This is a genomic window from Sinorhizobium sp. Y406, assembly GCF_058732025.1.
In genome coordinates, this window is sequence record NZ_CM178974.1 from 395,027 (window position 1) to 451,866 (window position 56,840).

Consider the following 56,840-nt stretch of genomic DNA (forward strand, 5'->3'; position numbering starts at 1 on the left):
TCGGCACCTCCGGCGAGCCGACCATCGGCGGCGTCTTCGCGGCCAACGTCTCGGGCCCGCGCCGCTATGTCGCCGGTGCCGCGCGCGACAGCCTGCTCGGCGTTCGCTTCATCAACGGCCGCGGCGAGGCGATCAAGGCCGGCGGGCGGGTGATGAAGAATGTCACCGGGCTCGACCTCGCCAAGCTGCTTGCCGGCTCCCACGGCACCCTCGGAATCCTGACGGAGGTCACCTTCAAGGTCCTGCCGTCGCCGCCGGCGGCCGCGACGGTGGTTGTTTCCGGTCTCAACGACGCGGAGGCCGCAGCGGTGATGGCCGAGGCCATGGCCCAGCCGGCGGAGGTGTCGGGCGCTGCGCATCTGCCGGAGAGCGTCCGCGGGCGCTTCATCGACGGCGCGCTGCCCGAGGGGGCGGCCACGGTGCTGAGGCTCGAAGGGCTTGCGGACTCGGTTGCCCTGCGGGCGAAAAGGCTCTCAGAGGCGTTCGCTCGCTTCGGGCCGGTTTTACGATTGGATACCGTACAAACCAAGCTGCTTTGGGCGGATATCCGCGACGTGAAGCCCTATGCCGACGGCACGATGCGGCCGCTCTGGCGTGTCTCCGTCGCCCCCTCCGCGGGGCACCAGCTCGTTGCCGCGCTTCGGTTGCAGACCGGCGTGGACGCCTATTATGATTGGCAGGGCGGTCTCGTCTGGCTGCGCATGGAGGCCGATCCCGAGGCCGAGCTGCTACGTCGCTATCTCCGTGCGGTCGGCGGCGGCCACGCGACGCTTCTGCGCGCCGGTGAGGACGAACGCGCGCGCATACCGGCCTTTGAACCGCAGCCACCTGCTGTGGCACAATTGTCCGAACGCCTGCGTGCGTCGTTCGACCCATTGCGGATTTTCAATCCCGGGCGGCTGGCGACCATCGCTTGAGGCATCGCCGCGAAGACGCCCAACGGCCAAGGAGACCTCAATGACAGATCCTGGTTCCCGCACGCCGCTTTCCCGCGACACCGATCGCTGGCTGGAGCCTGGGAAGGTCAATATCCAGATCGTCTACGTCCTGTATCTGTTGGGCTTCGCCATCGGCATCACACCGCTGATCGGCCTCGTCATCGCCTATCTCAATCGTGACAAGGCGGAAATCTGGGCAAGGTCGCATTATGACTGGGCGATCCGAACCTTCTGGATCGCCTTGCTGTTCGTCCTGATCTCCGCGGTTCTGTCCGTCGTTCTGATCGGTGTGCTCGGTTTCGTGGCGACCGCGGTCTGGGTCGTGGTGCGCTGCGTCGTCGGGCTTCAGAAGGCCGCGCGCGAGGAGCCGATCACCAATCCGGAAAGCTGGTGGATCTAGGTTCAGGAGCGAATCCGCGTCCTAGCAGTATGGGAGTACTCGGTTGCAGACCAACTTTTCCCCCGAACAGCTTGCCGATCCGCAAGTCGCGGAATCCGAGCAGATCCTGCGCAAGTGCGTTCATTGCGGCTTCTGCACCGCCACCTGTCCCACCTATGTGCTCCTCGGCGACGAGCTCGATAGCCCCCGCGGGCGTATCTATCTCATCAAGGACATGCTTGAAAACGGGCGTGCCGCCGACACGGAAACCGTTACCCATATCGACCGCTGCCTCTCATGTCTCTCCTGTATGACGACCTGTCCTTCGGGCGTCGACTACATGCATCTCGTCGACCACGCTCGCATTCACATCGAGAACACCTATCGACGGCCCTTCAAAGACCGTGTCGCCCGTTCCGTGATCGCCGCAACGCTGCCCTATCCGCAGCGCTTCCGGGCGGCACTCCGGGCGGCACGTCTCGCGCGGCCGATGGCCGGGCTGCTGAAGCGCGTTCCCTGGCTCAAGACCTTCGGCGTCATGCTCGATCTTGCGCCGGCAGCGCTGCCGCCGACGGTAGCCAAGCCGAAAGTCCATTCGGCGAAAGGTGCTCGCCGCGGGCGCGTGGCGCTGCTTACCGGCTGCGCACAGCCGGTGCTGCGGCCGGAAATCAACGAGGCGACGATCCGGCTGCTGACGGGGCAGGGGATCGAGGTCGTCCTCGCGGAAGAGGAAGGCTGCTGCGGCGCCCTGGTCCATCATATGGGCCGCGAGGAACAAGCGCTGAAGGCCGCCCGCCGCAATGTCGACGCCTGGCTGAAGGCTGCTGATGAGGGTGGCCTCGACGCGGTCGTCATCACCGCCTCCGGCTGCGGCACGACGATCAAGGATTATGGCCACATGCTGCGACTTGATCCCGCCTATGCCGAGAAGGCGGCGAGGGTCTCTGCTCTGGCGAAAGACATAACCGAATATCTGGCGGATCTGGACCTGCCGGAACAGAAGGCGCGCGGCCTGACGGTCGCCTATCACTCCGCCTGTTCGATGCAGCATGGGCAGAAGATCACGACGATGCCGAAGCAGCTTCTGAAACGGGCGGGATTTTCCGTTCGCGACCCGGCCGAAGGCCACCTCTGTTGCGGCTCGGCCGGCACCTACAACATCCTTCAGCCGGAAATATCGGCGAAGCTCAAGGCCCGAAAGGTCGGGAATATCGAAGCGACGAAGCCGAATGTGATCGCGACCGGCAATATCGGTTGCATCACGCAGATCGCGACCGGAACCGCCATCCCCATCGTGCATACGGTCGAGCTTCTGGATTGGGCCTATGGCGGGCCGAAGCCGGCGGGGATTTGAGGCGAGAGGCGGCCTCCGTCCGGCCTGCCGGACCCATGTAGCGCGCCACACCACCTCGCTCTCCAGTGCGGTCGAACGGACGAACGCGGCGTTTTAGGACACGCCCCGCCCGCAAATCGGAACCATGTTCGGAAAGCTCGATGCGCAGATTAAGAGAGTTACAGCGCCGCGCGTCTGCCAAGACGCGGCGCTGTAGAGTGAGGGGAGTTTCGCTCGTCAGCCGCCGAAGATCTCGCGGAGAATGTCGACGCCGCGGTCGTCGAAGCTGATGTCGCCCTGCTTGTTGCCGGGGCCGATCACGATCACCTTGGTGCCGATCGGTGCCCGATCGTAGAGGTGCTCGACATCGTTGTTCATCATCCGGATGCAACCCGAGGACATGTTCTGGCCGATCGTCCAGGGCTGATTGGTGCCATGGATGCGGAAGATCGTGTCGCGACCGCCCTTGTAGAGATAGAGTGCGCGGGCGCCGAGCGGGTTGTCGATGCCGCCTTCCTGGGTGATCGGCAGGATCCGGCCCTTGGCCGCTTCGCGTGCGCGCATTTCCGCCGGCGGCGTCCAGCTCGGCCATTCGGCCTTCCGGCCCACTTTGACGATACCGGACCAGCCGAAGCCCTCGCGGCCGACGCCAATCCCGTAGCGGGTCGCGCGGTTCGGACCATCGATGTAATAGAGGAACTTGCTGTTGGTATCGATGATGATCGTGCCGGGCGCTTCTTCCGTGCGGAAACGAACCTTGGTGCGCCAATACTTTTTCGGCGGCTTCTTCTGCTGGGCGGTGAGGACGATGTCCGAGCGCTTGACGGCCCGACCGCCCGGCTCGGCAGACGTGAACGCCGAAGCGTTTACGGCAGCAAAAAGAGTGGTGGCCGCGACGCCGAGCGCGACCAGTTTACCGGCGTGACATTTCATCTGCGATTCCCTCTCAACCCCGAAATCCGAAAGCCATGCGATTTACTGGCAAGTCGCGGCCTGAAACAACCGATAGAAGCAGACTGCGTTGGGCAATCAGCGTCGTGGATAGTGTTTGTTGCCTTTAGATCACGGTTCGGCGGGAAAAGTGCGGTGCCTCGTCGGAAGCGGACCGCAGCTGCCGCTACAGAACGAGGACCTTGGTGCCGACATTCACCCGCTCGTAAAGGTCGACGACGTCCTCGTTGCGCATGCGGATGCAGCCGGAGGACACGGCGTAGCCGATCGTCCAAGGGGCATTGGTACCGTGGATCCGATAGAGCGTGGAGCCGAGATACATGGCGCGGGCACCCAGCGGGTTCTGCGGACCGCCGTCCATGCGCGCCGGCAGGTAGTGACCCTTGGCTGCTTCGCGCGCGATCATTTCCTGCGGCGGCGTCCAACTCGGCCACTCGGCCTTGCGGGTGATCTTGTGCTCGCCTGCCCACTCGAAGCCCGGCTTGCCGACGCCTACTCCGTACCGCCGGGCTTCGCCATTTCCGGTCACGAGATAGAGGAAGCGATTGTTGGTGTCGATCACGATCGTGCCGGGCTTTTCCCCCGTCTCATAGGCCACCATCTGTGGCAGGAACTGCGGGTCGAATTTGGTTTTCACCGGTTTCTGGGCGCGCGTGGCGGCCACGGGCTGAACGGCGGGGGCGTAGGGCGTGCGCCTGACCTGGCGCCGTTCGACGGTTTTTCGGGAGGCCGTGGGCGCCTCTGGGCGGTAAACGACAGGGCGCACGCGCCCGCCGGTCAGCTGCATCACCCACGGGGCCGTCAGGTCCGGGCTGACGATGACCGGCGGCCGGTTCTGATAACGATCCTGCGCCCCCGCGCCGACGGGGAAAATGCAGAGGCAGGAGGTGGCAAGCAAGAGGAACTTCTTCATCTTCATCGGGCGGACTCGCTACATGACGCCCATTACAAGGCGGCTATTGGAGCCGCGATGCTCGCACCCGCCCGCCACCGAAAGGTAAACGGCCCTTCACTAAAATGCCGCGACCGCAAGAAAGCTTTGGGTAGGGTTATTTGCGGCTTTATGAATCTGGTTTGCAAATGGTAAACAGAACAAAAAGGAAACGGATGCGAAGGAATGGACGATGACGGAAAAGGGTCTGATCACGGGCGAGGACGGGCTCAGCCGTTGTGCCTGGCACAGCAATCTCGAAGACTACCGTCGCTATCATGACGAGGAATGGGGGCGGCCGATGGCGGACGACCACCGGCTGTTCGAGAAGATCTGCCTGGAAGGCTTCCAGTCGGGGCTTTCCTGGCTGACGATCTTGAGAAAGCGAGAGGCGTTTCGCGGGGCCTTTGCAGGCTTCGATTTCGAGGTCGTCGCCGAATTCGGGGAGGCCGATGTCGAGCGCTGCCTAGCCGATCCGGGCATCGTGCGTCATCGCGGAAAGATCGTCTCCGCGGTCAACAATGCCCGGCGGGCGAGGGAGCTGCGCGATGAATTCGGGTCTCTCGCCGCCTATTTCTGGTCGCACGAGCCCAACGGAAGCGAACGTCCCCCTGTCATGGACTACGACACGCTGGTGGCCAATCCGACGACGCCGGCTTCGGTCAGGATTTCGAAGGATCTGAAGAAGCGCGGCTGGACCTTCGTTGGGCCGACGACCGTCTATGCCTTCATGCAGGCCATGGGCCTCGTCAACGACCACCTGGAAGGCTGCTTCTGCCGTGCCGGTGTCGAGGAGATGCGGCGGCAATTCGTGCGGCCTGCCGCAGGTCCGTCTCGATCGGCCTCGATCTAGCGCATCGGCCTGCCGGTTTTCGCGTGTCGTTGTTCTGAGAAAGGCAGCAGTGATCCGGACCCGCCTTGAGCGCCTTTGTCGCTGCCGCCGCCCTTGCCGCCCTTGATATGATCCGGTAGGGAAGGCTCCGACCAAGCTTTGAGTAGCCGGAATGCCTTCCATGAACCAGAAAACCAAGAAAACGCAGAAGCTCAAGGCGCGCCTGCCGCGCGGCTTCGTCGACCGGTCGGCCGCGGATATCCGCGCCGTCGACGAGATGATTGCGAAGATCCGTGAGGTCTATGAGCGCTACGGCTTCGATCCGGTGGAAACGCCGCTATTCGAATATACCGACGCGCTCGGCAAGTTTCTCCCCGACAGCGATCGCCCGAACGAAGGTGTGTTCTCGCTGACCGATGACGACGACCAGTGGATGAGCCTTCGCTACGACCTGACGGCGCCGCTTGCCCGTCACGTGGCGGAGAATTTCAACGAGATCCAGCTTCCCTACCGCACCTATCGCGCCGGCTACGTATTCCGCAACGAAAAGCCGGGGCCGGGCCGCTTCCGCCAATTCATGCAATTCGACGCCGATACGGTCGGCGCCGCCGGCGTCCAGGCCGATGCCGAGATGTGCATGATGATGGCCGACACGATGGAGGCGCTTGGCATCAAGCGCAACGACTACGTGATCCGGGTCAACAACCGGAAGGTCCTCGACGGCGTGCTGGAAGCAATCGGGATTGGCGGCGACGAGCAGGCGAATACCCGTCTGGCGGTCCTGCGCGCCATCGACAAGCTCGACAAGTTCGGACCGGACGGCGTGCGGCTCCTGCTCGCCGAGGGCCGTAAGGACGAGAGCGGCGATTTCACCAAGGGTGCCGGGCTTGACGAGCAGCAGATCCGCAAAATTCTGTTCTTCATCGGCATCACCGACTACGCCAAGAGTGCCGGCGAACTGGCCGAACTCGTTGCCGGCACCGCCAAAGGCGCGGAAGGCGTCGAGGAACTCAACACCATCCGCAGCCTCGTTCTCAGCGCCGGTTACGAGGCGGACCGCATCAAGATCGACCCGTCGGTGGTGCGCGGCCTCGAATATTATACCGGTCCCGTCTTCGAGGCCGAACTGCAATTCGCCGTCACCAATGAGAAGGGCGAGCGGGTCGTCTTCGGCTCGGTCGGCGGCGGCGGCCGCTATGATGGCCTCGTTTCGCGTTTCATGGGACAGCCAGTGCCGGCGACGGGCTTCTCGATCGGTGTCTCGCGCCTGATGACGGCGCTCAAGAATCTCGGCAAGCTCGGCGCCGAAGAGGTGATTGCGCCGGTCGTCGTCTGCGTCATGGACCGCGACCTCGATAGCATGGGCCGTTACCAGCGCTTCGTGCAGGAGTTGCGCCACGCCGGCATCCGCGCCGAGATGTATCAGGGAAACAAGAAGAATTTCGGCGACCAGCTCAAATATGCCGATCGCCGCGGCTCGCCGATCGCCATCATTCAGGGCGGCGACGAGCGCGCCTCCGGCATCGTCCAGATCAAGGACCTGATCGAGGGCAAGCGCCTCTCCGGCGAAATAGAGAACAACGTCGCCTGGCGCGAGGCTCGCGTCGCCCAGGTCTCCGTTCCGGAAAGCGAACTGATCGCCAAGGTTCGGGAAATTCTGGAAGGGCAGGCCGAGGATCGGAAAAGGTCAGGCTGATGCCGCTGATCGATCTCCCCGCCTTTGCCCCTGACCTTCTTGCCGATTTCGAACGGCTGAAGACGCTGCGTGTCGATACGCCGGTGATCCAGCCGGCCGAGCCTTTCCTCGACATGGCGGGAGAAGACCTGCGCCGCCGCATCTTCATGACCGCGAGCGAGACCGGCGAGAGCCTGTGCCTGCGCCCGGAATTCACCATCCCCGTCTGCCTCAGGCATATCGAGACGGCGACCGGCACGCCGCAGCGTTACGCCTATCTTGGCGAGGTCTTCCGCCAGCGCCGCGACGGCTCGAACGAGTTTTACCAGGCGGGCATAGAGGATCTCGGTGACCCGGACACGGCCGGCGCCGACGCGCGAGCAATCGGCGATGCGATGCTCGTTGCAGCCAACCGGCTACCTGGTCGGCGGCTCAAGGTGACGCTCGGCGATCAGTCCGTCTTCGAGGCGGTGATCGCCGCCTGCGGCTTGCCGGCCGGTTGGCAGAAGCGGCTCATCCATGCCTTCGGCGACCAGAAACAATTGCAGAGGCTTCTGGGGGAGCTTGCAGACCCAAAGTCCTCCGGCGTCTTCGGTCCTGAGGTCGAGCGACTTGCCGGGATGGGGATCCTTGATGACGACGACCGACTCGTGGCGGAGATCGCCGGTATCATGGAAGCGACCGGCTATTCTACCAATGCCAGCCGCTCGCCTGGCGACATTGCCCGCCGGCTCAAGGAAAAGATGGCGCTTGCGACGACGAAACTCGACCCGGCCGCGCTTGCGGTCATGCGCGAATTCCTGGCGCTCGATCTGCCGCTCGCCGATGCGCCAGAGGCTCTGCGGCAGTTCGCCACCGAGTCGGGACTGAAAATAGGCGATGCGCTTGCACTCTTCGACGCCCGCGTTGCGGCGCTTGCAAAGTCGGGCGCCGATGTCGATGTCATCAGGTATCGCGCCGCGTTCGGCCGCCCGCTCGATTACTACACCGGACTGGTCTTCGAGATCGAACTCGAGGGAACGCCGGCGGTTCTCGCAGGCGGCGGACGCTTCGACAGGCTGCTGACGCTGCTTGGCGCCCAGGAGCACATCCCGGCCGTCGGGTTCTCTCTCTGGCTTGACCGGATCGAACGGGCCATGGCGGCCGCAGGGGACGCGAAATGACCATTACCCTTGCGCTGCCCTCGAAGGGACGGATGAAGGACGACGCCTCGGCCATCTTCGAGCGGGCCGGCATGAAGATCGTCGCCGTCGGCAATGATCGCTCCTATCGCGGGCGCGTCGAGGGCTGGGACGACGTCGAGGTCGCCTTCCTTTCGGCCTCCGAAATCTCGCGCGAGGTCGGCAGCGGTGCCGTCGATTTCGGCGTCACCGGCGAAGACCTCGTGCGCGAAGGGCTGGCCGATGCCGATGGGCGGGTCGAATTCGTGGCCCGGCTCGGCTTCGGCCAAGCGGATGTCGTCGTCGCCGTGCCGGAGATCTGGTACGACGTTGATACCATGGCCGATCTCGGCGACGTCGCCGCCGATTTCCGCGCCCGCCATGGGCGGCGACTGGCGATCGCCACCAAGTATTGGAGGCTGACGCAGCAGTTCTTCTCCGGGAGCCACGGCATTCAGCTCTACCGCATCGTCGAAAGCCTCGGCGCCACCGAAGGCGCCCCGGCCTCCGGCTCGGCCGACATCATCGTCGATATCACGTCGACCGGCTCCACGCTCCGCGCGAACCATCTGAAGATTCTTTCGGACGGCGTGATCTTGCGTTCCGAGGCCTGCCTTGTCCGGGCCCGCAAGCCGGCTCACGCGGACGATCCCACGGTTGATCGCATCATCGCTGCCGTGCGAGGAGCGCTCTGAGCCGGTTGGCGCATCTCGTATTCGTCGGTCCCGGCCCTGACAAATGCAACCGGCGCTACCTATGTAGGGACCAGAGCTCCCAAGAACAAACTCGAGGCAACCTTATGGCTGATCTTTCCTCCTTCCCGATTACGCGCCGCTGGCCGGCGAAGAATCCTGACATTATCCAGCTCTACTCGCTGCCGACCCCGAATGGCGTGAAAATCTCGATCGCGTTCGAAGAACTGGGCCTGCCCTATGAGGCGCACCGTATCGCCTTCGACGCAAACGAGCAGAAGTCGCCCGAATTCGTCTCTCTCAACCCGAACGGCCGCATTCCTGCGATCATCGACCCCAACGGACCGGACGGCAAGCCGATCGGGCTCTTCGAATCCGGCGCGATCCTGGTTTATCTGGCGGAAAAGACCGGAAAGCTCATCCCTGCGGATGCGGCCGGCCGTTATGAGACGCTGTGCTGGGTGATGTTCCAGATGGGCGGCGTCGGGCCGATGCTGGGCCAGTTCGGTCATTTCTTCAAGTTCGCGGCGGACAAGGTCGCCAACAATCCCTATCCGGTCGAGCGTTATCGCGACGAGGCGAAGCGTCTTCTCGGCGTTCTCGATGCGCGTCTTGAGGGCCGGCAGTGGCTGATGGGCGACGAATACACGATCGCCGACATCGCCACCTATCCTTGGGTGGAAGGCGCGCGCAAGTTCTACGGTGGCGCCGAGGTGCTCGACTATGAGAGCTTTCCGAATGTCCTGGCCTGGGTGGAGCGCGGTCTCGCCCGCCCGGCCGCTCAGAGGGGCTTGGAAATTCCGAGAAAGGAATAGCCGCTGCACCTACCCGGCCGCAGTTGACGAGCCGGCGGCCGGGAGCGTACCGGTTAGGAAAGAGAATCGTGACAGGTGGATAAGGTGTCGGGAAGGCTTGTTGTCATCGGTGGCGGTCAGGCCGCCTTCGCCCTGGTTGCCAAGCTGCGCGCGCTTACCGACCAGCGTCCGATCACCGTCATTGCCGCGGAAGCGAGCCTGCCCTACCAGCGGCCGCCGCTCTCCAAGAAGTACCTGCTGCGGGAAATGAGCCTCGACCGGCTGCTTTACCGGCCGGAGGCCTGGTATGCGGACCATTCGGTCGACATCCGTCTGTCGACGAGCGTGACGCGCGTCGACCGCGCTGCAAAAGAGGTCACGCTGAGTGACGGATCAAAGCTCGACTATGAGACGCTGGCTTTCGCCACCGGGGCGACCCCGCGCCGCTTGCCGGTATCGATCGGTGGCGATCTCGCCGGCGTCCATGTCGTGCGCGATTACAAGGATGCCGACCGGCTTGCCGAGGAAATGCAGCCGGGGCGTCGGGCGCTTGTCGTCGGTGGCGGTTATATCGGCCTCGAGGCTGCGGCGGTCGCCCGCAGCCTCGGTCTCGAGGTGATCGTCCTCGAAATGGCCGACCGCATCCTCCAGCGTGTTGCCTCCGCAGCCACCTCGGCAATCGTGCGCGATATCCACCGCGCGCATGGGGTTGAAATTCGCGAAGGCATGGGGCTGCATCGTCTCATCGGTGAGAACGGCCGCGTCTCGGCCGCCGAGCTTTCCGACGGTTCCGTCGTCCCTGTGGACATGGTGATCGTCGGCATCGGCGTGACGGCCAACGACGCGCTCGCGCACGATGCCGGGCTTGAAACTGCGAATGGCATCCTGGTCGATAGCTACGGGCGGACGTCCGACCCGGCGATCTATGCCATGGGCGATTGCGCAGTCCTGCCCTGGCAGGACATGCGCATCCGCCTGGAGTCGGTCCAGAACGCCGTGGACCAGGCAGAGGCCGTGGCCGCCATCCTCGCCGGCGGTTCCGCGCCCTACGATCCGCATCCCTGGTTCTGGTCGGACCAGTACGACGTCAAGCTCCAGATCGCCGGCTTCGGCCTCGGGCACGACGAAACTTTGGTTCGCCCTGGCCAGCGCGAAGGCAGTGTTTCGGTCTGGTATTTCCGCGAAGGCAAGCTGATCGCCGTCGATGCGATCAACGACGCCAAGGCCTATGTCACCGGAAAGAAGCTGCTGGAAGCGGGGAAGACACCGGACCGCAAGATTTTGGCCGACCCGCGGAGCGATCTGAAATCGTTGATGTAACCGGCGGAATCGCCCCTCACCCTGGCCCTCTCCCCGCAGGCGGGGGAAGGTGGGCGGCAGGCCGGACGAGGGGCCTCCGCGACGATCGACTACCTCAACGAGACGATCATTTCTCGCTGAATAGCAAAAAGGGCGGCCCGAGAGCCGCCCTTCAGATCCGTATGGACCTGCTGTGCTAAGGCTGTCGCCTTATCACATCATGTCCATGCCGCCCGTTCAGCGCGCTTGACGCGCTGAACTGCTTTAAGTGCATGGGCGAAGCTTTATGGACCTGCTGTGCTAAGGCTGTCGCCTTATCACATCATGTCCATGCCGCCCATGCCGCCCATGCCGCCCGGCATTGCCGGAGCGTCCTTTTTCGGCAGTTCGGCGATCATGGCTTCGGTGGTGATGAGCAGCGAGGCAACCGAAGCTGCGTCCTGGAGCGCGGTGCGAACGACCTTGACCGGGTCGATGATGCCCATGGCGATCATGTCGCCATATTCGCCGGTCTGGGCGTTGTAGCCGAAGTCGTCCGTGTTCTTCTCGAGGATCTTTCCTACGACGATGGAAGCTTCGTCGCCAGCGTTTTCCACGATCTGGCGGGCCGGAGACTGCAGAGCGCGGCGAACAATGTTGACGCCGGCTTCCTGGTCGTCGTTTTCGCCCTTGGCGGTGATCTTGACGGAGGAGCGGAGCAGGGCAACGCCACCGCCCGGTACGATGCCTTCCTGAACGGCAGCGCGCGTCGCGTTGAGGGCGTCGTCGATGCGGTCCTTCTTTTCCTTCACTTCGACTTCCGTCGCACCGCCGACGCGGATGACCGCAACGCCGCCAGCGAGCTTGGCAAGGCGTTCCTGCAGCTTTTCACGGTCGTAGTCGGAGGTGGTTTCTTCGATCTGGGCCTTGATCTGGGCAACGCGGCCTTCGATGTCGGACTTCTGGCCGGCGCCGTCGACGATGGTCGTGTTTTCCTTGGAGATCGAGACCTTCTTCGCACGGCCGAGCATGTCGAGCGTAACGCTTTCGAGCTTGATGCCGAGGTCTTCGGAGATGACCGTACCGCCCGTCAAGATGGCGATGTCTTCGAGCATGGCCTTACGGCGATCACCGAAGCCCGGAGCCTTGACGGCGGCGATCTTCAGGCCGCCACGCAGCTTGTTGACGACGAGCGTGGCAAGGGCTTCGCCTTCGACGTCTTCAGCGATGATGAGGAGCGGCTTGCCCGTCTGGACAACGGCTTCGAGAACCGGGAGCATGGCCTGGAGGTTCGAAAGCTTCTTCTCGTGCAGGAGAATGAAGGCGTCTTCGAGGTCGGCGACCATCTTTTCCGGGTTGGTGACGAAGTAGGGCGACAGGTAGCCGCGGTCGAACTGCATGCCTTCGACGACTTCGAGTTCGGTCTCGGCGGTCTTGGCTTCTTCAACCGTGATGACGCCTTCGTTGCCGACCTTCTGCATCGCTTCGGCGATGTCGAGGCCGATCTGCTTTTCGCCGTTTGCGGAGATCGTGCCGACCTGGGCGACTTCATCCGAGGTGTTGATCTTCTTGGCCTTGGCGAGCAGGTCCTTGACCACTTCGGCGACGGCGAGGTCGATGCCGCGCTTCAGGTCCATCGGGTTCATGCCGGCAGCAACAGCCTTTGCGCCTTCGCGAACGATCGCCTGGGCGAGAACGGTTGCGGTCGTCGTGCCGTCACCGGCGATGTCGTTGGTCTTCGAAGCGACTTCGCGGACCATCTGGGCGCCCATGTTCTCGAACTTGTCTTCGAGTTCGATCTCCTTGGCGACCGAAACGCCGTCCTTGGTGATGCGCGGAGCGCCGAAGGACTTGTCGATGACGACGTTACGACCCTTCGGGCCGAGCGTCACCTTGACTGCATCGGCGAGGATGTCGACGCCGCGCAGCATCTTTTCGCGCGCAGAACGGCCGAACTTGACTTCTTTAGCTGCCATTTTTGAAAGCTCCTGGTTTCGAAATTCCGGAACAGGTCCGGTTTCAAATTACGGAAGGTTTTGGGAGGGTTGCCGGCCGATCAGCCGATGATGCCCATGATGTCGGCTTCCTTCATGATCAGAAGGTCTTCGCCGTTGATCTTGACTTCGGTGCCGGACCACTTGCCGAACAGCACGCGGTCACCAGCCTTGACGTCGAGTGCGACAACCTTGCCGCTTTCATCACGAGCGCCCGATCCGACAGCCACGATTTCGCCTTCTTGCGGCTTTTCCTTTGCGGTGTCCGGAATGATGATGCCGCCCTTGGTCTTCTCTTCAGACTCGACGCGGCGGACGACGACGCGGTCGTGCAGCGGACGGAAATTGGTGCTTGCCATTGTCTAATCCCTCGATCAAATGACATTGCGGATCGTTGGAGAGATCCGGTGGATGGTATTAGCACTCATGTCGAGCGAGTGCTAGCGTCGCCGAGATAAGACCGGCCAGCGGGCGAGTCAAGGATCGGCTGCGAGATTTTTCGGCCAGTCGGAAAGCGTTGACAGCTCTGCCGCTATTTTGTTTGATGACTATATGGGGTGAGCGAATACCCCACGAGGCGTCATGCCGGAATTCGCGTCCATCATAAGCAAGGACGTCGTATCATGGCCTCGTTCAATTCCATTTCATCCGAAAAACTTGCCCGGCTCGTCGGAACGCCCAACTGCCCCGTTCTCATCGATGTGCGCGATGACGACGATGTTGCGGCCGATCCCCATCTCGTGCCCGGTTCCTTCCACCGCACCCATGCCGACGTCCGGCAATGGGCGCAGCTCTACAAGGGGCATTGGGTCGTTGCGCTCTGTAAGCACGGCGGCAAGCTCAGCGAAGGAGTGGCCGCCTGGCTTCGCCATTCGGGCGCGACCGCCGAGATACTGGAGGGCGGGATCGAGGCCTGGCGGGAAGCAGGCCTGCCTCTCGTCCCCGTCGCGAGCCTTCCGAATGCCGATCCGTCCGGCGGTTCCGTGTGGGTGACGAGATCAAGGCCGAAAATCGACCGCATCGCCTGTCCCTGGCTGATCCGCCGCTTCGTCGACCGCCAAGCCAGCTTCCTGTTTGTCACGCCGGCCGAGGTCGAGATGGTTGGCGAACGCTTCGGCGCAACACCATTCGATATCGAAGGGGTCTTCTGGAGCCATCGCGACGAGGATTGCACCTTCGATACGATGGTCAAGGAGTTCGGTCTCTCCTTCCCCGCGCTCAAGCATGTCGCGCGTATCGTGCGCGGCGCCGACACCGACAGGCTCTCTCTCGCTCCCCAAGCGGCCGGCCTGCTCGCCATCTCGCTCGGTCTTTCCCGCATGTATGCCGACGACCTCGAACAGCTCGAGGCAGGGATGAGCGTCTACGACGCGCTCTACCGTTGGGCGCGCGATGCGACCCAGGAGAAGCATGATTGGGTATCCCACGGCGGCAAGGGGAAGCGGACGTGAACGAGCAAGCATCGGCGGGCCTCGCGCCCGCCCACCCGTCTTTTGCGGGGGCGACGAAGGTCTGGGCGAAGATCGGCCTGTTGAGTTTCGGCGGACCGGCCGGGCAGATCGCGCTCATGCATCGCGAACTGGTCGAGGAACGCCGCTGGCTCGGAAAGCCGCTTCCTGCATGCGCTCAACTACTGCATGCTGCTACCGGGCCCGGAGGCGCAGCAGCTCGCCACCTATATCGGCTGGCTGTTGCACGGAACGCGCGGCGGCGTGGTCGCGGGAACGCTCTTCGTCATCCCCGGATTTTTCATCATTCTCACCCTTTCCTCGCCCTATGCCCTGTTCCAGGAGACCGGCTGGCTCGCGAGCCTGTTCTTCGGTCTCAAGGCCGCGGTGCTGGCGATCGTGATCGACGCGCTGGTTCGGCTCTCGCGCAGGGCATTGAAAAGCGACTTCGATCGCCTTCTGGCGCTCTTCGCCTTTCTGGCGCTATTCGTCTTCGCACTGCCGTTCCCCTTGGTGGTGATTTCGGCTGGCGTGATCGGCTACGTCGCCGCCCGCCACGCGCCCACGCGGCGCCAGCGACGCTTGCAACCTGGGTGACCTTCGTTCCCTGCTTTCTCTGGATCTTCCTGGGAGCGCCCTATGTCGAGCGGCTGCGCGCGAATGTGGCGCTCTCGGGTGCGCTTTCGGCCATCTCGGCGGCGGTTGCCGGCGTCATCCTCAACATGGCAGTCTGGTTCGGCCTGCACGTCCTGTTCCGGCGGGTCGAGCGGCTGGAATACGGGCCGATTTCGCTTCCCCTGCCGGATCCCTCGACGTTGGATCCGGCCGCCCTGCTCCTGACGATCCTGGCGGCTGCATCGCTTTTGTGGTGGAAGCGCGGCGTCTTCTGGACTCTCGCGCTCTGCGCCGGAGCCGGGTGGCTCCTCATTCTTCTGTGATACCGCAGACGCTGCGCGGCCGCCGATTCCGTGGGAAGGGCGGTGATTTTCCATGCGCGAGGCTTGTATTCTTGCCCCTTCCTTGCGATGTCAGCCGGAAAGCCGAGTTTGCGGGAAGCCAGTATGGCCGTCAGGATCAACAGTTTTCGGGAAATCGCCAGCCGCTACGACGTGGTGCTTTGCGACGTCTGGGGCGTGCTTCACAATGGCGTCCAGGCCTTCGTATCCGCCGGCGAGGCGCTTGCCGAGGCGCGCGCGCAAGGGTTGACCGTCGTTCTCATCACCAATTCCCCGCGCCCCCACCCGGGCGTCAAGGTGCAGATCCGCGGCCTAGGCGTTCCCGACGAGGCCTATGACCGCATCGTCACCTCCGGCGACGTGACGCGAGCGCTGATTGCCGCCGCCGAGAAGCGGATCTTTTTCATCGGCGCCGATCGGGACCTGCCGCTGCTCGAAGGTCTCGGCACCGAGATCGTGTCGTCCGAAGAGGCGGAAACGATCGTCTGCGCCGGCTTCTACGACGACGAGACCGAGACCCCCGACACCTACCGGGCCACGCTGACCGGCCTCGCCAAACGGAAGGTGCCGTTCATCTGCGCCAATCCCGACCTGGTGGTGGAGCGCGGACACCGCCTGATCCCCTGTGCCGGTGCCATCGCCAAGCTGTATGAAGAACTGGGCGGCGAGGCGCGTATCGCCGGCAAGCCCTACAAGGCGATCTATCGGGCAGCTCTTTCGGAGGCACAGGCCGCCCGCGGTGCGTTCGATCTTGCGCGCGTCATTGCCATTGGCGACGGCATGCCGACGGACGTCAAGGGCGCTCAGGACACCGGCTTCGACCTGCTTTACATCAGTGCAGGCATCCACGCGCAGGAATACATGCATGAAAGCCGCACCGACGAGGCGAAGCTCGCCGCCTTCCTGAAGAGGGAAGGGGCGACGCCGAAGTGGTGGATGCCGCGGCTCGGCTGACGGGAAGCATGGAGATGACGGTTTTTCATCGCAACGAAACCCGCGACCCGCTCCCGGAGCGCCTTCATGGCGGCGTGGTTGCGATCGGCAATTTCGACGGCGTCCATCGCGGCCACCAGTCGGTGCTCAATCGTGCGCTGGACGAGGCAAGGGGCCGAGGCGTTCCCGCCCTGGTACTCACCTTCGAGCCGCATCCGCGCACGGTCTTCCGGCCCGACCAGCCAGTCTTCCGTCTGACTCCCGCGCCGCTCAAGGCGCGCATCCTCGAGGGCATGGGGTTCGGCGCGGTCATCGAATATCCCTTCGACCGGACCTTTTCGGAGCTTTCGGCCTTCGATTTCATTCACCGCATCCTGCGCGAATGGCTGCATGCCTCCCATGTGGTCACCGGGTTCGATTTCCATTTCGGGAAGGGGCGCGAAGGCGGCCCGGCCTTCTTGATGGCGGCGGGCGAGCGGGAAGGTTTCGGCGTAACCCTGGTCGATGCTTTCCGCGACGAGAATGCCGACGTCATCTCCTCGAGCGTCATCCGCTCCCTGCTCGCCGAGGGGGACGTTGCGCAGGCGGCGGGGCTCCTCGGCTACCGCTATATGGTCGAGGCGGAGGTGATCGGCGGCAAGAAGCTCGGGCGAGCGCTTGGCTATCCGACCGCGAATATGCGCCTGCCGCCGGAGGCGGAGCTCAAGAGCGGCATCTATGCGGTACGGTTCCGCCGGGCCGACGGCGTGCTTTACGACGGTGTCGCCAGCTTCGGCCGTCGGCCCACGGTTGACAGCGACGGCGAGGCGCTGCTCGAAACCTTCGTCTTCGATTTTGCCGGCGAACTCTACGGCGAGGTCTGCGCCGTCTCCTTCTTCGGCCGCCTTCGCGACGAGTTGAAATTCGATGGACTTGAACCCTTGATGGCGCAGATGAGAGAGGACGAGAGCGAGGCGCGAGCGCTTGTAGCCGGCGTCCAGCCCTTGAGCGAGATCGATCGAAGCCTGAACTTCGCATGACGTCGCCGAAAGAAATCGGCCGCCCGACAGCGGCGGACCTTTTCAAAAGGCCGAAAACGCCTTAAAGAACCGGCCACCATGACCCGGCACCGTCGATTGATTGTCGATCAGCGAATTATTGGCCCGGCTTTCCGCGCGCGCTAGGCGGCGCCGGAAGGTCCGGGATTTCGGCGTTTCGCGCCCCCACTGCATCTTCAAGAGACAGAATTCTTCCGCATGCGCGATGAATCCGCGCGGGAAAGACGAATGCAAAGACCATGACAGAAACCGCTGAAAAAATCGATTATTCCTCCACGCTTTATCTGCCGCAGACGGATTTTCCCATGCGTGCGGGCCTTCCGCAGAAGGAGCCGGAAATCGTCGCGCGGTGGCAGAAGATGGAGCTCTACAGAAAGCTTCGCGCCTCCGCCGCCGGCCGCGAGAAATTCGTGCTGCATGATGGCCCGCCCTACGCCAATGGCAACATCCATATCGGCCATGCGTTGAACAAGATTCTCAAGGACGTCATCAACCGCTCGTTCCAGATGCGCGGTTTCGATGCCAATTACGTGCCCGGCTGGGACTGCCACGGCCTTCCTATCGAATGGAAGATCGAGGAGAAATACCGCGAGAAGGGCCGGAACAAGGACGAGGTTCCGGTCAACGAATTCCGCAAGGAGTGCCGTGACTTCGCCAGCGGCTGGATCGGGGTTCAGGCGGACGAATTCAAGCGCCTCGGCATCGAGGGCGACTTCGAAAACCCTTACACGACGATGAACTTCCATGCGGAGGCCCGCATCGCCGGCGAATTGATGAAGATCGCCAAGGCCGGGCAGCTCTATCGCGGCTCCAAGCCGGTCATGTGGTCGGTCGTCGAGCGCACGGCGCTTGCCGAGGCCGAGGTCGAATATGCCGACGTCGAAAGCGACATGATCTGGGTGAAGTTCCCGATCACCGAGGGTCCGGATGCGCTCGCCGGCGCATTCGTCGTCATCTGGACGACGACGCCCTGGACGATCCCCGGCAACCGCGCCATCGCCTATTCGTCCCGTTACGCCTACGGCCTCTATGAGGTCGCGACCGCCGAGAACGACTATGGTCCGCAGCCGGGCGAAAGATTGGTCTTCGCCAAGCGTCTGGCGGAGGAGTCGGCCTCAAAGGCGAAGGTCACGTTTAGTTTCGTCCGCGACATCGAGGCGAGCGAACTGGCGGCTGTGGTCTGCGCCCATCCGCTGCACGGCCTCGGTGGCGGCTATGCCTTCAAGGTGCCGCTCCTCGACGGTGAGCACGTCACCGACGATGCCGGCACGGGCTTCGTGCACACGGCACCCGGCCACGGCCGCGAGGACTTCGAGGCCTGGATGGACAGCGCCCGGGCGCTTGAAGCGCGCGGAATTTCGTCGGCAATTCCCTTCACCGTCGACGACGCCGGCTATTTCACCGCCGACGCGCCTGGCTTTGGTCCGGATGCGGAAGGCGGCGCCGGACGCGTGATCGACGACAAGGGCAAGAAGGGCGATGCCAACGACCGCGTCATCAAGGCCCTGATCGCCCGCAACACACTCTTTGCCCGGGGACGGCTGAAGCATTCCTATCCCCATTCCTGGCGGTCGAAGAAGCCGGTCATCTTCCGCAACACGCCGCAGTGGTTCGTCTATATGGACAAGGACTTCGGCGACGGCACGACGCTGCGCTCGCGGGCGCTGAACGCGATCGACGCAACCCGCTTCGTGCCGGGCGCGGGCCAGAACCGCCTTCGCGCGATGATCGAACAGCGTCCGGACTGGGTGCTGTCGCGCCAGCGTGCCTGGGGCGTGCCGATCGCCATCTTCGCCGACGACGACGGCAAGATCCTTGCCGACGACGAGGTCAACGCCCGCATCCTCGAAGCCTTCGAGAAGGAGGGGGCGGATGCCTGGTTCGCGGAGGACGCCAAGGAACGCTTCCTCGGGAACGATCATGACCATGCCCGCTGGCACCAGGTCATGGACATTCTCGACGTTTGGTTCGATTCCGGCTCGACCCACACATTCACGCTCGAAGACCGACCAGACCTGAAATGGCCGGCCGACGTCTATCTGGAGGGTTCGGACCAGCATCGCGGCTGGTTCCATTCCTCGCTGCTCGAAAGCTGCGCGACGCACGGGCGCGCGCCTTACAAGGCCGTCATCACCCATGGCTTCACCATGGATGAAAAGGGCGAGAAGATGTCGAAGTCGAAGGGCAACACCGTCACGCCGCAAGAAGTGATGAAGGATGCCGGCGCCGATATCCTGCGCCTTTGGGTGATGACGACCGACTATTGGGAAGACCAGCGTCTCGGCAAGACCATCATCCAGACCAATATCGACGCGTACCGCAAGCTGCGCAACACGATCCGCTGGATGCTCGGTACGCTCGCGCATGACAAGGGCGAGGTGATCGCCCTTTCCGACATGCCGGAACTCGAGCAATTGATGCTGCATCGCCTTACCGAGCTCGACCGGCTTGTGCGCGAGGGCTACGACGCCTTCGACTTCAAACGGATCGCCCGGGCGCTCATCGATTTTTCGAATGTCGAGTTGTCAGCATTCTATTTCGATATCCGCAAGGACGCGCTCTATTGCGATGCGCCGTCGTCGCTGCGCCGGCGCGCCGCTTTGCAGGTTATCCGCACGCTCTTCGATTGCCTGGTGACCTGGCTTGCGCCGATGCTGCCCTTCACCATGGAAGAAGCCTGGCTGTCTCGCAATCCGAATGCGGTCTCGGTGCATCTCGAGCAGTTCCCCGCCGTGCCGGCGGAATGGCAAAACGCAGCACTCGCCGAGAAATGGCGGAAGATCCGCGAGGTGCGCAAGGTCGTGACCGGTGCCCTGGAGATCGAGCGCAAGGACAAGCGCATCGGTTCGTCACTCGAAGCGGCTCCGATCGTGCATGTCGCCGATCCGGATCTTCGCAAGGCGCTCGAGGGCCAGGATTTCGCCGAGATCTGCATCACCTCGGCGATCGAGGTCGATGGAGCCGAAGGGCCGGCGGGCGCCTTCACTCTGCCGGAGGTGGCCAGGGTCAGCGTCGTGCCGAAGCTCGCGGAAGGCCGCAAATGCGCCCGCTCCTGGCGCATTACCTCCGATGTGGGAACCGATCCGCTCTACCCGGACGTGTCCGCCCGCGATGCCGCCGCGCTGCGGGAACTCGGTTTCAAAGCGTAACCGATGTTTACCGGATGAATTGCGCTTGAGCCGTTCATCCGGTACAACCTGCCCGAAATTTGGCGGATTTTTCCGCCATGGGCGCTTGGATGACCGCGAGGGGCGCGGGTGGGGCTGGCTTGAAGGAATCTCAAATGACGCGAGAGTTGCGATTGTTCGTTGGCGTTGCCGCGGTCGTGGCGGGCAGCCTTGTTGTCTCGGGCTGCGTCGGCGGGCCGACCTACGGCACCGACAAGACGGCCGGCGAACATTTGCTCGACGATCTCGGCAGCGCCGTCAGCCTCGCTCCGCCGAAGCGGGACCCGGTCAAGTATCAGCCCCGCCCGGCACTGGTTCTGCCGCCGAAGGAGCAGGAGACTGCGCTGATCCAGCCGCAGCCGTCGCTTGCGAGCCGCGAGAACAATCCGGCATGGGTCGAGTCTCCCGAAGAGACGCGCGCACGTCTGCGGGAGGAGGCGGACGCCAACAAGAACAATCCCAATTACGTTTCGCCACTTGCGAAGGCGAGTTCCAATGGCCGCCGGCTCTCGTCAAAGGAACAGCAGCAGGCCTATCGCGAAGCGCGCAAGATCGAGCAGGGCGCCTATTCTGACAAGCGCCGCTTCCTGAGCGATCCGCCGCTCGAATATCGTCGCCTGCCTGAAGGGGCGGAGGTTGATTTGGGCGAGCCGGAGAAGGACAAGGAGCGTCGGCGCAAGAAGGAAGCGCAGATCGCCAACAGCGGCAGCAAATGGTACTGGCCGTTCTAAGCCATGATTAGCATCCGCGATGCCGTTGCTGAAGATGCAACGACGATTCTGCGTTTCATCACGGAGCTCGCCGTCTACGAAAAGGCGGAGCACGAGGTCGAGGCCACTGTGGAACTGCTTCAGGGGTCGCTTTTCGGACCGCGAGCGGCCGCCCGCGCCGCCATCTGCGAGATCGATGGCAAGCCTGCCGGCTTCGCCGTCTGGTTCTACAACTACTCCACCTGGCAGGCACGCAAGGGCCTCTATCTCGAGGACCTCTACGTCTCGCCCGAGCATCGCGGCTCCGGCGCGGGAAAGTTGCTCCTGAAGCATCTGGCGCGCGTCGCCCTTGCCGAGGGTTGCGGCCGCTTCGAATGGAGCGTCCTAGACTGGAACGAGCCCGCCATCCGCGTCTATGAGTCGATCGGCGCCGAGCCGCTGTCGGAGTGGACGCGTTATCGGCTCACGGGCAAGGAGCTCGAAGCTCTGGCGGCTGACTGAGAATCACCGCCGGGCAGCGAAGAAGTCGCGGAGAATTTCGGCGGCCTCCCGCTCGGCGAGACCGGAATAGACATCCGGAACGTGATGACAAGTGGGCGAGGCGTAGAAGCGAACTCCATTCTCGACCGCACCGCCTTTCGGGTCCTCGGCTCCATAATAGAGGCGGCGAATGCGGGCGAAGGAGATGGCGGCCGCGCACATGGTGCAGGGCTCCAGCGTGACATAGAGATCGGCGCCGGCAAGCCGCTCGTCGCCCACGGCGCTTGCCGCCTGCCGGATCGCCTCGACCTCGGCATGGGCAGTGACGTCGTGGAGTTCGCGGGTGCGATTTCCGGCGGCGGCGATCATTTCGCCATCGAGCACGACGACCGCACCGATCGGCACCTCGCCCCGTGCCGCCGCCTTGCGGGCCTCCGCGAGGGCCGCATCCATGAAGCGCGCTGTTTCCGCCATCACTTGCTCATAATTTCGCTTAACCGAAAGCCTTCGACCTGATAGGACAGCGGCAAAAGGCAGGCAATAGAAATGACATCCAAAGACACGCCCAAGGGGCCCGGCAAGGCCAAATCCCGGAACAGCAAATCCTCTTCCGGAGGCAGGAAGACTGGCGCAACGAAACCGGCCAGGAGCGGCACCGCCGCGGATTCCGTGGGTGCCGGCGAGCCGCAACGCATCTCGAAACTTCTCGCCCGTGCCGGGGTTGCCTCGCGCCGCGATGTCGAGCGGATGATCATGGAAGGGCGCGTGACCTTGAATGGCGTCCAGCTTGATACGCCGGTCGTCAACGCGACGCTCGCCGACAGGATTGAAGTCGACGGCCATCCGGTCCGCGGCATCGAGCGCACGCGGCTCTGGCTCTACCACAAGCCGGCGGGTCTGGTGACGACCAATGCCGATCCGGAGGGTCGCCCGACTGTCTTCGATGGGCTGCCCGAGGACTTGCCGCGCGTGTTGTCGGTGGGCCGCCTCGATATCAATACCGAGGGGCTGCTGCTGCTCACGAATGACGGCGGGCTCGCCCGCGTGCTCGAATTGCCCGCGACCGGCTGGCTGCGTCGCTATCGTGTTCGCGCCCATGGCGAGATCGACCAGGCCGCCCTCGACCGGCTGAAGGAAGGCATTGCCGTCGACGGCGTCCTTTACGGCGCCATCGATGCGACGCTTGATCGGGTGCAGGGATCGAATGTCTGGATCACCATGGGTCTGCGCGAGGGGAAAAATCGCGAGATCAAGAACGTGCTCGGCGCACTTGGCCTTGACGTGAACCGGCTGATCCGCATCTCCTACGGTCCGTTCCAACTCGGCGACCTGCCGGAGGGCGAGGTCCAGGAAATCCGCGGCAGAACGCTGAGGGAACAGCTTGGGCCCTGGCTCATTGAGGAAGCGAAGGCGAATTTCGACGCGCCGCTGTACAACGACCAGCCACCTGCCCGCGAAATGGAAGAGCGCGACGAGAAGGTTAAGGGGGATAAGCACGAACGCGGCACGTGGCAGAAGGAGGACAAGCGGGAACGCGCGCTTGCCCGGCTCGACACGCGCCGCGCCGATGGCCGTTCGCGCGAACGCGGCGAGCGTGGCGCTGGCAGAACCGAGGAGCGCCAGCCTCGCCCGACGCAGCGCCGCAGCCGCGCGTCGAATGTGTGGATGGCGCCCGGCGCCCGCCCCGTAGCCACCAAGAAATCGAAGGCGGCAGAGGATGATCCCGCGGCGAAGCCCGCGCGCGGCAAGAATGCGGAGGCGAAGCGTTCGGGCAAGCCGGATGCTCATGCGAAGGCGGCGGGCGCTCGCGACCCGGCCGCGAAAGGCCGCGCGGACAAACCAGCACGTCGAACGAGTGAGACGGCCGGCGGGTTCGAGCGGCGCCGCTCCACGGAGGGCGCCGCCGAGCGGAATTCGCGCGACCATGGTGATCGTCCGCCGCGCCGGGAGGTGGGCGAGCGCCAGCGCAGCGAACGCGCCGCGCGCCCGCAACGCCGCAGCGACGAGGATCGTGTCTCCGGCGATCGCTCGCGCACGAAGCCCGCCAATGCCAAACCGGCAGGCGGCAAGTCTGCGAGCACAAAGCCGGCCGGGGCGAAATCCTCCCCGCCGCGCTCTTCCGGACCGCGCGGCGGCAAGTCGGGCGGAGGCAAATTCGGGGGAAAACCCGGCGGCCGTACCGGTGGCGGCAAGCCCCGCGGCAAGGGGAAGTCGTAGGCCGTGCGCATCGTCGCTGGTGAGTTCCGGGGTCGCTCGCTTGCCACGCCGAAGTCAAACGATATCCGGCCGACAACGGACCGGGCGCGTGAAAGCCTGTTCAACATCCTCAGTCACAGCTATCCCGGGGCCCTCGACGATACGCGCGTGCTTGATCTTTTCGCGGGCACCGGCGCCCTCGGCCTGGAGGCGCTGTCGCGCGGCTGCCGCCAGGCGCTTTTCGTCGAACAGGGCGTGGAAGGCCGCGGGATTCTAAGGGTCAATATCGAAGCGCTCGGCCTGCAGGGGCGCGCAAAGATCTTCCGGCGCGACGCGACCGATCTCGGGCCCGTCGGAACGATGGAGCCGTTCCAGTTGGTTTTCGCGGACCCGCCCTATGGCAAGGGACTCGGTGAACGCGCGCTTGAGGCCGCTGCCGCCGGCGGATGGCTCGTGCCCGGGGCGCTCGCCGTGCTGGAGGAGCGGGCGGATGTTCGACCGCAGCTGTCGTTGGCCTTCGAACTGCGCGATACGCGCGCCTTCGCCGATACGCACATGCATTTTTTCCGCTATCGCGGTGCTGTAGCACTTTGAATTGCTGCATTCTTTGTTGCTCAATCGAGATCGACCAAGGACGTGCAGCAGCCTGCATTGCCGCGCCGCGCGTCGTTTCAGACATGCCAGGTCGCTGCAACTCTTTGAAACTGCGGTATCGAGCTTTTCGAAATCGAGTATGATTCTCGGATCGATGCGATAGAGCGCGGTGGATCGGGCGGGCTCGAGAGCAGACGGCCGCTGATGGAAGGGAGCTGTCGATGGAGCAGAACCTGTCGAGGCTGGACTCGGCAACGAAGAAAGCTGAGCCGACCGTGGCGCTCGCCCTTGGCGGCGGCGGCGCACGCGGCCTTGCCCATATTCATGTGATCGAGGCGCTCGACGAGATGGGCATCCGCCCCGTTGCAATCGCCGGATCCTCCATCGGCGCGCTCATGGGGGCCGCCATGGCAGCGGGCATGACCGGCAGGGAAATTCGCGAGCACGCGCTTTCGACGGTCGGCCATCGCGGCGAAGTGCTGAACAGGCTGTGGCAATTGAGGCCGAGCAGCCTCTCGGAGGCCATGGCGAACGGCTTCCGCTTTGGGCAGCTCAACATCGAGCGTGTGTTGAAGGCCTTTCTGCCTGAGGCGATTCCCGGCCGCTTTTCCGAGCTCGTAATTCCACTGAAAGTCCTGGTCACGGACTATTACGGCCAGACGGAGCGCGTCTGCGATGGCGGAGACCTGCGCAAGGCGCTTGCCGCTTCCTGTGCGCTGCCTGCGGTCTTCATGCCGGTGAAGATCGACGGCCGTGTGATGATCGACGGCGGCATCTATAACCCGATCCCCTTCGACCACTTGCGTCAGGCGGCCGACATTGTCGTCGCGGTCGACGTCGTCGGCGGCCCGGACGGCGACGGCAAGACAATCCCGAGTCGAATCGACAGCCTGTTCGGCGCAAGCCAACTGATGATGCAGTCGATCATTGCCATGAAGATGAAGGCCGGCGCGCCCGATCTCCTGCTGCGTCCCGATGTCGGCCGCTTCCGCGTCCTCGATTTCCTGCGTGCGCAAGAGGTGCTCGCCGCCACCATGCCGGCCAAGGACCAGATGAAACGCGCACTTTCCGACCGCATCGGCCATTGGCGGCCAGGCGACTGATGCGGGTTGCTAATCGGCGTTGGCCAGCGTGTCGTCGGGACGAGCCTTGGCGTCGGCGGCGAGCGCCGAGCGGACTCGCTCCTGCGTTTCGGCAGTGTGGCTGACGTCCCGTCGTGGTTTCACCAGCGGCTCCGGCCGCACCGGCTTTGAATGCAGCATGTGGCGGCCCGCGCTGATGCCTTCCGCCTCCTGCAGGACCAGCCGCGCCTCGTCGCGCCGGCGGATATCGTCCATGATGCCGATCGCTTCCTCGTCGGCGACTCCCAGCGCCTCGAGCGTCTTTCTGCCGAAGAGCAGGCCGGATTCGAAGGTCTCGCGCAGCTCGTAGTCGATGCCTTTGGAGCGCAGTTCCAGCGTATGCAGCCGATCATAGGAGCGGGCAAAGATGCGCGCCTTCGGAAATTCGGACTGCAAGAGACCGATGATCCTGTCCGTCGTTTCCTTCTTCTGGGTGCAGACCGCGACGATTTTTGCCTTCTCGATGCCGGCCGCGCGAAGTACATCGAGCCGCGTGCCATCGCCGAAATAGATGCGGAATCCGAACGTCGCGGCCTGGCGTACGCGCGCGGCGGAATGATCGATGATCGTCACGTCGCGTCCGCCGGCCAGGAGAATTTGCGCGGCGATCTGGGCGAAGCGCGAGAAACCGATCATCAACACATCGGCGCCTGCGCCTTCGAAATCCTCCTCCATCTCGTCCTCCATTTCGTCGCGCTCGCGCAACAGCCGCTTCGACAGGAGCGCGGCGACCGGCGTGAGCGCCATTGAGAGCGTGACGATGGCGACGAGCAGGGACGAAATCCCTTGCGAAAACACGCCGGCGGCGGCCGCTGCGGTGAAGAGCACGAAACCGAATTCGCCGCCCTGTGGCAGGAGCAGGGCAACGCGCACCGCGTCGTTGTGATGGGAACCGAGGGCGCGGCAGAGGCCGTAGAGGACAAGGCTCTTCGCCGCCATCAGCAGCGGCACTGCGATCAGGATCAGGAGAAGGTTGGCCGCGACGACGCCGAGTTGCAGCGACAGGCCGACAGCCATGAAGAACAGCGCTTGCAGGATGCCGCGGAACGGTTCGATATCGGCCTCGAGTTCGTGGCGATACGAGGATTCCGCCAGCAGCACGCCCGCGAGAAATGCACCCATGGCCATTGACAGGCCGGCAAGCTGCATCATCGTCGCTGCCCCGATGACGACGAGCAGCGCGGCGGCGATCATGACCTCACGGGCGCCGGTGCGGGCGATGACCTGAAAGAGAGGATTGAGCAGATAGCGGCCCGCTGCAAATAGAGCGGCAATCGCGGCGATCGCTATGGCGAAGTCCTGGAGCGGCGAAGTCGTGGCTTCCGGCGCCCGGGCAGCCAACAAAGGGATCAGGGCGAGGAGCGGAACGATGGCGATGTCCTGCAGCAACAGGATGGAAAAGGCGCGCTGACCGTATCGCGTGTTGGTGTCGTTGTTCTCGTCGAGGATCTGCATGGCGAATGCGGTCGAAGAGAGAGCCATGCCGAAGCCGGTAATGACGCTTCCGCGCCAGTCGAGCAGACCGAAGAACGCGATAAGACCGGAGAGAATGGCACCGGTAAGGACCACCTGCGCCGACCCGAGGCCGAATATGTCCCGGCGCATCTGCCAGAGCCGCGATGGCTTCAGCTCGAGCCCGATGATGAACAGCAGAAACACGACGCCGAGTTCCGCCACGTGCAGGATCTGCTCGCCCTCAGTGATGCGCTGGGCGATCGGACCGATGAGTACGCCGGCGGCGAGATAGCCGAGAATGGTGCCGAGACCGAGGCGCTTGAACAAGGGTGCCGCGACCACGGCACCGCCGAGCAGCATCAATGGCTCGGTGTAGATGAACGGTGTCGTTGCCATGCTCAATGTTTCCATGCTGGCGGCCTCTCCCGCCCTGGAAGGCCGGGCGATTGGCCGTACGTTCGTTTGCATGCGGGAAGGGGAATCGTGATGATGCCCTTGATGCATGCCTTACTGCACAATAAATGGGGCAGGAAGGAAAGGTCCAGCAATGTCCGAGACAATCGACTCCGCCATCCTTGAAACACGCGCCGCCGAACTCGTCGATCGGGCTCGCCAGGCCGGAGCCGATGCGGCGGACGCGGTGGTCGTACGCGGCCGTTCCCGCTCCGTGTCGGTGCGGCTGGGCAAGGTCGAGGCGACGGAATCCTCCGAAAGCGACGAGTTTTCGCTGCGGGTTTTCGTCGGACGGCGGGTCGCCAGCGTTTCCGCCAATCCCGGTTTCGACCTGAAGCTGCTTGCGGAACGAGCCGTGGCGATGGCAATGGCTTCACCCGAGGACCCATATGCGTCGCTGGCCGACCCTGATCGCCTGGCGAAGTCTTATCCGGATCTGGATCTGTTCGACGCCCGCGAGGTTTCGAGCGAGGCGTTGACGGAAGCGGCGCTCGCGGCCGAGGCGGCGGCGCTCTCGGTATCGGGTGTCACAAACTCGAGCGGCGCCGGTGCCAGCGCGGGCATGGGCGGGCTCGTGCTCGTCACCTCGCACGGATTTTCCGGCTCCTATATGGCGACGCGCTTCGGCCGTTCCGTCAGCGCGATCGCCGGCGAAGGCACGAAGATGGAGCGGGACTATGATTATGACAGCCGCCTCTATTTCAGCGAGTTGCGGAGCCCGGAGGACATCGGCCGTGTCGCTGGGGAAAGGGCCGTGGCCCGTCTTAACCCACGCCGAGTGGCAACTGCCAAGAACGTGCCCGTCGTTTTCGATCCACGTGTTGCGCGCGGCTTCGTGGGCCATCTTGCAGGCGCGATCAACGGCGCCTCGGTCGCGCGCAAGACCAGCTTCCTGCGCGACATGATGGACAAACGGATCTTGAAGTCCGGCATTACCGTCACGGACGACCCGCTGATCGTGCGCGGCGCCTCCTCGCGTCCTTTCGATGGGGAAGGGGTAACCGGTCAGAAAATGTCCATGGTCGAGGATGGAGTCCTCAAGCACTGGTTCCTGTCGACGTCGGCGGCTCGGGAACTCGGCCTTCAGACCAACGGGCGCGGCGTGCGCGGCGGTCCGACCGTCAACCCCGCCTCGACCAATCTTGCCCTCGAACCGGGTGCGATTTCGAGGGACGATCTGATCCGCAATGTTGGCACGGGTTTCTACGTGACGGAGTTGATCGGCCAGGGCGTCAACATGGTTACGGGCGAATACAGCCGCGGCGCCTCCGGCTTCTGGATCGAGAACGGCGAGATCAGCTTCCCCGTTTCCGAGGTGACGATCGCTTCCAATCTGAAGCAGATGTTCATGGCACTGACGCCCGCCGACGACATCGACAGGAATTTCGGCATCGCCTCGCCGACATTGGCCATCGAAGGCATGACCCTTGCCGGATCCTAGCGCATCAGACAGCGACCTTTGCGCGTCTGAAAAGGCGGGCGACGCTGTATGACCGACTGGACGGCCACGTTGAGCGCGCGGGTCCGATTCGCGCCTTTAGGGAGTTGAATGTCTGAAACGATCCCTTCGGCCACGCCCAACTGGGACGAGGACCTCGCACTGATCATTGCCGCCGCGGTCGCGGCCGGCGACACGGCACTCGGATATTTCCGCAGGGCGGTCGACGTTCGCTGGAAGAATGAAGGCCGTTCGCCCGTGAGCGAGGCCGACCTTGCCGCAAACGACATCCTCAGCACAAGGCTGCTCGGCGCCCGGCCCGGCTATGGCTGGCTTTCGGAGGAGACCGACGATGACGAGACGCGCCTCACGCGCGACACCGTCTTTGTGGTCGACCCGATCGATGGCACGCGCGCCTTCATCGGGGGCAAGGAGCTCTGGTGCGTCAGCGTTGCGGTCGTCCATCAGGGCCTGCCGGCGGCGGCCGTTCTTTACGCGCCGGCACTTGAAGAGCTGTTCCAGGCGACCCACGACGGCGAGGCTTGCAAGAACGGCGAGACGATCGCGGTTCGCGATCCCGGCGAGAGGCTGCATCTGGCGGTCGCCGAGGATCTCGTGAAAAAGCTTCACTCTCCCTATCGCGAACGGATCGAGCGCGTGCCGCATGTGCCGTCGCTCGCCTATCGGCTGGCGATGATCGCGGATGGCCGCATCGACGGCACCATCGTCAAGAAGAACGCCCACGACTGGGATTTGGCGGCCGCCGATCTCATTCTTGCGCGGGCGGGCGGCGCACTATGCGGTCTCGACGGTCTACCACTGTCCTACAATCGCCCGATTGTCAGCCATGGCTTTCTGGGCGCCGCATCCGGGCAGGCACTGCCGTCTTTGCTGGCCGCGACACGCGCGCTCGAGGACCATTGACCTTTGGGGGCGAATGCCGCAAATCAACGCCGACCGTTCAAAAGAAAATGGGAACATGATGGCTCACGACACCGACAAGAAACAACGCCTGCATCTCGTCTTCGGCGGCGAACTGACGACGCTTCAGGAGGTGCAATTCCGCGACCTGGAGCAACTTGATATCGTCGGGATCTATCCTGATTACGAGAGCGCCCTGGCCGCGTGGAGGGCCAAGGCGCAGATGACGGTCGACAACGCCCATATGCGTTACTTCATTGTGCACATGCATCGCCTGCTCGACCCGGAAAATGAATGACGCCGAGGATGTCGGCGCTGGAGAGGGCGCGCGTATATGAGTAGCCTTCGCGCGCGGCTTGCGCTTTCCGCCTATCGCTGGGTCGGTACCGCGATCTATCCCATGGTGGGTCCCTACCTGGCTCTGAGGGCGGCCAAAGGCAAGGAAGATCCCGCGCGGCGTCGCGAACGCTATGGGCACGCCAGTGCGCCGCGCCCCGATGGACCGCTCGTCTGGTTCCATGCGGCCAGTGTCGGCGAGACTGTCGCGGTAACCCCGCTGATCAGGGAGATCCGGCGCCGCGGCATTGCCGTGGTGCTGACCACCGGCACGACGACCTCGGCCCGGGTGGCGGCCGAGCGGCTGGGCGCGAGCGTCGTGCATCAATATGTGCCGCTCGATTTCAAGCCGGCGGTGAGCCGCTTCCTCGAATATTGGCAGCCGGATCTGGCGATCATTGCCGAATCAGAAATCTGGCCGATGACCATCGTCGAGCTCGGCCGCAGGCACATTCCGCAGGTCCTGGTCAACGCCCGCCTCTCCGACCGTACCTTCTCCCGCTGGAAGAAGCGCCCATCCCTGGCGGACGCCCTTTTCGAAAACCTTGCGCTCGTCATCGCCCAGTCGGATATCGATGCCGACCGGTTCCGCACGCTCGGCGCGCTGCCGGTCATGGTTTCCGGCAATCTCAAGGTCGATACCGATGCGCCGCCGCACGATCCGCAGGCGCTGCGCGAGTATCGGCAGCAGATAGGCAGCCGCAAAACCTGGGCGGCGATCTCCACCTTCGAGGGAGAGGAGAATGCGGCGGGGGTCGTCCATCGGGTATTGAAGGAGCGCAATGATCTGCTGACGATCGTCGTGCCGCGTCATCCGGAGCGATGCGACGCCGTCGAGGCGGCCCTGACGGCCAAAGGCCTCAAGGTCGCGCGCCGCACCCGGGGCGATCCGTTGACGTCCGACGTCGATATATTTCTCGGTGACACGATCGGCGAAATGGGTCTCTACCTCCGGCTGACGGAAGTAGCCTTTGTCGGCCGATCGCTTTTTGCCGAAGGCGGTCAGAACCCGCTCGAGCCGGCCATGCTCGGCTGCGCGGTGCTCTCCGGCGGCAATGTCCAGAATTTCCGCGAGACCTATCAGATGCTTGCCAAGAACGGCAGCGCCAAGATCGTGCGTGACGTCGAGATGCTGGCGAAGGGGGTGAATTATCTGCTCGCCAACGACGACATGCGCCGCTCCATGATCGACGCCGGCCTTGAATCCGTGCAACAAATGCGCGGCGCGCTGACGGCGAGCTTGAAGGGCCTGGAGCCCTATATCAACCCGCTGATCGTGAAGGCGCGGCTCACACCGCGCGCGGAAACCAGCGCATCGGCCTGAAAGTCGGAATCGATTTTCGGAAAGCTCGATGCACCGATTGAAAGAGCTACAGCGAACTTTGCGCGTCTAAAAGACGCGCGGCGCTGCAGAAACCCGTTGCGGATCAGGACCATGGCAACAGTCGCCATCGCCGGCATATTGTTTGACAAGGACGGCACGCTTCTCGACTACGTCAAGAGCTGGGTGCCGGTAAATTATGAGCTGGCGCGGATCGCGGCCAAAGGCGACGAGACGCTGGCGCGGGCGCTACTCGAGGCGGGCGGGATGGACCCGGACACCGGCCATGTCACGCCGGACAGCCTTCTGGCCGCTGGGAATACGGTGGAGATCGCGGCCGGGATGGTTGGTGCGGGCGCGCCTTTCACAGTCGAGGCGCTGACGACGCTGTTCGACGGGCTTTTCGCCCGGTCCGCTGATTATGCCGTGCCAGTCACCGACCTCGCCGCCTTCTTCGCCGGACTGCATGCCAGGGGATATCGCCTTGGCGTCGCCTCGAGCGACAATGAGTGCTCGATCCGGGAAACCGCCAGACGCTTCGGATTCGACCGTTTCCTGCACTACGTCGCCGGCTACGACAGCGGCTACGGCGTCAAGCCGGAGCCGGGAATGGTGCTCGGCTTCTGCGCGGCGACGGGGCTCACACCCGAACAGGTCGCTGTCGTCGGAGACAACAATCACGACATGCATATGGGCCGCAGCGCCGGCGTCGGGCTGACTATTGCCGTGCTCAGCGGCACGGGTTCACGCCAGTCGCTCGCCGCGGCGTCAGATCATTGCCTGACAGATATCACCGAGCTCGAAGCGGTGCTTTGAGGGTGCCCCGTCTGACCGGCTTGCCTTTTTTGCCGTTCTGACGTTTTTTGTGGCGGTCACGCCCATTTGCGGCGGCGATGGCGGGTGAATCGGAGATCGTCCGCGGTCAGAGAGCGACGGAGGCGGCACGTCAAAAATGGTTTCGGAAGCGCCACCCTTCTGGTGGACCAGGGCCGATTGGCGCGCCTATGCCCTTTGGCCCTTTTCCTGGCTCTACGGCCGCGTCGCCGGACTGCGCATGGACCGTGCGCGCCGCTCCATGCCGCCGGCGCCGCTCATCTGCGTCGGCAATTTCACCGTCGGTGGGGCCGGTAAGACGCCGACGGCGATCGCCCTTGCCCGGGCGGCCCGGGCACGCGGGCTCACGCCGGGTTTCCTGAGTCGCGGCTATGGCGGCTCGCTCGATGTCACGACGGTGGTAGACCCCGCCCATCATCGCGCCCGCGACGTTGGCGACGAGCCGCTACTGCTCGCGCGCGAGGCGCTGACGGTCATTTGCCGGCGTCGTGTCGAGGGTGCCCGCAGACTTGCCGCCGAAGGCGCCGACATCATCATCATGGATGATGGATTCCAGAGTGCGCGCCTGACCTTCGACTTCGCCCTGCTGGTCATCGATTCCGGCCGAGGCATCGGCAACGGACATCTCGTGCCTTCGGGTCCGGTGCGCGCGCCGATCGCCAATCAGCTCCGCCATGCCACGGCGCTTTTGAAGATCGGCCGGGGACCGGCCGCCGATCTCCTGATCCGCCGCGCCGCACGGGCGGGAAAGGCCGTCTATGTGGCCGACACGATGCGGCTCGACGACGGATCGCTTGCGGGCGTCAGGGTCCTGGCCTGGGCGGGCATCGCCGACCCGGAGAAGTTCTATCGCACGGTGCGGGAGACGGGTGCGATCATCGAAGAAACGCAGAGCTTCCCGGACCACCACCATTTCTCCGAAGATGAGATCGCCGACCTCATCGACCGGGCCGACAGCCGGGGCTGCACCTTGGTAACGACGGCCAAGGACATGGTGCGCCTGGAGCCGGGCCACGGCCGGGCGGCGGAACTGGCGGAGAAGAGCAGGGTCGTCGAAATCGAGGTGCATTTCGACGACCCGGAGGCCCCGCGCAAGATCATCGAGGCGACGCTCGATCACGCGCGGGCGCGCAAGCTGGGGATGACGAAAGAGCAGCGGCGCTGAGCAGCAGGCGCGGCGCTTCAGCGCCTCTGATCGGGTAGAGCTCCGGCGCGCCGCTCCGCCTCGAGCGAGGCTGCGGCATCCGCGTAAGGCTCCTGCCGGGCAACGCTCCAATAGCGCAACTCATCGACGGGTATTGGCTTGCCGGTCATGGCGCAGGTGACGTAGGAGCCCGCAAGGACGATCTGAAAGTCACCATCGAGGTAGCGAATCTTCGCCTCGCGGGAGGAATTTCCGTCGAAACGGTTCATCATTTGCGCCTCGTCACTACTACTGCATGTCTCCTTTAATCGACCTCGATTAAAGGACAAAGACATGCAGCAATTCAAAGTGCTACAGCGACCTTTGCGTGTTCAATAAGACGCGCGGCGCTGTAGTATCTTCCCGTCTATCCCGGCGTCTCGAAAAAGGCCAGCGGAATTCTGATATCCGCCACCGCCGCCAGCAATCCGGTCTCTCTCGTACGGATGTCAGCTCCTGCCGAAAAGCCGTTCGATATCGGCAAGCTTGAGCTCGATATAGGTCGGGCGGCCGTGATTGCACTGCCCGGAACCCGGAGTTGCCTCCATCTGGCGAAGCAGCGCGTTCATCTCCTCAGTGCGCAGGCGGCGGCCGGCGCGCACGGAGCCGTGGCAGGCCATTGTCGCAGCAAGATATTCGAGCCGGCCGGCGAGGCCGTTCGCCGTATCCCATTCCGCCAGTTCGTCGGCGAGCTGGCGGACCAGGCCGACGGCATCCATTTCGCCGAGCATCGCCGGGGTCTCGCGGACCGCGATCGCGCCGGGGCCGAAACGCTCGATCGCAAGCCCGAGCCGCAGGAACTCCTGCGCATGCGCCATGAGGCGATCGCAATCCTCCTCGGAGAGATCGACGATCTCGGGAATGAGCAGCGTTTGCGCCGGCACGGCCCGCGAACGCAGCGCCTCCCTCATCGTTTCGAAGACGAGGCGCTCGTGCGCCGCGTGCTGATCGACGATGACGAGACCATCCCCGGTTTGCGCGACGATATAGTTTTGATGGATCTGGGCACGGGCGGCACCGAGAGGAAAGGAGGGCTCGTGGCCGGTATTGGTGACGGGTGCCTCGACGGCCGCTTCGGCGCGTGCCGAAGGCTGCGCAAACTCCGAGAAGGCCGCCTGCGGCGGCTCCGCAAAGCCACGGACGGGTGCATCGAAATCCATGGGCCGGTAGGGTGAGGCGGCTGCATTCCAGGGCGCCTGTGGTCTTTGCTGCTCGGGCCGGTAAGCCTCGGGGCGGAAGGCCCGCATCAGACCGTGCGCCCCGGTGGTCGCCGCGCGGTCGCCCTCGCGTGCCAGGGCCTCGCGGATTGCTCCGATGATCAGTCCGCGGATCAGACCTGGATCGCGGAAGCGCACATCCGATTTCGCCGGATGTACATTGACGTCGACGAGGGCCGGATCGAGCGTGATCGACAGCACGGCGATCGGGTAGCGCCCCTGCGGAATGGTCTCGGCATAGGCCGCGCGGATCGCCGAAAGGATGAGCTTGTCCTGAACCGGCCGGCCGTTGACAAAGGCATATTGCTGCAGCGAGTTGCCGCGGTTGAAGGTCGGGACGCCGGCAAAGCCGGTCAGTCGCGCCTCTTCCCGCTCGGCATCGATCTCGATCGCGTTGTCACGGAACTCCTTGCCGAGCACCTGCGCCATCCGTGCGAGCCGGTCATCGCCCGTTGCCGGAAACTCGAGCGTCGAGCGGTCGGATCCGGAAAGCACGAAGCGTACTTTCGGAAAGGCGATCGCCATACGGCGCACGACTTCCGAGATCGCGGCGGCTTCGGCCTTTTCCGACTTCATGAATTTGAGCCGCGCCGGCGTCGCGAAAAAGAGATCGCGCACTTCGACGACGGTACCGCCATTGGCGGGCGAGGGGCGCACAGGTTCGGCCTTGCCGCCCGAGACGGTGATGGCCGCGCCTTCCCGTGCGCCGGCCGCGCGCGTCGTGATCGACAGCCGCGCCACCGACCCGATCGACGGCAAGGCCTCGCCGCGAAAGCCCAGCGTACGGATATCCATGAGGCTGTCGCTGATCTTCGAGGTGCAGTGCCGACGGACCGCCAATTCCAGATCGTCCGGCGCCATGCCGCAGCCGTTGTCGGTTATCCGCAGGAGCGTCTTTCCACCTCCCGCCGTGGCGATCTCGATCCTCGTCGCGCCCGCATCGAGGGCGTTTTCGATCAGCTCCTTGGCGGCGCTGGCAGGCCGCTCGATGACCTCACCGGCGGCGATCTGATTGATGAGTGTTTCGGAGAGTTGCTGAATGGCCATTGCCCATTTTCGCGGATTCGCCGGACAAGGGAAAGAGGGATCCCGGCTTTGCGCCGGCGGGGGGGAGAGAATGCCAGCTATCAGCGCTCCAGGGGAAAAACGCCCTATCGATTTAATCCCACCTTAACGTTCTGCTGCGATTTTCCACAACAGCCTGAATGATCACGGGTTTGTTCTTTGGAGGACCGCAGCGTTGCTGGACGCTGCTCGCACGGCCCGGAGAAATGCCGTTTTAAGGCCAGCCAGCATGTCCCAAAATGAAAACCGCCGCGACAGCGCCGTTTGCCGCAGAGACGCGCAACGGATGCCGTGACACTTTGGGTTTGCTGCACGGTTCCAAGCAGCGACCGAGATGAGGGCAGTGCAATGGACGATGTGGCGCCGGTCGGCGCGGACATCATGAGGATGGTGCTGGAGTCGGGCTGCGACGCGCTTGGCCTCGCTTTGCTCGTCTGCGGCAGGGACGACACGATTCTCTTTGCCAGCGCGGCAATGATGCAATTTTTCCCCGTACCTGCCCGCCTGCTGAGGCCGGGCACGCGGCTTCGCGATTTCCTGGGTGCAGTCTACGACACGGGGGCACGTCCTGGAACCTTGCCGGAGAACAGCCGGCGCCGCGCCAACCGGGAGGACTGGATCGCCGAACAGATGGCCCTCCACTGGCGCGAACGCTACGAAGGCGTCGAACGGGTCGGCCGCACGCGGTGGATCTGCCTGCGCACGCGCCGCCTCCCGAGCGGCATCGGCATTCTTTCGCTTACCGACATCACCGAGCAGAAGAAGCGCGAAGAGCAATTGCAGACGGACATTGAGCGCATCGAACTCACGGAAGAGATCCTCGACGCCCAGCCCAATCCGATCTGCGTCAAGGACCGCAATCTTCATTATATCGCGGTCAACAAGGCCTTCTGCAGTCTCTACGACCTGCCCCCGGAGGCGATACTCGGGCGTTCGGCCTGGGACCTCTTGGATGCGGATATCGCCGAGCGATTAGACCTGTCGGACCGGCAGGTGCTGGCAACCGGACGGCCGCATTCGGAGGCTGAGCACATGGTGCGCGCCGATGGTAGCGACCTTTGGGTGGTGACGCGCAAGTACCGCGTCGGCATGCCGGGCCGCCAATTCGTCGTGACCTGCATGACCGACGTTACCGACATCGCCGCCTGGTACTGTGGCGAGGGCGGTGGCAGCCCCTCCGGGCTGCAGATCCGCGACTACAGCATCTTCAGTCCCGGCCAGAACTTCTATGACCCGTTTCGGGCGCTGAATGTCCAGCAACTCGTCGAAACCGGATCGATGATCGAGACTTTGCCGGCGCGCGGCCTGCGCGTACTGCTGGCAACGTCCGACCGCGACCTGGAAGAGGGCATCGTCGCGCGCCTGCGCGGCTCGGGGCTCGATGCCTGCGCCGTTCGCAACCTCGAGGAGCTCGAATCCTTCGCGAGCACCGCCGAAAGCCGCGGCGTGAAGCTCGACGTCCTGTTGCTCGATCGCGCGCTCGCCCAAAGGGATGCGATCCCTGCCTGGTGGCGGGACTGCCCGCTCATCGAGGTGACAGGCAGTACCAATATCGCGGCGCTTCTTACCGAAATTTTTCGGGCTTGCGCCGAGCGCCGGCCGGGACGGTCCTTGTTTCCACAGGGGGATTTCGAGATCTCCTTCGAGGACGCAGCAGGCCCCGGTGCGATTGCGACCAGGTTGGACGTGCTGGTGGCCGAAGACAATCAGATCAATCAATTCGTCTTCGCGCAGATACTCGAGGGCCTTGGGATTTCCTATCGGATTGCCGCTGACGGCCGCGAGGCGGTGGAGCTTTGGCAAGAGCTCCGCCCTGTAATCGTCCTGATGGACGTTACCCTGCCCATTCTGAACGGTTTCGAGGCTGCCGCCGCTATTCGGGAAGCTGAAAAACGGACCGGATACCGCACGCCCATCGTGGCCGTGACGGTGCAGGCTCTCGACATCGATCTCGATCAATGCCAGGCCTCCGGCATGGACGGCCACATCATGAAGCCGATCAGCCCGGATATGATCGAGGCAGTCCTCAGGAAATACATGCCGGCCGGGACACTACGCGCCAATGGCTGACAGGGGATAGCCCTCAACAGATTTGACGGTGCCTCGCTATGGGATTGTTAACCCGAGATTGTCATTGTCCGCAGGTTGGTGCCGTAGATCGGCGTCGATTGGAGGGCAAACCCATCGGCCGCCCCCAACAACAGCGACCTTTGTGCGCATGGCGCCGCAGGTGAACGGGCGGGAAAGTGGCATGATGACCTCGGTCGAGCAGATTTTCTCCCGTGTGCCGGACATGTGCTCCGGCAGGAGGGGGCTGCGGGCTGATCTTTCCTGCGTCGGGCGTCGGCGGAGGCACGACTGCTGGAACCCGCCGCGATGACGCTCTTCGCGCTTGATCCGCTTGGTGGCAATGCGCCGACCGATCCGCTGACGGGCCTCGGCAACGCCCAACAATTGCAGCGGAGTGTGCTGGCACTTGCAGCCGAACGAGCCGCCGACCCGGCGCCATTCACCATCGGCCTCGCAAACCTCGATGGCTTCAAGCCCATCAACGACCTGTTCGGTCGGGAGGCCGGCGACCGGATACTCTGCCAGGTGGCGCATCGCTTGACGGCCTGCGTGCCGGAAGGCGCGGCGGTGATGCGGACCGCAAGCGATGAATTCGCTCTTGTTCTGCCGTTGGTCTTCGAACGAAACGGCGCCGAAAGGATCGGCCAGATGCTGAGAGAGGCGCTTTCGGCGCCTGTCGACCTCGGCGACCGCACGGTCCGGCTCTCGGCATCCTTCGGTTTCGCCGTCTTTCCTTTCGCGGGCGACACCTTCGAAAACCTGTTGAAGAGCGCAGATACGGCTCTTTACCGCTCGAAGCGGCGGGGCCGGGGGCAGATCACCGTCTATTCGCACGAGATCGCCCAGGAGATGAAGCGGGCGACCCAGCTTGAACAGGCGTTGCGCAATGCCATCATCGCGGATGAAATCGACGTGCATTTCCAGCCGATCGTCGATCTGTGCACTGACAGCGTCGTCGGATTCGAAGCGCTCGCCCGCTGGTGCGACGCGGATCTCGGCTATGTGTCTCCTGCGCTGTTCGTTCCGCTGGCCGAGGAGCGCGGCTTTATCGATCCGCTCTCGGAAATGCTGCTGCACAAGGCGGCTCAGGCAGCGCTTTGCTGGCCGAAAGAGCTGTTCCTTTCATTCAACCTGTCCTCTGCGCAACTGACCGATCCGACGACGAGCGGCAGACTGCTCGCGATCATCAACCAGGTCGGACTCGACCCGCGCCGGCTGGAACTCGAGATTACCGAGACCGCGGTCATGGCAGATGCCGATGTGGCGCAGAAGATCGTCACAGATTTGAGGGCGGCCGGGGTGCGCGTCTCGCTCGACGATTTCGGCACCGGGCAGTCGAGCCTCGGCCGCTTGCGGGATTTCTCCTTTGACAAGGTGAAGATCGATCGGGCCTTCGTTTCCCGCATTGCCGCAGACCGCGCGTCGGAGCATATCGTCAGGGCGATCGTCTCGATGTGCGAAGGGCTAGAACTCGAGGTCGTTGCCGAAGGCATCGAGGATTTCGCCGAGGCGGTCAAACTGAAAGCGCTCGGCTGCGGCATGGGGCAGGGCTATTTCTATGGCAAGCCAGCCGACGCGGTCGCAACCATGCGCTATCTCGCCGGCCGCCACCGCGCGAATGCGTTGCTCTAGGATACCCCAGCTAACCGGTGATTGGCGGCGGAACGGTAGCCCCCTCCTCACGGACAGGCCGCGCCGCCGTCTTGTCAGACGCGAAAAGCCGCTGTCGTCCTTTGATTTGCAGGTGATGCAAAAACGCGTGGACGAAGGAAGCGTGGGAAGTGCGCGTCAATCGCAAGTCAAGGGTCTTCTCGCCGAAGATGGAGCGCCGCCGAGACAGGCTGAAAAGGTGAGGGACTATTTGGCCCCACGCTGACAGCTGACACTACCTTCAGCTGCGGCTGCGCGCCGGCTGTCAGGCGAGAAAGCAGGGGCCGGGAGATGCGCCCCTGCCTTCTCAGCCCCGCTCAGCTTACTGCTGCGGAGCAGGTTCCGGTTCTACCGGGGTCGCCGGCGTCACGCCGGACGTTGTTGTCGTGTCGGTCTGCTGGGCATTACGCTCGGCCATCACCTGCGACCTGTTCTTGAACTCAGGTGCGGCCTTCAGAGAATCAGCCGTTTCGGTGGTCATCAGCTTGAGCGTCAGGCCGTCTTCCTGCATGTTCGCTTCGATGTTGGCGAACGGAACCGCGACATTCTTTTCACCAATGCCGAGGAATCCGCCGACGCCGATCACGGCCGCTTCTACGCCGCCGTCCTTTTCGATGATCAGGTCGTTGATCTGGCCGACATTTTCATCATTGGCGTTGTAGACCGTTTGCCCGATATAGCTGTTGGCTGAAATCTGATCTTCAGCCTGTTCGGTCAAGTAGCCCGCACCGGCATCCGCGGTGGCGGTCGTGGTGTCCGTCGCCGCAGCATCCGGGGTCTGCGCCTGCTGGCTCGCATCAGGCATCGCCGGAGCGTCCGGAGTCTGCGCCTGCTCACCAGCATCCGGCGTGACCGGGGCCGGTTCCATCGTCTGCGTCTCCGGCGTGGCCGGCGTTGTGGTGTCCTGTGCGAAACTCATCGGGGCAAGGGCAACGCCCACGACCAGCGCGCCAGCGGCAACGGAAGATTTAAGAATCTTGGTCATCTCACAGTGCCTTTCGTTGACGTTGTCGATTGAGGCGCAGTCCTCTCACTCCAAGCAATTGAACTGCGCCGATGACGTTCAGGCAACGCGCGAGAATGAAAACGGTTCCCGAGCGGGCGCTTCTTCAAAGCTGATGATTGTAGATATGAGGCTTGTCCAATCGGCGGTGGCGGGCGCCGGCGACCAACTAGCCGTGCACGTGGTTGCCATCTGTCGCGCTCATGACAGAAAAGACACGGAGGCGGCGCTCGCTTGTCAAGGACGAACCGGGGCGTGCTGCAGCCCGCCCCGGTTCGGTCTGTTACGTCGCAGGTTACCGTCCTTACGACAGGCTTCAATGGCTTTCGCGTTGCACATCGCTGCCGCTCATGCCGACGAGGAAATCGAGGTCGGCGCCCTTGTCGGCCTGCAGAACCGTGTCGTAGTAGAGCTTATAGTAGCCGCGCTGCCACTTTTGCTCCGGCGGTTGCCATGCGGCCATGCGGGCCGCGAATTCCTCTTCGCTCACCAGGAGGTTCAACTCGCCCTTCATCGCGTCGAGGCGAATGCGGTCGCCGGTTCTGACGATCGCGAGCGGGCCGCCGGCATTGGCTTCCGGGCTGACATGCAGGACCACGGTGCCGAAGGCGGTGCCGGACATGCGCGCGTCGGAAATGCGCACCATGTCGCGAACCCCTTTTTCAACGAGGCGACGCGGGATCGGCATGTTGCCGACTTCCGCCATGCCGGGATAGCCCTTGGGGCCGCAGCCCTTCAGCACCAGGATCGTATCCTCCGTCACCGGCAGGTCCGGGTCGTCGATCTTTGCCTTGAGCTCTTCGATCGTTTCGAAGACGAAGGCGGGGCCCTCATGGGAGAGCAGGTGCTCGCTTGCCGCCGAGGGCTTGATAACCGCCCCGTTGGGGGCGAGATTGCCTTTCAAGACACGGATACCGGCCGCAGCGCGAAGCGGATTGTCGAGCGGTCGGATGACGTCGTCGTTGTAGACCTCCGCGCCTTCCCAGTATTTGCTGATCGGCACACCGAACACCGTCGGCGCGTCGGCATGCATGAGGTGCTGGATTCGGTTCATCACCGCCGGCAGCCCGCCCGCATAGGCAAGGTCCTCGATCAGATACTTGCCCGACGGCATGCAGTTGACGATGCAGGGCACCTTACCGCCGACGCGATCGAAGTCGTCGAGACAGAGGTCGACCCCGGCGCGTCCGGCAATTGCCAGCAGATGCACGACGGCATTGGTCGAGCCGCCGACGGCGGCGTTGGCGACGATGCCGTTTTCGAAGTTTTTCGTCGTCAGGATCTTAGACAGCCTCAGATCCTCATGCACCATCTCGACGATCCGCTTGCCGGTCATGTGCGCAAGTGCCATGCGGCGGGCGTCGACCGCCGGCAGGGCCGCGTTGGTCGGCAGTGACAGGCCCATGGCTTCGACGATGGAGGCCATTGTCGTCGCGGTGCCCATCGTCATGCACACGCCTGGCGAACGTGACATGCCGCTTTCGGCCGCCATGAATTCCTGCATGCTCATTTCGCCGGCCCGCACGGCCTCGGAGAATTTCCAGACGTCGGTGCCCGAGCCGATGTCCTTGCCTTTCCATTTGCCGTTGAGCATCGGTCCAGAGGAAACGACGATCGTCGGCAGGTCGACGGACGCCGCCCCCATCAATTGCCCCGGCGTCGTCTTGTCGCAGCCGCCGAGCAGCACGACGCCGTCAATGCCATGGGCCCGGATCGCCTCTTCGACGTCCATCGCCAGAAGATTGCGGAAGAGCATCGCCGTCGGGCGCATCTGCGTCTCGCCGAGCGAGGAGACGGGAAACTCCACCGGGAAACCGCCGGCCTCCCAGACGCCGCGCTTCACACCCTCGGCGAGGACGCGCAGATGGCTGTTGCAGGGGGTAAGCTCGGACCAGGTGTTGCAGATGCCGATGATCGGCCGGCCGTCGAAGACATGGTCCGGAAAGCCCTGGTTCTTCATCCAGGACCGGTGAATGAAACCATCCTTGTGTGTGCCGCCGTACCAGTGGCGGCTTCTTAGTTCTTTCATCTTTTCGCTCATCCGAGCACTCCCTTTCCATGGCGATGAATCCCATGGATCAATTGTATGACTTTTTCTCGGCGCCGTGCCAGCTTTTGTTGACGCAAGCTGGTTCAGCAAAAGTGTCCCCACGAGGAACCTAAGCAGAGTATCTGCCTAGAGCAGGAAAGCCGGCTCAAAGCGGCCCCTGACCGCAATACCGAGCTCGAAGGTCTTGCCGGCATGGGGGTCGGCTGCTCGCGCGGCGTCGTCCATGTCCTGCCATGCAGAGGTTACGAGCAGCCGGTCGGCATTCGGGCCGATGAAGGCCGGGCAACTCGGCTGCCTCGTTGGAACGGCGTGGCATGCAACCTTCTGGCCGTCGGGCTTGTAGACCTCGACCGCGCCAGCACCCCAGCGAGCATTCCAGATCAGCCCATCGGCATCGCAGACCGCGCCGTCGACGCCGCCCGGGGCAGTGCTCTCGTCCGAGAGAAGAATGGGGTCGCCCGTCGGAAGCGCGGTCGCCGGATCGATGTCGACACGCATCAGATGGTTGACGTCCGTGTCCACGAAATAGGCGGTGGCGCCATCCGGTGAAAAGCAGATCGCGTTGGGGATCGTCACGTTGCTGAAGAGCTTCGTAGTGCGGTTGCCGGCGACGTGGTAGATTGCACCGGCATGCTTCTCGGCCTGCCGTCCCATGGTGCCGATCCAGAGCGCGCCGCAGGCGTGGACGCGGCCGTCATTCGATCGGTTGCCCGGCTTGTCCTCAAGTGTCGCGAACGGACTGAGCTGATAGCTCGCCGTGTCACGGATGAAGAGCCCCTGGTCCGATGCGATCAGTTGCCGGGCCGGATCGATGGTTGCGAGTACACTGCCGAGAAAGGGCAGGGGGTGGATCGTGTTCCGTCCGCTTGCAACATGGAGCTCGTGCAGTTCCTGGCCCTTGATGTTGAACCACCAGGCCGTGCCTGTGAGTGGATCGTAGGTCGGGCCCTCGCCAAGTTCGGACGCGAAGTCGCAGAGGATGCGGCCGGAAAAAGGAATGAGGTCGATCATCGCTCGCCCCCGTAGACTGCGTCGTAGGCTGCCAGCGTGGCGGCTGCGCGCTGCCTGACCTCCCCAGCGCTCATCCCCGGCTTGTAGAGGCTCGATCCGAGGCCGAAACTGCGGATGCCGACCTTCGCATATTCGGCGAAATTCGCTTCCGAAACGCCGCCGACGGCGGCGATCTCGATATCCTTCGGAAGCACGGCGCTGATCGCCTGTATGCCCGCCGGGCCGAGCACGCTGGCCGGAAAGAATTTCAGCCCGCTCGCGCCCGCACTTGCCGCTGCCAATGCTTCCGTCGGCGTGAAAACGCCGGGCATCGTCACCATGCCTTTGGCCGCAGCGAGACGAATGACCGCCGCCTCGACATTGGGGCTGACCATCAGCCGACCGCCGACGTCGAAAAGCTGTTCCACCTGCGCCGTCGTCAGCACGGTGCCCGCGCCAATCAGGCACCCGGCCGGCGCCATCTTCACCGCGGTTTCGATCGAGCGGAACGGGTCCGGCGAGTTGAGCGGGATTTCGATTGCGGTGAAACCCGTTTCGATGAGGGCACCGACCACGCTCTCCGTCTCCTCGGGCTTCAAACCACGCAGGATGGCGATCAGCGGATGTTTCATCGGGGGCAAGAGAATGCGTTCCATGTTCGTCTTTCCGTCAGAGTGGCCAGATCAACCGGGCGGCGGCCGAAAGCCCTCGCCGAACCGCGTCGTCGGCATCCACGTAGCGCGGCGCAAAGCCCAGGCTTTCCAGCGCCGAACGATAGAGTGCGCCGAGCCGGCCCGAAGCCACGAGGCAGATGCCCTCCACGGAACCGGCGGTCGTAATCGCTCCGGCAATCTCGAGGCCGATCAGCATGCCCGACAGTCGCGCCCTGGCGTCGGCGGCGCTCAGGCTGTTGAGCAACTGGCCCGCCCGGACGGAAAAGAGCAGGTTCGTGGCCAATTCCGGCTTCTCCCGCGCCTGCGCCACCGCATCGGCAAAGGCCGGACTGTCGGCGGCGACGGCATCGGGTTCCCCCATGGCATGGCTCAGGATCGTGTGATGCGAGATGACGTCGAACAACTCGCCGGTCATGAAGGTGGAGAAGCCCTCGACCGTTTCACCGGAGAGCCGGACCCATTTGCTGTGGGTGCCGGGCATACAGACGAGATGGCGGCCGCCGCCGAGACCGTCCGCTGCGCCGAGGAGTTGCGTTTCCTCACCGCGCATGACATCGGGCTGCCGCTTGTCACGCTGGGCGAGGCCCGGAAGAATGCGTATGTCGCGATCGACGTTCGGGACGGCGATCGCCTGGCCGGGGATTGCCGCAAGCCTTGCCGGCGTTTCAAGATAGCCGGCTTCCTTCCAGCCCTGGCGGGCGCCAGCCATGCCGCAGATGACGATCGGCAGATGGGTGGGCGCCTCGACGGCGGCAAGGTGCGCATCGAGAATAGCATGGAAACCGGCTTTCGCCGCGGTCGTCATGCCTTCGCCGCTTCGGCGCTCGGCAAGCACGCTGCCATCCTCGCCGATGATCCAGAGCCGGAAACTCGACGTTCCCCAATCCGCCGCGGCGTAATAGCCTCGCCTCGTCAAAGCACGCCTCCATCGATAATCATGGTCTGCGCCGTCATCGCCGCCGAGCAGTCGGACGCCAGGAAGAGGCAGGGCCCGACCAGGTCCTCGGCGGTCAACATGCGCTTCAGGCATTGCCGCCCCTGCATCCGTGCGATCGACTCGTCATCGAGCCATAGCCGTTTTTGCCGTTCCGTGACGATCATGCCGGGCAGAACGGCATTGACGCGGATCTTGTCCGGGCCGAGCCTTCCCGCGAGCGACTTCGTGAGTCCGACAATTCCGGCCTTCGCCGTGGCATAGGCCGGAATTTCAGGCATGTTCAGCATGAATGCGATCGACGAGAAGTTGATGATCGATCCGCCGCCCGCCTGTCGCATATGGGGGGCCACAGCCTGGCTTACGAAGAAGAGATGGCTGAGGTTGACGGACAGGCTTTCGTTCCAGCTTTCCTCGGTGACGTCTTCGAGGGCCTGGCGGTCGTCGCGCGCGGCGTTGTTGACGAGCACACTGATCGGGCCGAGGGCTGCGACGGCGGCGGCCACTGCCCTTTTGACCGCCTCGATGTGGCGCAGGTCTGCGGCGATATATTCCGGCCGGGTCCCCGTTTCGGGGGTAAGCTTGTCGCAAAGCGCACGGCTCTGTTCTTCGGCTATATCGATGAATGCCACGCGCGCGCCTTGGCGCAGGAAGCCTTTCACGAGCGCGGCGCCGATGCCGGACCCGCCACCGGTGACCAGCACGCCGCGATCGCGCAGGTCGGGAAACTGGCCGCTCGGCAAGCTCATGGGGCAGGGTCTCCTGGTAGCGGGTTGGTAACTGTTCCACTATATGGAACAGCATTTTATTTTCTGGAATTATCGCGCCACTGGCTTTAACCTGTCAAGGTGACGCGATGGCGGAAAGCGAGTGGAATGGACCGGAGCAAACTGGACAATCCGGAAAAGCAGGGTGCCGGGACTGGTACGCTCGGGAAGGCCTTGGCTGTGCTCGAGGCCGTAGCGATGGCCGATCGACCGCAACGCTTCACCGACGTCCTTCAATTGGTGGGCCAACCGCGCGGGACTTTGCACCGGCTGCTCGGCCACTTGGTCGATGAGGGACTGCTGGTGCAGCGGCAAGATCTGTCCTACGAGCCCGGGCTTCGCCTGCTGAAGCTTGCCTATCGTTCCTGGTCCGGCAGTCGCTTCCGCGACATCGCGGAACCCTATCTCCTGCGCCTGCACGACCTGACCGGCGAGACGGTTCATCTCGGCGTGCTCCAGGAAACGGAGATCATCTATGTCGACAAGGTCGAAAGCCGCCAGACAGTGCGCATGAGTTCCCAGATCGGCAAAGCCTCGCCGGCCTATTGTACCGGCGTCGGCAAGGCGGCACTTTCCTCGCTCCCTCCAGACGAACTCAGGCGAATAGCCGCGCGGATGGAGTTCCGCCCGTTCACCGCACGCACCCATCGTTCGGCCGCTGCCTTGCTTGCCGAAATCGAGGAAATTCGCCGCGACGGCCATGCCTTCGACCGAGAGGAGCACGAGGGGGAAATCTGCTGCGTGGCCGCGCCGATCGCCGTTCCGGAGCACGATCTGGTTGCTGGTGTTTCGGTGACGGGTCCTTCCTATCGCGTCAGCATGGCACAGTTGGCAATCTGGGCGAAGGATGTGCGCAAGGCTGCGGCACAAATCGAAGAGGAGGTCAGGATTCGGCTCGGCCCTGGCCGCGGCGAGCGCTGAGCAGATTTCGCAGAAACGCACATGGTCTTCAGGTCGGGCCCTGCGACCCGCAATTTGCAAGGACCCAGCGTATCCCACGAAGGTCTGGCTGGCAATTGCTTTACGGTAAATTAGAAGTTTCAACTGGACGAGACGGCAGGAGACCGTTAGCTTCCGGTCAGTCCGTTTCTACGGGGGGTTGCACCGTCGTGTGGGCGCCGTTTGCGGACCGCAGGTCCTGGTGCCTTTTATGACGACCTGTTTCCTCGAGATCGGTTTCGATGGATGAAGCCGGCAGTTTCGACAGAAGGTCATGATGGCGAAGACATTCAGCAGTCCCTACGGGGTGCAGGTGCGGGAGGAGAGCGGAAGATGATTGATTTCAACGCTGATATTTCCTCACTGATGCTCCCGAATGGGCGTTCCGTGGTCGGATCGCTCGACAGCGAAGATGAAGTCAAGCGCGTTCTCGGCCTGATATCTGATGCCTATGGTTTCCGAGGCTTCACGGTGTTGGGCATTCCGGAACGGGGATGCCGCAGCCTTGCCGCGCAGGCACAGCTGACGACGTGGCCGTCGGAATTCTTCCGACGCTATGACGACGCTCGCCTGATGGACGGCAGCCCCGTCGTCCAGAAGCTGCGGCGCAGCACGATTCCCTTCACTTACGATGCGCATGAGCTGGCGCGCAGGCGGCTGGACGGCAAGGGCGATGCCGCTGTCAGCGTCTTCGAAGAAGCCAACATACCGCGCGGCGTCTACCTGCCCGTCCATGATGCCGCCGGGCATCGTGGCGCGATCGCCTTTGGCGGCGAGAGGCCCGTCGTTTCCAATGACGAGCTGCAGGCACTCAATCTCTGGGCCGGATTTCTATATTGCAGGTGGACCGAGGTCAGAAGCCGCGACAGGCGAGGGTCGGGCAGCCTCTCCCGGCGCGAGATCGAATGCCTGCGCTGGGCCGCTGCCGGCAAGACGACGGTCGAGATGGCCCGGATCATGGCGCTGTCCGAATATACGGTAAACCACTACCTGAACCGTGCGACCCGAAAATTGGACTCGGTCAATCGCGTCCAGACGGTCGCCAAAGCAATGCGCGCCGGCCTGATCAACTAGGGTCACTATCTGTTGGATTTTCGGGACTCGCCACGCGAGTGGAAAAAGAGACAGGTCCTGGGCTTGGCCCAGCGGCCGTCTCGGTGCGCCCCCTGAAAAAAGTGGGGATGTTTTGGCCGCAATCGCGAAATACACAGCCTTTTGCCAGGGAACGGCGATGATTGTAGATCTGCAGTTGGCATTGGCCGCGGGCTCGGGCTATTTGATAATTGATGATTGTCATGGAACGCGCGAATGCAAGACACAATGACGACCGGGATGCGTGACATCGATCTGCCCCGGGGCGGCGATTTCGCGCCCGAAATCGCAAGGCTTGAGACCCAGTTTGACATCATCCGCTATATGCGGCGGATCACGCAGATCTTCGGTTTCAAGACATTCCTCATTTGCTCGATTCCCGCCATCGACATGGAGCGGCTGTCCGCTGCCATGGTGATCTCCAATATGCCGGCCGAGTTGCTCAACAAATATGACAGCCTCTCGATGCTGCGCTTCAGCACGGGCGTGCGACGTTTGCGGGAGACGACGACGCCATTCGAGGTCACGCTGGAGGAGTGGGAGCGGGAGAGCGGCAAGCCGGATTCGGCCGCAGATTACATTGCCATGCTACGCGAGAATGGCATCTATCAGGCCAATTATTTTCCCGTGCACGATGCCGAGGGCGGTCGCGGCGCGGTTATCTTCATGGGGCCGGACCTGGATCTGCCGATGACGGCGACGATGGAACTGCAGATGATCGCAATCCACGTCTATAATCGTCTGGCCGAAATCGGCTCCGTTTGGAAGAGCGCCAACACGGCACTTTCCGAGCGGGAAATCCAGTGCCTGAGCTGGACGGCGGCCGGCAAGACGAGTGCGGAGATCGCCGGGATACTCGGCCTTTCGGAGCACACGGTCAATCACTACCTCAATCACGTTACCAAGAAGCTCGACGCCGTTAACCGCACGCAGGCGGTCGTTAAGGCGATGAAGAAGGGCTACATCAGCTGACGCGGGTTTCCGACGCAGCCTCCCCGGGGACGCCGCACGCAACGGCTCTGGTGTGAACGCTGCTCAATTGCGCGAAAGTTGTGCCTAAACGGTGCGCATGCCTGGAATTTAAGCGCAGAGCCTTCCATTTTCTTGCGGCGAATCTGTGTTAACGCTTTGAAATGATTACGTCTCTTGTGTCCAGATAAAACTGGCACGCATCCTGCATTCTCATTGTCGTGTCCAGAGGGGACCATAATAAGACAGCGCCCAGGAAGGTTGCGAAGACGGGGCCGCCGCTGATCGCCTGTGATTCCGGATGTACGGACGCAAGGCGCTCGACTGGCGGCCCCATTTTGTTGCCTCTCGCGATTGGCGAAGCGCCTCGCCTCGACTATCTGTTGCATGGTCCTTAAATCGACTTCGATTTGGGGATAAATTGTGCAGGAGTTCAAAGCGTTACAGCGGCCTTTGCGCCCGTCGGGCGCCGCGCTGTTCGCCAGGAAGAGACGAGAGGGCGACATGCCGGACGTAACCAGGGAAATGATTCTTGAAAAGCTGCGGAGCGTTCGCGGTCCCGACATGGAGGGCAACATCGTCGACCTCGGCCTTGTCTCCGATGTCTTCATCTCGAACGGCAAGGCTTATTTCTCTATCACCGTGCCGGCAGAGCGGGCAAAGGAACTCGAACCTATGCGCGTCGCCGCCGAACGGGTGGTGCGCGAAATCCCGGGCGTGAAGGCCGCAATGGTCGCGCTGACTGCCGATCGCAAGGCGGCCCCGAAGGCTGCACCCGTCGAGCGGCCACGACCGGCGGCCCCGTCCGGACAGCCGCATGGTCATCGGCCAGCGAGCGGAACGCCGGCGAAGCCGGGAATTCCCGGCGTCGGCGCTATCATTGCCGTTGCATCGGGCAAGGGCGGTGTCGGCAAGTCGACGACCTCGGTGAACCTCGCCTTGGCGCTCAAGGCGAATGGCCTCGAGGTCGGCCTGCTCGATGCCGATATCTACGGCCCGTCGATGCCGCGCCTCTTGAAGATTTCCGGGCGGCCGCAGCAGATTGAGGGCCGGCTCATCCGGCCGATGGAAAACTACGGGCTCAAGGTGATGTCGATGGGCTTCCTCGTCGATGAGGAGGTCGCGATGATCTGGCGCGGGCCGATGATCCAGTCCGCGCTCTTGCAGATGTTGCGGGAAGTCGCCTGGGGCGAACTCGACGTGCTCGTCGTCGACATGCCGCCCGGCACCGGCGACGCGCAACTGACCATGGCGCAGCAAGTGCCGCTTGCCGGAGCCGTCATCGTCTCGACCCCCCAGGACCTTGCGCTCGTTGATGCCCGCAAGGGACTGGCCATGTTCCGCAAGGTCGAGGTTCCGGTGCTCGGCATCGTCGAGAATATGAGCTATTTCATCGCTCCCGACACCGGCAAACGTTACGATATTTTCGGCCATGGCGGTGCACGCAAGGAAGCCGAACGCATCGGCGTGCCTTTTCTAGGGGAGGTTCCCCTGACCATGGGCATCCGCGAAACCTCCGATGCCGGAACGCCGCTGGTGGCGTCCGAGCCGGACGGCGAGGTCGCCCGCATCTACCGCGACATTGCTGCAAAGACCTGGGAGCAGGTATCATTGGCGCGGCAGGACCAGAGCCGCGCCATGCCGAACATAGTTTTTGAATAGGGAGCCTTGGCGCGCGGCGCCGCTCAACGCCTTGATTTAGAAAAACTTTTACGGTTGCAGAACGGCCCGGTCGTCCGTCTCTCGCGATGGGGGAGTACTGCGGCGCAGCAAATCATCGTTGATTTTGCGCTGGTATTGCGTCATATGCCTTGCCGCTGCCCGCGAGGGCAGTTGGTACGGCACCGGTCGCTGGAGACATTCTTTGCGGCATTCCGCCGAGCGCCGCGGCGGCGGTTTTTACGGGTGCATCGGCGTTGTGAAGGTCGTGGTGGCTGATCGGCCCGATCCCATTTGGTTGGTCTGGTCGGCCGCATCGAAGAGGCGGCTCTATGCTCACAGGATATTGCGCCTGCGGAAAGGCCGTCGCGCTCGCGACGGTGGAACCGCCGGGATCACTACGCAAACGCAAGACACGTCGAACCGCGTGGTCGCTTCCTGCAATGTTTCCCTGTTCTATCGGTGGAAAGGCTGGCTCTACTGCATGTCTCCTTGAATCGACCTCGATTCAAGGACGAAGACATGCAGCAATTCAAAGCGCTACAGCGTCCTTTGCGCGTCTGATAGACGCGCGGCGCTGTAGGAGCCCGTTCATCGCCCATGTCTGAATTGTCCGCGCCTTCCGTGTCCAGATCCGAAAATATGCGCCGACTGCTCGCGCTCGCACTCGGATCCATCGGCGTCGTCTATGGCGACATCGGCACGAGCCCGCTTTACGCCTTTCGCGAGGCGCTGCGTCCCGTCGCGCATGATGGTGTCACCGGTGTGGAGATCATCGGCCTCATCTCCTTGATGATCTGGTCGTTGACCATCATCGTGACGATCAAATATGTGCTCTTCCTGCTCAGGGCGGACAATGACGGAGAGGGCGGGACGCTCTCGCTGCTGGCATTGCTCATGAAGACCGCGACCGGCCACAGGGCGGCCCTCTTCTTCATGGGGATCGCGGGCGCGGCACTTTTCATCGGTGACGCAATGATCACGCCGGCGCTTTCGGTTCTCTCCGCCGTCGAAGGTCTGAAGCTCGTGACGCCGGCGCTAACCGAATACGTGCTGCCGATTGCGGTCGTGATCCTGGTGGTCCTGTTCGCCGTGCAATCGCATGGGACCGGAGCGGTCTCGAGTTTCTTTGGGCCGATCACGCTCGTCTGGTTCGTGGTCATGGGCGCGATCGGCCTTGTGCACATCGCCGACGATCTTTCGATTTTCGCCGCCTTTAATCCGCTTTACGCGGCTACCTTCATGATCAATGAAGGATTTGTCGGCATTGTCGTGCTGGGGGCCGTCTTCCTGACGGTGACGGGCGCAGAGGCGCTTTACGCCGATCTTGGCCATTTCGGCCGCCGGCCGATCCAGTGGGCCTGGTTTAGTGTCGTCTTTCCCGCACTCACCTTGAATTATCTCGGGCAGGGCGCCTTTATCCTCCATTACCCCCAGGCAATGTCCGACCCGTTCTTCCTGATGTTTCCGAAATGGGCGCTGCTTCCCGTCGTCATCCTCGCGACCGCGGCAACCATCATCGCCAGCCAGGCGGTGATCACCGGAGCCTTTTCGCTGGCACGCCAGGCCATCCATCTCGGCTTCCTGCCCCGCATGGCGATCTTCCACACGTCAGAGACCCACACGGGGCAGATCTACCTGCCCAGTGTCAATTCGCTCTTGATGTTCGGCGTCCTGGCGTTGGTCTTCCTCTTCGGCTCGTCCGAGGCACTCGCCACCGCCTATGGAATATCCGTGACCGGCGCCATGGTCGTGACGTCGTTCCTGGCCTTCGAGTTCCTGCGTGTCCGTTGGAATTGGTCTGCCTTGGCGGCGGCGACTGCCCTGTTGCCGCTCTTTGCGCTGGAGTTCACCTTCCTCGGCGCCAATCTGCTCAAGATTGGCGACGGCGGTTATGTGCCGATCATGATCGCTGCGACGTTCATCGTGATCATGTGGACCTGGAAACGCGGCACCGAGATCCTGCACGCCAAGACGCGCCATATCGAGGTCCCCTTGGCCACCTTCATCAAATCGCTCGAGCGCAAGAGTGAACACGCGCCGGTCTCCGTACCGGGCACAGCAATCTTCCTGACGAGCGATCCGGGCTCCACGCCCGCGGCGCTTTTGCACAACTTGAAGCACAATCATGTGCTGCATCAGCAGAACTTCATATTGACCGTGCGCACGGCCAACACACCAAGAGTACCCAAGGAGGAACGCGTCAACGTTCGGCAATTGTCGGAGCGCTTTACTCTGCTCGAGATGAAGTTCGGCTTCATGGAGACTCAGAACGTCTCGCAGGCGCTGGGCCTCTTCCGCAAGTCTGGCATCAAGTTCGACATCATGTCCACGTCCTTCTACCTCGGCCGCCGCAAGCTCGTGCCGGACGCTGAATCCGGGATGCCGTATTGGCAGGACCGGCTGTTCATTGCCCTCGCCAATGCGGCCATCGATCCCTCGGACTATTTCCGCCTGCCGACGAACCGCGTCGTCGAACTCGGTTCGCAAGTGATCATTTGATCGCTCTTGCCGAAGCGAGTGTCCCATCCGGACCGACTGCATTAACCAAACATCAAGGTTAATGCTTCAACTTCAAGGCTCGAAGGAAGCGGTCCCGGCCAGCCGTCCGATCGCTTCGAAACTTTAGCGTCCCCGCGTGGAATCGTGCCGTCGGCCTCCGGCCGGCTTGCGAGAACGCGCGCCCGAGTGAGAGTTGCGTGGAGCCGTACGGTGCGTGAGAGTCGACAGTCGAGCCGCAAGTTTCGCATGTCCTTCCCGGCCTGGCGCGCCCCGGCTATCTTCGGGCTTGCGATTTTCCTCTGCTTTCCCTCGGCCGCTGCCTATTCGGATCTCGCCACTTTCCTGGCCGGTATCAATCGCGGCGGCGAGCGCTGGCGCATGTACATGACGCGGTCGCCAGCGGGCTCGGTGCACCAGGCCGAGATGATATTCTCCGATCCGGTCACGACCGGCGCTCTCGACGGAGGTGCGGGCATCACGCTGGCCGATGGCAGCCGCGTGGCACTGACGGCGGAATCAAAGCGGCAGGAAGGAACGCCCGATGAGGATCGCGTCACCCGGAAGTTGAAGAAGGGCCGCGTCGTTGCCGTCAGCCCCGTGACGCCGCCGAAGGACTTCAGCGCCGGATCGATCCTTCAGCGCACAAGCTCGCTGGTCGAGCCCCAATTCGACGGTGCGGAGAGAATGGTCTTCGCTAAGCCGAAGATCAAGGGCAAGGAGATCGAGATTGCCACGGCCTTCTACCGGAAGATGCCGCCGAAGCCCGATCCGGGCGTTTCGCCGATGCTCGCCAAGCTGGTGACGAACGACAAGGCCGATATTCTCGCCACCGCTTACGTCCGGACCGACCCGGACTATGCACGCGAATCGCCCTTCGATTCGATTCTGAGCGACGACGCACACGGCGGGCGCTTCATCCCGGACATAGCCCCGGATGATCATGCCTGGGCAGCGACGGCCCTGCCGCCGACCGTCTTCAGCAAGGACGAACAGACCTGCCTGGCAGAAGCCATTTATTTCGAGGCCCGCAGCGAGCCGCTGAAGGGGCAAGCGGCGGTCGGCCAGGTGATCCTCAACCGCGTCCGCAACCCCACCTATCCGAAGAGCATCTGCGGTGTGGTCTACCAGAACAAGAACTGGCGCAACCGTTGCCAGTTTTCCTTCGCCTGCGACATGATCCGAGATCTGATCTATTCGCGCTCTCACTGGAAGGCAGCCAGGGAAGTGGCCATGGCCGTGACCGCGGGCAAGATCTGGTTGCCGGAAGTCGGCTCCGCAACGCACTACCATGCCACCTATGTGAACCCCGCCTGGGCCAAGACGATGAAGCGCGTCGGCCGCATCGGTCTGCACATCTTCTACCGGACCTATGGCGGCGGCTGGAGCTGATTGATTCGCGAGATCGCGGACGCCAGCCTGCTGGCCGTCTCCAGAGATCGGGGCTCAAGGACAAAGGCTCGCAGCGATTCAAAGTGTGAGGGTGACCTGTCGCGTCCGTCAGGACGCGCGGCGCTCGGTGCTCCGTTGCGACCAAGACCCCCGAACGGCGACAATTCCCAGCGCCGCTTTGCCGCAGGCATTCCAAAATACAGCTAACTAATTGAAAAGCCTAGAAAATATTGTCCACCCTCAATACTCTTCCATGCCTTGACTATGCGGAAGCCTAAAACTATGTTGCGCGCGACTTCAAAAGGGGCCGAACGTGGCATGGTTGCCGGCCGTTTGTATGACCGTGATCGCGTTTAGACCGCGTGAGGCTGCAAGGGGAGCCACGTGACGGAGAAGCCGGAAGAGAGTTTGGAGGCGCGGCTGAAGCGTCTTGGCGAGGACCTCGCGTCCAGGCGGACGGATCCCTCGGACAAGGCGGAGATGCGCAGCGCGGAAAGCCGCAAGGGCTATGCCGAGGCGATGAAGCTTTCGAGCGAATTCATCGCCGGCATCGTTGTCGGGGCGTTTCTGGGCTATCTTCTGGACCATTTTGCGGGTACAGGGCCGTGGGGCATGATCGTCCTCCTGCTGCTCGGGTTCTGTGCTGGCATATTGAACGTGCTGCGCTCTGCCGGTCTGGTGGCTAAGCCCGACCAGCATGGGCCTGGGAATGAAAAAAAGGACGGGGACGGCGCCTGAGGCGCCGTCTGGAAGAGCACGGTTTCCGCTTGCGGGCGGGCAGAACGAAAGAGAAGCGCGGTGTCAAACGATCCGACCCACCAGTTCCTGGTCAACAAGATTGTCCCGATCGAGATTGGCGGAATTGACTTTTCCTTCACCAATGCATCGTTGTTCATGGTTGCGACCGTCGGCGCTGCTGCGGGCTTTCTCTACCTCACCACCTCGCAGCGCGGCCTGATTCCGACGCGCATGCAGTCGGTATCGGAGATGTCCTACGAGTTCATCGCGTCGATGCTTCGCGAGGGTGCCGGCAGTCACGGGATGAAATTCTTCCCGATGGTCTTCTCGCTGTTCATGTTCGTCCTGACGGCGAACCTGCTCGGAATGTTTCCCTATTTCTTCACCGTCACCAGCCAGATCATCGTTACCTTCGCTCTTGCCATGTTTGTTGTCGGCACGGTGATCGTCTACGGCTTCTACAGGCACGGTCTGGGTTTTCTGCAACTTTTCGTGCCGCACGGTGTGCCGGGCGCTCTTCTGCCGCTGGTGGTCTCGATCGAAGTCATATCGTTCCTCTCCCGTCCCATCAGCCTATCGGTCCGTCTCTTCGCCAACATGCTGGCCGGCCACATCACGTTGAAGGTCTTCGCAGGCTTCGTCGCCTCGCTCAGCGCTCTCGGTGCGCTCGGCATCGGTGGCGCGATCCTGCCGCTCCTCATGACCGTAGCTCTCACCGGTCTTGAATTCCTGGTTGCCTTCCTTCAGGCCTATGTCTTTGCGGTGCTGACTTGCATGTACCTCAACGACGCTGTCCATCCCGGAAGCCACTAAGGAATAACAGTCGCTGGCTTCCGGGCGGGCAACGGCCGGAAGCGCAAATCCAAAGCCGCAACATCATTTCGAAGGAGTTCAATCATGGAAGCGGAAGCAGCAAAGTTCATCGGCGCAGGTCTTGCATGCCTTGGTATGGCCGGTACGGCTCTCGGTCTTGGCAACATCTTCGGCAGCTATCTGTCCGGCGCTCTGCGCAATCCGTCGGCTGCTGACGGCCAGTTCGGTCGCCTCGTATTCGGCTTCGCCGTTACGGAAGCTCTGGGCATCTTCTCGCTGCTCGTAGCTCTTCTCCTCCTCTTCGCCGTCTAATTCCGGCTAGAGCTTTGGCCGCGGTCCTAGGGCCGCGGCTGCGCATATCTAGAAGTGCACCTGGAGGTGAGCATGTTTGTGACAGCGGCCTATGCCCAGTCAACCACCACCGAAGGCGCCGAAGCGCACGATGCCGCTGCTGCCGGTGAGGTGCACACCGAAACGGGTGTGGCCCACGAAGGCGAGCATGGCTCCGGCGTGTTCCCGCCTTTCGATTCGAGCCATTTCGCATCGCAGCTGCTTTGGCTTGCGATCACGTTCGGACTTTTCTATCTCCTCATGTCGAAGGTCATCATTCCCCGCATTGGTGGAATTCTCGAGACGCGGCATGACCGGATTGCGCAGGATCTCGACGAGGCGTCCCGCCTGAAAGGCGAAGCCGATGCCGCCATTGCGGCATATGAGCAGGAATTGTCCGACGCGAGGGCCAAGGGCCATTCGATTGCAGATACCGCCCGCGAAGCGGC

The 56,840-nt window shown here is 63.3% G+C and carries 50 protein-coding genes and 1 pseudogene (2 of these 51 running past the window's edge); 37 read left to right on the forward strand and 14 right to left on the reverse strand.

Translation table 11 applies throughout. The features are described 5' to 3' along the window. The 3 genes in view from glcE to glcF are tightly spaced (at most 43 nt apart) and all read left to right on the forward strand, a layout consistent with a single transcriptional unit that may run on beyond the window. Positions 1-917: the 3' portion of a glycolate oxidase subunit GlcE gene (gene glcE, locus AC4P1R_RS01890; protein WP_069460298.1), read on the forward strand. Its footprint begins 295 nt before the window's first position; only the last 917 of its 1,212 coding nucleotides appear in the window; its start codon lies beyond the left edge, outside the window; the stop codon is at positions 915-917. A 40-nt stretch (positions 918-957) separates the two neighbouring features. After that, complete coding sequence (locus tag AC4P1R_RS01895; protein WP_069460299.1) at positions 958-1,338, forward strand: DUF4870 family protein; 381 nt, start codon at positions 958-960, stop codon at positions 1,336-1,338. Positions 1,339-1,381: 43 nt separating this feature from the next. Continuing rightward, positions 1,382-2,671, forward strand: a complete 1,290-nt coding sequence (gene glcF / locus AC4P1R_RS01900) for a glycolate oxidase subunit GlcF (RefSeq protein WP_492177361.1) — start codon at positions 1,382-1,384, stop codon at positions 2,669-2,671. Positions 2,672-2,887: 216 nt separating this feature from the next. On the opposite strand, the gene AC4P1R_RS01905 is transcribed toward glcF, so the two are convergent. Together AC4P1R_RS01905 and AC4P1R_RS01910 are read right to left on the reverse strand one after the other, a co-directional pair. Continuing rightward, complete coding sequence (locus tag AC4P1R_RS01905; RefSeq protein WP_492177362.1) at positions 2,888-3,583, reverse strand: L,D-transpeptidase; 696 nt, start codon at positions 3,581-3,583, stop codon at positions 2,888-2,890. Positions 3,584-3,767: 184 nt separating this feature from the next. Further along, entirely contained in the window at positions 3,768-4,514 is a 747-nt protein-coding gene (locus tag AC4P1R_RS01910) for a L,D-transpeptidase (protein WP_492177770.1), read from the reverse strand. Positions 4,515-4,725: 211 nt separating this feature from the next. On the opposite strand from AC4P1R_RS01910, the gene AC4P1R_RS01915 reads away from it, so the two are divergent. The 6 genes from AC4P1R_RS01915 (at position 4,726) to AC4P1R_RS01940 (ending at position 11,005) form a co-directional block, all read left to right on the forward strand. After that, complete coding sequence (locus tag AC4P1R_RS01915; RefSeq protein WP_069460302.1) at positions 4,726-5,385, forward strand: DNA-3-methyladenine glycosylase I; 660 nt, start codon at positions 4,726-4,728, stop codon at positions 5,383-5,385. A gap of 160 nt (positions 5,386-5,545) precedes the next feature. Further along, a complete protein-coding gene (hisS, locus tag AC4P1R_RS01920) occupies positions 5,546-7,060 on the forward strand; it encodes a histidine--tRNA ligase (RefSeq protein ID WP_492177363.1) in 1,515 nt (504 codons plus the stop codon). After that, on the forward strand, positions 7,060-8,202 hold the full coding sequence (locus AC4P1R_RS01925) for an ATP phosphoribosyltransferase regulatory subunit (RefSeq protein ID WP_492177364.1): 1,143 nt from the start codon (positions 7,060-7,062) through the stop codon (positions 8,200-8,202). Before hisS ends, AC4P1R_RS01925 begins: the two co-directional genes overlap by 1 nt. Continuing rightward, complete coding sequence (gene hisG, locus AC4P1R_RS01930; protein ID WP_069460305.1) at positions 8,199-8,894, forward strand: ATP phosphoribosyltransferase; 696 nt, start codon at positions 8,199-8,201, stop codon at positions 8,892-8,894. Before AC4P1R_RS01925 ends, hisG begins: the two co-directional genes overlap by 4 nt. A gap of 104 nt (positions 8,895-8,998) precedes the next feature. After that, positions 8,999-9,706, forward strand: coding sequence for a glutathione binding-like protein (locus AC4P1R_RS01935; protein WP_225190610.1), 708 nt, complete (start codon positions 8,999-9,001; stop codon positions 9,704-9,706). 84 nt (positions 9,707-9,790) lie between these two features. Next, positions 9,791-11,005, forward strand: coding sequence for an NAD(P)/FAD-dependent oxidoreductase (locus tag AC4P1R_RS01940; RefSeq protein WP_492177365.1), 1,215 nt, complete (start codon positions 9,791-9,793; stop codon positions 11,003-11,005). Between the two features lie 296 nt (positions 11,006-11,301). On the opposite strand, the gene groL is transcribed toward AC4P1R_RS01940, so the two are convergent. Continuing rightward, positions 11,302-12,939 carry a chaperonin GroEL gene (gene groL / locus AC4P1R_RS01945; protein ID WP_069460308.1) on the reverse strand — a complete coding sequence of 546 codons (1,638 nt, stop codon included), beginning with the start codon at positions 12,937-12,939 and terminating at the stop codon, positions 11,302-11,304. 80 nt (positions 12,940-13,019) lie between these two features. Then, positions 13,020-13,316, reverse strand: coding sequence for a co-chaperone GroES (gene groES, locus AC4P1R_RS01950; protein ID WP_004675403.1), 297 nt, complete (start codon positions 13,314-13,316; stop codon positions 13,020-13,022). Positions 13,317-13,580: 264 nt separating this feature from the next. Between groES and AC4P1R_RS01955 the strand changes: the two genes are divergently transcribed. From AC4P1R_RS01955 to AC4P1R_RS01985, 7 genes and pseudogenes are all read left to right on the forward strand, one after another. Then, the gene (locus tag AC4P1R_RS01955) at positions 13,581-14,408 is read left to right on the forward strand and encodes a chromate resistance protein ChrB domain-containing protein (protein ID WP_492177367.1); all 828 of its coding nucleotides are present in this window, start codon (positions 13,581-13,583) and stop codon (positions 14,406-14,408) included. Next, positions 14,405-15,343 (forward strand): annotated as a pseudogene (locus tag AC4P1R_RS01960) (chromate transporter). The gene AC4P1R_RS01955 and the pseudogene AC4P1R_RS01960 overlap by 4 nt, the downstream one beginning before the upstream one ends. A gap of 123 nt (positions 15,344-15,466) precedes the next feature. Further along, positions 15,467-16,315, forward strand: coding sequence for a TIGR01459 family HAD-type hydrolase (locus AC4P1R_RS01965; RefSeq protein WP_069460310.1), 849 nt, complete (start codon positions 15,467-15,469; stop codon positions 16,313-16,315). Between the two features lie 14 nt (positions 16,316-16,329). Then, on the forward strand, positions 16,330-17,313 hold the full coding sequence (locus AC4P1R_RS01970; RefSeq protein ID WP_069460805.1) for a bifunctional riboflavin kinase/FAD synthetase: 984 nt from the start codon (positions 16,330-16,332) through the stop codon (positions 17,311-17,313). 257 nt (positions 17,314-17,570) lie between these two features. Beyond that, positions 17,571-20,480, forward strand: coding sequence for an isoleucine--tRNA ligase (ileS, locus tag AC4P1R_RS01975; RefSeq protein WP_069460312.1), 2,910 nt, complete (start codon positions 17,571-17,573; stop codon positions 20,478-20,480). Positions 20,481-20,614: 134 nt separating this feature from the next. Next, on the forward strand, positions 20,615-21,229 hold the full coding sequence (locus tag AC4P1R_RS01980; RefSeq protein WP_069460313.1) for a hypothetical protein: 615 nt from the start codon (positions 20,615-20,617) through the stop codon (positions 21,227-21,229). A 3-nt stretch (positions 21,230-21,232) separates the two neighbouring features. Then, positions 21,233-21,709 (forward strand): GNAT family N-acetyltransferase, encoded by a 477-nt coding sequence (locus AC4P1R_RS01985; RefSeq protein WP_069460314.1) that lies wholly within the window; start codon positions 21,233-21,235, stop codon positions 21,707-21,709. A gap of 3 nt (positions 21,710-21,712) precedes the next feature. Here AC4P1R_RS01985 and AC4P1R_RS01990 read toward each other — a convergent pair whose 3' ends face one another. Continuing rightward, positions 21,713-22,162, reverse strand: coding sequence for a nucleoside deaminase (locus AC4P1R_RS01990; RefSeq protein WP_069460315.1), 450 nt, complete (start codon positions 22,160-22,162; stop codon positions 21,713-21,715). A 72-nt stretch (positions 22,163-22,234) separates the two neighbouring features. Here AC4P1R_RS01990 and AC4P1R_RS01995 point away from each other — a divergent pair, with 72 nt between their 5' ends. From AC4P1R_RS01995 to AC4P1R_RS02005, 3 genes are all read left to right on the forward strand, one after another. Next, a complete protein-coding gene (locus AC4P1R_RS01995) occupies positions 22,235-23,905 on the forward strand; it encodes a pseudouridine synthase (protein ID WP_492177369.1) in 1,671 nt (556 codons plus the stop codon). Between the two features lie 3 nt (positions 23,906-23,908). After that, positions 23,909-24,478, forward strand: a complete 570-nt coding sequence (rsmD, locus tag AC4P1R_RS02000) for a 16S rRNA (guanine(966)-N(2))-methyltransferase RsmD (RefSeq protein ID WP_069460317.1) — start codon at positions 23,909-23,911, stop codon at positions 24,476-24,478. Between the two features lie 221 nt (positions 24,479-24,699). Further along, positions 24,700-25,581: a patatin-like phospholipase family protein gene (locus tag AC4P1R_RS02005; RefSeq protein ID WP_069460318.1), complete on the forward strand. Its 882-nt coding sequence runs from the start codon at positions 24,700-24,702 to the stop codon at positions 25,579-25,581. Positions 25,582-25,590: 9 nt separating this feature from the next. On the opposite strand, the gene AC4P1R_RS02010 is transcribed toward AC4P1R_RS02005, so the two are convergent. Continuing rightward, positions 25,591-27,450 carry a monovalent cation:proton antiporter-2 (CPA2) family protein gene (locus tag AC4P1R_RS02010; protein WP_069460319.1) on the reverse strand — a complete coding sequence of 620 codons (1,860 nt, stop codon included), beginning with the start codon at positions 27,448-27,450 and terminating at the stop codon, positions 25,591-25,593. Between the two features lie 151 nt (positions 27,451-27,601). On the opposite strand from AC4P1R_RS02010, the gene AC4P1R_RS02015 reads away from it, so the two are divergent. The 6 genes from AC4P1R_RS02015 to lpxK all read left to right on the forward strand — a co-directional run bounded on the left by AC4P1R_RS02015 (position 27,602) and on the right by lpxK (position 33,522). Continuing rightward, positions 27,602-28,948 (forward strand): TldD/PmbA family protein, encoded by a 1,347-nt coding sequence (locus AC4P1R_RS02015; protein WP_069460320.1) that lies wholly within the window; start codon positions 27,602-27,604, stop codon positions 28,946-28,948. 108 nt (positions 28,949-29,056) lie between these two features. Further along, complete coding sequence (locus tag AC4P1R_RS02020) at positions 29,057-29,869, forward strand: 3'(2'),5'-bisphosphate nucleotidase CysQ (protein WP_069460321.1); 813 nt, start codon at positions 29,057-29,059, stop codon at positions 29,867-29,869. 58 nt (positions 29,870-29,927) lie between these two features. Next, positions 29,928-30,164, forward strand: coding sequence for a DUF4170 domain-containing protein (locus AC4P1R_RS02025; RefSeq protein WP_069460806.1), 237 nt, complete (start codon positions 29,928-29,930; stop codon positions 30,162-30,164). Between the two features lie 36 nt (positions 30,165-30,200). Further along, on the forward strand, positions 30,201-31,526 hold the full coding sequence (waaA, locus tag AC4P1R_RS02030) for a lipid IV(A) 3-deoxy-D-manno-octulosonic acid transferase (RefSeq protein WP_069460322.1): 1,326 nt from the start codon (positions 30,201-30,203) through the stop codon (positions 31,524-31,526). A gap of 111 nt (positions 31,527-31,637) precedes the next feature. Then, complete coding sequence (locus AC4P1R_RS02035) at positions 31,638-32,339, forward strand: HAD family hydrolase (protein WP_069460323.1); 702 nt, start codon at positions 31,638-31,640, stop codon at positions 32,337-32,339. A 136-nt stretch (positions 32,340-32,475) separates the two neighbouring features. Next, positions 32,476-33,522 carry a tetraacyldisaccharide 4'-kinase gene (gene lpxK, locus AC4P1R_RS02040; RefSeq protein ID WP_069460324.1) on the forward strand — a complete coding sequence of 349 codons (1,047 nt, stop codon included), beginning with the start codon at positions 32,476-32,478 and terminating at the stop codon, positions 33,520-33,522. Between the two features lie 17 nt (positions 33,523-33,539). Here the strand turns inward: lpxK and AC4P1R_RS02045 are convergent, their stop codons facing one another. After that, positions 33,540-33,773, reverse strand: a complete 234-nt coding sequence (locus tag AC4P1R_RS02045; protein WP_069460325.1) for a DUF2093 domain-containing protein — start codon at positions 33,771-33,773, stop codon at positions 33,540-33,542. Positions 33,774-33,989: 216 nt separating this feature from the next. Next, the gene (mutL, locus tag AC4P1R_RS02050; protein ID WP_069460326.1) at positions 33,990-35,804 is read right to left on the reverse strand and encodes a DNA mismatch repair endonuclease MutL; all 1,815 of its coding nucleotides are present in this window, start codon (positions 35,802-35,804) and stop codon (positions 33,990-33,992) included. Positions 35,805-36,170: 366 nt separating this feature from the next. Here mutL and AC4P1R_RS02055 point away from each other — a divergent pair, with 366 nt between their 5' ends. Together AC4P1R_RS02055 and AC4P1R_RS02060 are read left to right on the forward strand one after the other, a co-directional pair. Continuing rightward, positions 36,171-37,892 carry a PAS domain-containing protein gene (locus AC4P1R_RS02055; protein WP_069460327.1) on the forward strand — a complete coding sequence of 574 codons (1,722 nt, stop codon included), beginning with the start codon at positions 36,171-36,173 and terminating at the stop codon, positions 37,890-37,892. A gap of 306 nt (positions 37,893-38,198) precedes the next feature. Further along, on the forward strand, positions 38,199-39,524 hold the full coding sequence (locus AC4P1R_RS02060; RefSeq protein ID WP_069460328.1) for a putative bifunctional diguanylate cyclase/phosphodiesterase: 1,326 nt from the start codon (positions 38,199-38,201) through the stop codon (positions 39,522-39,524). Between the two features lie 340 nt (positions 39,525-39,864). Here the strand turns inward: AC4P1R_RS02060 and AC4P1R_RS02065 are convergent, their stop codons facing one another. The 6 genes from AC4P1R_RS02065 to AC4P1R_RS02090 form a co-directional block, all read right to left on the reverse strand. Then, positions 39,865-40,527, reverse strand: a complete 663-nt coding sequence (locus AC4P1R_RS02065; protein WP_069460329.1) for a PRC-barrel domain-containing protein — start codon at positions 40,525-40,527, stop codon at positions 39,865-39,867. Positions 40,528-40,861: 334 nt separating this feature from the next. Then, positions 40,862-42,586: an IlvD/Edd family dehydratase gene (locus AC4P1R_RS02070; protein ID WP_069460330.1), complete on the reverse strand. Its 1,725-nt coding sequence runs from the start codon at positions 42,584-42,586 to the stop codon at positions 40,862-40,864. A 135-nt stretch (positions 42,587-42,721) separates the two neighbouring features. Continuing rightward, positions 42,722-43,606 carry an SMP-30/gluconolactonase/LRE family protein gene (locus AC4P1R_RS02075; protein ID WP_069460331.1) on the reverse strand — a complete coding sequence of 295 codons (885 nt, stop codon included), beginning with the start codon at positions 43,604-43,606 and terminating at the stop codon, positions 42,722-42,724. Further along, entirely contained in the window at positions 43,603-44,241 is a 639-nt protein-coding gene (locus tag AC4P1R_RS02080) for a 2-dehydro-3-deoxy-6-phosphogalactonate aldolase (protein ID WP_069460332.1), read from the reverse strand. The genes AC4P1R_RS02075 and AC4P1R_RS02080 overlap by 4 nt, the downstream gene beginning before the upstream one ends. A 13-nt stretch (positions 44,242-44,254) precedes the next feature. Further along, the gene (locus AC4P1R_RS02085; protein ID WP_069460333.1) at positions 44,255-45,175 is read right to left on the reverse strand and encodes a 2-dehydro-3-deoxygalactonokinase; all 921 of its coding nucleotides are present in this window, start codon (positions 45,173-45,175) and stop codon (positions 44,255-44,257) included. After that, a complete protein-coding gene (locus AC4P1R_RS02090) occupies positions 45,172-45,942 on the reverse strand; it encodes an SDR family NAD(P)-dependent oxidoreductase (RefSeq protein ID WP_069460334.1) in 771 nt (256 codons plus the stop codon). The genes AC4P1R_RS02085 and AC4P1R_RS02090 overlap by 4 nt, the downstream gene beginning before the upstream one ends. 126 nt (positions 45,943-46,068) lie before the next feature. Here AC4P1R_RS02090 and AC4P1R_RS02095 point away from each other — a divergent pair, with 126 nt between their 5' ends. From AC4P1R_RS02095 to AC4P1R_RS02140, 10 genes are all read left to right on the forward strand, one after another. After that, positions 46,069-46,881: an IclR family transcriptional regulator gene (locus AC4P1R_RS02095; RefSeq protein ID WP_069460335.1), complete on the forward strand. Its 813-nt coding sequence runs from the start codon at positions 46,069-46,071 to the stop codon at positions 46,879-46,881. A gap of 351 nt (positions 46,882-47,232) precedes the next feature. After that, a complete protein-coding gene (locus AC4P1R_RS02100) occupies positions 47,233-47,973 on the forward strand; it encodes a helix-turn-helix transcriptional regulator (RefSeq protein ID WP_069460336.1) in 741 nt (246 codons plus the stop codon). A gap of 234 nt (positions 47,974-48,207) precedes the next feature. Then, a complete protein-coding gene (locus AC4P1R_RS02105) occupies positions 48,208-48,963 on the forward strand; it encodes a LuxR family transcriptional regulator (RefSeq protein ID WP_083265418.1) in 756 nt (251 codons plus the stop codon). Between the two features lie 501 nt (positions 48,964-49,464). Next, positions 49,465-50,622 carry an Mrp/NBP35 family ATP-binding protein gene (locus AC4P1R_RS02110; RefSeq protein ID WP_273360208.1) on the forward strand — a complete coding sequence of 386 codons (1,158 nt, stop codon included), beginning with the start codon at positions 49,465-49,467 and terminating at the stop codon, positions 50,620-50,622. A gap of 597 nt (positions 50,623-51,219) precedes the next feature. Further along, positions 51,220-53,121: a potassium transporter Kup gene (locus tag AC4P1R_RS02115; protein ID WP_273360210.1), complete on the forward strand. Its 1,902-nt coding sequence runs from the start codon at positions 51,220-51,222 to the stop codon at positions 53,119-53,121. Positions 53,122-53,367: 246 nt separating this feature from the next. After that, positions 53,368-54,510, forward strand: coding sequence for a cell wall hydrolase (locus AC4P1R_RS02120; RefSeq protein WP_083265419.1), 1,143 nt, complete (start codon positions 53,368-53,370; stop codon positions 54,508-54,510). A 384-nt stretch (positions 54,511-54,894) separates the two neighbouring features. Further along, a complete protein-coding gene (locus AC4P1R_RS02125) occupies positions 54,895-55,248 on the forward strand; it encodes an AtpZ/AtpI family protein (RefSeq protein WP_069460343.1) in 354 nt (117 codons plus the stop codon). 60 nt (positions 55,249-55,308) lie between these two features. After that, entirely contained in the window at positions 55,309-56,061 is a 753-nt protein-coding gene (locus tag AC4P1R_RS02130; protein WP_069460344.1) for a F0F1 ATP synthase subunit A, read from the forward strand. Between the two features lie 84 nt (positions 56,062-56,145). Further along, complete coding sequence (locus tag AC4P1R_RS02135; RefSeq protein WP_012707029.1) at positions 56,146-56,373, forward strand: F0F1 ATP synthase subunit C; 228 nt, start codon at positions 56,146-56,148, stop codon at positions 56,371-56,373. A gap of 72 nt (positions 56,374-56,445) precedes the next feature. Continuing rightward, on the forward strand, positions 56,446-56,840 hold the 5' portion of the coding sequence (locus AC4P1R_RS02140; protein WP_069460345.1) for a F0F1 ATP synthase subunit B. The gene runs 220 nt beyond the window's last position; 395 of the gene's 615 nt are visible here — the first part of the coding sequence; the start codon lies at positions 56,446-56,448; its stop codon lies beyond the right edge, outside the window.

Excerpts from the sequence above, each read along its gene's own strand:
- AC4P1R_RS01895 (WP_069460299.1), top strand. The coding sequence starts at position 958 with ATGACAGATCCTGGTTCCCGCACGCCGCTTTCCCGCGACACCGATCGC.
- AC4P1R_RS01905 (WP_492177362.1), bottom strand. The coding sequence starts at position 3,583 with ATGAAATGTCACGCCGGTAAACTGGTCGCGCTCGGCGTCGCGGCCACC.
- AC4P1R_RS01910 (WP_492177770.1), bottom strand. The coding sequence starts at position 4,514 with ATGAAGAAGTTCCTCTTGCTTGCCACCTCCTGCCTCTGCATTTTCCCC.
- AC4P1R_RS01915 (WP_069460302.1), top strand. The coding sequence starts at position 4,726 with ATGACGGAAAAGGGTCTGATCACGGGCGAGGACGGGCTCAGCCGTTGT.
- hisS (WP_492177363.1), top strand. The coding sequence starts at position 5,546 with ATGAACCAGAAAACCAAGAAAACGCAGAAGCTCAAGGCGCGCCTGCCG.
- AC4P1R_RS01925 (WP_492177364.1), top strand. The coding sequence starts at position 7,060 with ATGCCGCTGATCGATCTCCCCGCCTTTGCCCCTGACCTTCTTGCCGAT.
- hisG (WP_069460305.1), top strand. The coding sequence starts at position 8,199 with ATGACCATTACCCTTGCGCTGCCCTCGAAGGGACGGATGAAGGACGAC.
- AC4P1R_RS01935 (WP_225190610.1), top strand. The coding sequence starts at position 8,999 with ATGGCTGATCTTTCCTCCTTCCCGATTACGCGCCGCTGGCCGGCGAAG.
- groL (WP_069460308.1), bottom strand. The coding sequence starts at position 12,939 with ATGGCAGCTAAAGAAGTCAAGTTCGGCCGTTCTGCGCGCGAAAAGATG.
- groES (WP_004675403.1), bottom strand. The coding sequence starts at position 13,316 with ATGGCAAGCACCAATTTCCGTCCGCTGCACGACCGCGTCGTCGTCCGC.
- AC4P1R_RS01955 (WP_492177367.1), top strand. The coding sequence starts at position 13,581 with ATGGCCTCGTTCAATTCCATTTCATCCGAAAAACTTGCCCGGCTCGTC.
- AC4P1R_RS01965 (WP_069460310.1), top strand. The coding sequence starts at position 15,467 with ATGGCCGTCAGGATCAACAGTTTTCGGGAAATCGCCAGCCGCTACGAC.
- AC4P1R_RS01970 (WP_069460805.1), top strand. The coding sequence starts at position 16,330 with ATGACGGTTTTTCATCGCAACGAAACCCGCGACCCGCTCCCGGAGCGC.
- ileS (WP_069460312.1), top strand. The coding sequence starts at position 17,571 with ATGACAGAAACCGCTGAAAAAATCGATTATTCCTCCACGCTTTATCTG.
- AC4P1R_RS01980 (WP_069460313.1), top strand. The coding sequence starts at position 20,615 with ATGACGCGAGAGTTGCGATTGTTCGTTGGCGTTGCCGCGGTCGTGGCG.
- AC4P1R_RS01985 (WP_069460314.1), top strand. The coding sequence starts at position 21,233 with ATGATTAGCATCCGCGATGCCGTTGCTGAAGATGCAACGACGATTCTG.
- AC4P1R_RS01990 (WP_069460315.1), bottom strand. The coding sequence starts at position 22,162 with ATGGCGGAAACAGCGCGCTTCATGGATGCGGCCCTCGCGGAGGCCCGC.
- AC4P1R_RS01995 (WP_492177369.1), top strand. The coding sequence starts at position 22,235 with ATGACATCCAAAGACACGCCCAAGGGGCCCGGCAAGGCCAAATCCCGG.
- AC4P1R_RS02005 (WP_069460318.1), top strand. The coding sequence starts at position 24,700 with ATGGAGCAGAACCTGTCGAGGCTGGACTCGGCAACGAAGAAAGCTGAG.
- AC4P1R_RS02010 (WP_069460319.1), bottom strand. The coding sequence starts at position 27,450 with ATGGCAACGACACCGTTCATCTACACCGAGCCATTGATGCTGCTCGGC.
- AC4P1R_RS02015 (WP_069460320.1), top strand. The coding sequence starts at position 27,602 with ATGTCCGAGACAATCGACTCCGCCATCCTTGAAACACGCGCCGCCGAA.
- AC4P1R_RS02020 (WP_069460321.1), top strand. The coding sequence starts at position 29,057 with ATGTCTGAAACGATCCCTTCGGCCACGCCCAACTGGGACGAGGACCTC.
- AC4P1R_RS02025 (WP_069460806.1), top strand. The coding sequence starts at position 29,928 with ATGGCTCACGACACCGACAAGAAACAACGCCTGCATCTCGTCTTCGGC.
- waaA (WP_069460322.1), top strand. The coding sequence starts at position 30,201 with ATGAGTAGCCTTCGCGCGCGGCTTGCGCTTTCCGCCTATCGCTGGGTC.
- AC4P1R_RS02035 (WP_069460323.1), top strand. The coding sequence starts at position 31,638 with ATGGCAACAGTCGCCATCGCCGGCATATTGTTTGACAAGGACGGCACG.
- lpxK (WP_069460324.1), top strand. The coding sequence starts at position 32,476 with ATGGTTTCGGAAGCGCCACCCTTCTGGTGGACCAGGGCCGATTGGCGC.
- AC4P1R_RS02045 (WP_069460325.1), bottom strand. The coding sequence starts at position 33,773 with ATGATGAACCGTTTCGACGGAAATTCCTCCCGCGAGGCGAAGATTCGC.
- mutL (WP_069460326.1), bottom strand. The coding sequence starts at position 35,804 with ATGGCCATTCAGCAACTCTCCGAAACACTCATCAATCAGATCGCCGCC.
- AC4P1R_RS02055 (WP_069460327.1), top strand. The coding sequence starts at position 36,171 with ATGGACGATGTGGCGCCGGTCGGCGCGGACATCATGAGGATGGTGCTG.
- AC4P1R_RS02060 (WP_069460328.1), top strand. The coding sequence starts at position 38,199 with ATGACGCTCTTCGCGCTTGATCCGCTTGGTGGCAATGCGCCGACCGAT.
- AC4P1R_RS02065 (WP_069460329.1), bottom strand. The coding sequence starts at position 40,527 with ATGACCAAGATTCTTAAATCTTCCGTTGCCGCTGGCGCGCTGGTCGTG.
- AC4P1R_RS02070 (WP_069460330.1), bottom strand. The coding sequence starts at position 42,586 with ATGAGCGAAAAGATGAAAGAACTAAGAAGCCGCCACTGGTACGGCGGC.
- AC4P1R_RS02075 (WP_069460331.1), bottom strand. The coding sequence starts at position 43,606 with ATGATCGACCTCATTCCTTTTTCCGGCCGCATCCTCTGCGACTTCGCG.
- AC4P1R_RS02080 (WP_069460332.1), bottom strand. The coding sequence starts at position 44,241 with ATGGAACGCATTCTCTTGCCCCCGATGAAACATCCGCTGATCGCCATC.
- AC4P1R_RS02090 (WP_069460334.1), bottom strand. The coding sequence starts at position 45,942 with ATGAGCTTGCCGAGCGGCCAGTTTCCCGACCTGCGCGATCGCGGCGTG.
- AC4P1R_RS02095 (WP_069460335.1), top strand. The coding sequence starts at position 46,069 with ATGGACCGGAGCAAACTGGACAATCCGGAAAAGCAGGGTGCCGGGACT.
- AC4P1R_RS02100 (WP_069460336.1), top strand. The coding sequence starts at position 47,233 with ATGATTGATTTCAACGCTGATATTTCCTCACTGATGCTCCCGAATGGG.
- AC4P1R_RS02105 (WP_083265418.1), top strand. The coding sequence starts at position 48,208 with ATGCAAGACACAATGACGACCGGGATGCGTGACATCGATCTGCCCCGG.
- AC4P1R_RS02110 (WP_273360208.1), top strand. The coding sequence starts at position 49,465 with ATGCCGGACGTAACCAGGGAAATGATTCTTGAAAAGCTGCGGAGCGTT.
- AC4P1R_RS02115 (WP_273360210.1), top strand. The coding sequence starts at position 51,220 with ATGTCTGAATTGTCCGCGCCTTCCGTGTCCAGATCCGAAAATATGCGC.
- AC4P1R_RS02120 (WP_083265419.1), top strand. The coding sequence starts at position 53,368 with ATGTCCTTCCCGGCCTGGCGCGCCCCGGCTATCTTCGGGCTTGCGATT.
- AC4P1R_RS02135 (WP_012707029.1), top strand. The coding sequence starts at position 56,146 with ATGGAAGCGGAAGCAGCAAAGTTCATCGGCGCAGGTCTTGCATGCCTT.